This window comes from Arthrobacter sp. GAS37 (assembly GCF_044908325.1).
Classification (GTDB): domain Bacteria; phylum Actinomycetota; class Actinomycetes; order Actinomycetales; family Micrococcaceae; genus Arthrobacter; species Arthrobacter ramosus.
This window is the reverse complement of sequence record NZ_JBIYDB010000001.1, coordinates 1-56,454: the sequence shown is the minus strand read 5'-3', so window position 1 is coordinate 56,454 and position 56,454 is coordinate 1. Positions and strand designations below refer to the sequence as shown.

The following is a 56,454-nucleotide window of genomic DNA, read 5'->3' as shown; positions in this document are numbered from 1 at the left end:
CACAGCGCGTTCCGCTCCAGCACATCACCGGCGTCGCGCACTTCCGCTACCTCACGCTCGCCGTGGGCCCGGGCGTGTTCATTCCGCGGCCGGAAACGGAATCCGTGGTCCAACTCGTTATCGACCACCTCCAGGGACTCAATCACCCCAAAGTGGTTGATCTTGGCACCGGCTCCGGCGCCATTGCTGCTTCGATCGCCCACGAAGTGCCCGGGGCCGAGGTCCACGCCGTCGAGTTCAGCACGTTCGCCCATGCCTGGGCCACCAAGAACCTGAAGCCCCTCGGGGTGAAGCTCGTGCAGGGCGACCTCCGCAACGCCTTGCCCGAACACGACGGAACTTTCGACGTCGTCGTTTCCAATCCGCCGTACATCCCCGCTGAAGCAATCCCGAACGAACCTGAAGTGGCACTGCACGATCCGCCGGAGGCGCTATACGGCGGGGGAGCAGACGGCATGGAGCTGCCGACGGCGGCCGCCGCCTCGGCTGCCCGGCTCCTCAAGGGCGGCGGCTTCTTCGTGATGGAGCACGCCGAGGTGCAGGCAGGGTGGATTTCCGCACATCTAAAGACTGCCGGCTGCTGGACGCAGGTCACCACCCACCTCGATCTCAACGGCAAGGAACGTGCCACGAGCGCAGTGTTGGCAATCGCTGCCTCCGGGAAATGAAAGAATAGCGCTGTGACCACAAGCTACAACTGCACGTCAGAGGAACAACGCGCCGAAGGCCTGGAGCATGCGCAGCGCGCCATCAGCGAGAAAAAGTGTGTCGTCATGCCGACGGACACCGTCTACGGCATTGCCGCCGACGCGTTCTCGCCGCAGGCCGTGACCATGCTGCTTGTCTCGAAGGGCCGTGGCCGCCATATGCCGCCCCCCGTGCTGATCCCGCGGCTCAATGCGCTGGACGGGCTGGCAACCGATGTATCGGAAGAAGCCCGCAAACTGGCAGAAGCCTTCTGGCCCGGCGGCCTGACGCTGATCTTCCACGCCCAGCCGTCTCTGGATTGGGACCTGGGGGAGACCCGCGGAACCGTGGCCCTGCGGATGCCCGACGACGAAATTGCGCTCGAACTGCTCAACCGCACCGGCCCGCTGGCGGTGTCCTCGGCCAATCGCACCGGTCAAGCGGCCGCGCAGACAGCCGCCGAGGCGCGGACCCAGCTTGCTGAATCGGTCGAAGTGTACCTTGAAGGCGGTTTCCGGCCCGTCGAGGGAACCGAGTCCGTAGCGTCCACGATTGTCGACGCCACCACCTTGCCGCTCCGCGTGGTCCGCGATGGTGCGATTTCCCTGGAACGCCTCCGCGGGGTTGTTCCAGGGGTGCTTGCCTTGGGAGAAACCGCGCCAGAACCGGCGTCGGAGACTGAAACCGCGGCTGTGACTGAAACCGCGCCTGAAGCGGCCGCGGAACCGGAGACGGCCCCGGACGATCAGGCCGAGACCCCTGTTCGCACGGAGACCCCTGTTCGCACGGAGACCAGGACCGAATGAGCCTGGTCCGGGATCGTGTTCCCCTTCTGGACGTAGACGTCACGGCACTATGCGCCGACGAACTTATCGGGGCCATCAGCGGGTACGTTTCGGATGGCACCACCAAGGTTGTCCTCGGGCATAATCTGCACAGCGTCACGTTGTTTCATTCGAGCCCGGACTTCCGCAGTCTCTATGAACGCAGCGATGTGGTGCTGATGGACGGTGCGCCTGTTGCCATGCTCTGGGGACTTGGTCGCCGCGGAGGTTCACGAGGCGATGCCGCGGGGTTGATGGAATACCGTTTGGGATCCACTGACTGGGTGCCGGCGCTCGGCGGCGTCGAAGGACTGCGCCGGATCGCCGTCGTCGGCGCCGGCCCCGAGGCCAACAGCAAGACGGTGGATCGCCTCCGCGAGATCGTGCCTGGCGCCGAGGTCTCCGGGCTGCCCGGTGAGAATTGGGACGATGCCAGCGAAGAGGCCGTCGTCGCCTGGCTCGCGGAATTCCGTCCGCAGCTAGTGCTTCTTGGCCTTGGAATGCCGTTGCAGGAATCGGTCCTGCACCGCCGCCTCGACGAGCTTCCGCCTGCCGTCTACTGCGCAGTCGGCGGCGCCATTGAGCAACTGGCGGGGCTCCAGAAGCTCGCTCCACGCTGGCTGGGCCGCCTCGGGCTCGAATGGGCCTGGCGGCTCGTCCTGCATCCGGGACGCGTCGCCTACCGGGTCTTCGGTGAGCCCTGGGTGCTCCTCGGCCTGCTGGTCCGCCGTCGGCTCTCCTTCAAGAACCGCAAGGCAGGAACAACACGCCGCGCCCGGTAGGCCGTTAGAACTTCTGGTCTTCCAGCGGGCCGAAGCCCTTGTCCCGCAAGCCGGCGGAGAATGCCCGGAACCATTCCGCGAGCCCGCGGAAGTCACCGCGGGGGAGGAAGTAGCCCAAGTAGCCTCCGACGTCGGCCACCATCGACTTGCCGCGGCGGTAGCGGCGGATCAAATAGCCCCGGTTGCGGTAGTAGAAGTAGCGCTTGAACGCTGAATCCGGCACGATCACGTGCCAGCGCGCGCCGAAGACGTGCTTTGTCTCGGAAAACGCATGCGGGTGGGTGATCCACGCCGTCGCGACCGTACCGAAGCGGATCCCCGCTTTCCTGAGGCGGATCATGAAGTCGACCTCATCGCCCCGGATGAACAGCCGGATATCCGGCACTCCCACTTTGAAGAAGACATTGGAACGGATGAGCGCACCGTTGAAGAAGTGCCCGACGTCGGGCAGGAACCCCGCCTTCTCGACTTCGGCGCGCTCGTGGGTCACCTTGCCGTCAATCCGGAAGAAGAAGGAGAGCTTGTCCGGGTGGCCTGGGGCCACGACGAGCGGGACGACGGCATCCAGTCCGCGGGCCTCCGCTTCCCGGACCAGGGTTTCGAGACAGGCCGGATCGCCGGGTTCGGCGTCATCGTCCATGATCCATACCCAATCGGCGCCGCTGGCCACTGCCTTGAGGATCGCAAGGGCGAAGCCGCCCGCGCCGCCCAGGTTCGCCTCTGAGCGGATGTAGTCCACCTTTGGATGGCTTGACGCAAGCTCCCGCGAAGGGGTGGTTCCGCTGTCCACGAGGCAGATGGTGTCCACGGGCATGGACTGCTTGTTGATGGCGTCGAGCAGGACTGCTAGCTCTCCGGGGCGGTCAAAGGTGACGGCCGCTACGGCAACGGAGACAGGCATGTAGGGTTCCTTCCGGGCAGTTGCGGGGAGGGTCCTCCCGGCTCGCCCTAGGGGCGCGTGAAACGGAGCAAAGCCGCCGTTGCCGCTAGTATCTTGACAGAGTCCAACTGTAGTACAGCAATATTCGGCGGTGCGCAGAGGTGTTGCAGGTGTTGTGCCGGCAGCTAGTCGCCAGGGACAGAATCCACCACCACCGCCAACAGGAGCCGCCACGTGATCATGTATTCGCTCATGATGCTCACGGCTGCCGTCGTGTCGTACCTCGCTACGTGGGTAGCCCGCCAGATGGGTAACAAACTTCGGCTTTTTGCCCCCATCCGCAGCCGGGATATGCACTCGGTGCCAATTTCCCGACTCGGAGGCCTGGGACTTTTCGCCGGCTTCGCCGTGGCCCTCGTGGTAGCCAGCAATTCGTTCTTCGTGAAGGACATCTTCCACGGGAACGGTGCGCCTTGGGGAATCCTGGCAGGTGCCCTTGTGATCGTCGCGGTCGGTGTTGCCGACGACGTGATGGACATCCGCTGGTGGGTCAAGCTGATCGGCCAATGCACGGCCGCTACGATCGTTGCGGTCTGGGGCGTGCAGATGTCCGTGATTCCCTTTGTTCCGGAGCCCATACGGATTGAGGCGGAACCGCTGCGGATCGTCTTGACCGCCCTTGCCATTGTGACCACCATGAACGCAGTCAACTTCATCGATGGACTCGACGGCCTCGCTGCGGGCGTAGCAGCCATTGGCGGGGCCGCATTCTTCCTCACGGCGTATTGGGTCCACCGCAATGCAACGCTCACGGACCGCTCGGACCTGGCAGCGCTGCTGATGGCCATCACCGTGGGTTGTTGCATCGGATTCCTGCCGCATAACTGGTTCCCGGCCAAAATCTTCATGGGCGACTCCGGCGCCATGCTTTTGGGCCTCGTGATGGCCTCGGCCGGTGTGGTGTCCACGGGCCAGATCAGCTCAGGTCTGTATGACCGCGCCAACGGTATTCCGACCATCGTGCCCATCCTGCTGCCGTTCGCGATTCTGTCGCTACCGTTGCTGGACCTCGGCCTGGCGGTGTTGCGGCGGACAGCGCGCGGCCAATCGCCCTGGTCGGCTGACCGCGGACACTTGCACCACAAGCTCATCGAGCTCGGCCACACCCACCGCACAGCTGTGCTCATGATGTACGTGTGGACGTGCATTCTGGCGTTTGGAGGCCTGGCGTTTGCCATCTTCCCTTGGCAGATGGTCCTCACCGTTGACATCGTGGCCGCGCTGATCATGGCCGGAGTGACGGCCTGGCCGTACTTTGTCCGAAAAGGGCGCGCTGCCCAGTAGACGGTGTGTGACAAGGGCGTTAACATCACAGTTCTATCTCATGTAGAATTCTAGGGCGGACAGTCACTCGCCCGCGCACCCACCCTTTTTGAGACTTTGGCATTTTTGCCACGACGATTGGCATCCCCATGACCTCCAACGCCGGCGGACATCAGTCCGACTCGAGCGGCGTTGCTGCCCCCCGCTCCACGCCTTCGCTGTGGCTGCGGCTTCTTTTCCTCAGCTCGACGACGGCGGTGGCGGCTCTTGCGGCAACGTCGGCTGTTGCGGCGGTCATGAACGGTGGCGTAGGAGTGCTTTCTGCCGCACTCGGCGGGGCGATCGTGATGGCATTTTTTGCCATCAGCCTCCTGATCGGCCATTTTGTCGGCCGGGATAACCCCTCCGGCGCGGTCGGCCTTTTTGTCGCCAGCTACTTTGTCAAGGTCGTCGGCTTCGCGGTGGTGCTGTTCGTCTTGGGCGCCCCCGCATGGCTGCACGGGCGCTGGTTCGTGATTGGCGCCGTCGTCACGGTTGTCTCGTGGCAAGCCGCCGAAATCTACGGCTTCAGCAAGGCCCGGATCCAGATCTACAACGACCCCGCAGCAGGCAAAGGGGGCGACGATGTTCACTCCTAGGAACAAGCGACGCTCCACCACACCCAATGCCGCAAAATCCGGCGATTCCACTGAGCAAGCGAACGACGGAAACGACGGCGGATACAACGCCGGCATTGCCGTCTTCAGCTACATTGTTGGCGGAATCATAGTCTGGAGTTTGATAGGCTGGGGTCTGGATAATCTGTGGGGGACTCGCTGGATTGTGCTCCTTGGCGCTCTGCTTGGAGCCGCAGGAGGGTTCTATCTTTCCCATATGCACGGCCTCACAAGTCATCGCTCGTCTTCCGGTGGAAGCAAAGCAGACAGTGGTCCGTCCCAGGACGGGAACAGTAATGCCAAATAATTTCACACGGGAAATGGCTGCAAGAAACGCGGCCGGATCCTCAACAACGCCCAATGATGGACACTGCAGAGAGGAAACGCGTTGATCGCGCTTGCGCTCCCGGCCCAGGATTCAGGGACCTTCACTCCTCCCGGAATCGACCAAATGCACCTGCCGGCTATCCTGCCGTGGGGTGCGAGCGATGGCTTCTCCAAGCAGATGTTGCTGGTGATCCTGTCGGTCGTCCTTATCGCTACATTCTTCATCCTCGCTGCGCGCAAGCAGCAGCTGGTTCCCGGCAAGCTGCAGTTCGCGGGCGAGATGGCCTACGGCTTCGTCCGCAACAGCATCGCCAAGGACATCATCGGCGGACGCGACTTCATGAAGTTCGTGCCCCTCTTGTTCTCGCTGTTCTTCTTCATCCTGGTGAACAACATCTACGGCGCGATTCCCGTGATCCAGCTTCCGAGCTTCTCGCACGTCGGCGGGGCCTATGTGCTGGCCGCAGTCGTGTACGTCACCTGGATCGGCATCGGCATCAAGAAGAACGGTTTGAAGTACTTCAAGCTGGCCACGGTTCCTTCCGGTGTTCCCTGGTACATCCTGCCGATCGTCGTGCCGATCGAAATCATCTCCAACTTCATGGTCCGCCCGGTCACCCACAGCCTCCGTCTCTTCGCCACCATGATGGCAGGGCACCTGATCGTGATGATCGCCGGCTCCGGCATTGAGTTCCTCGTCATGCAGGAAAACGTCCTTCTCAAGGGCGCGTCTGTGCTCGTGCTCGTTGGCGCCGTCGCCATGTACATGCTCGAAGCCTTGATCATGGTGCTGCAGGCTTATGTCTTCACCCTCTTGACTGCGATCTACATCGAAGGCGCGCTCCACGCCGACAGCCACTAGGCACAACCCCTCAATCTTCCCCCTCGGGGGTTGAAGCAAACCAAACAACCTGCCGCGAGTGCGGCATCTTGAAAGGAAAACAATGAACGGCAATATCAACGGCTCCCTTAACCTCATTGGCTACGGTCTCTCCGCAATCGGCGGTGGTATCGGTGTGGGTCTCGTATTTGCTGCTTACATCAACGGTGTCGCACGTCAGCCGGAAGCCCAGCGCGTGCTCCAGCCGATCGCGTTCCTTGGTCTGGCCCTGACCGAAGCCCTCGCCATCCTCGGCCTGGTCTTCGCTTTCGTTCTCAAGTAAACCGCTAAGAACCAAGCGAACATTCAGAACCGAGTAGATAAGGACGGGTGAAACATGAATCAGCAGATCATCTCAGCCGCCGCTCAAGGCGCCGCCGAGTCGGCTAATCCGCTCGTTCCCAACCCCTGGGAAATGGGCGTCGTCCTCGCTGGCTTTGCGGTCCTCTTTTACATCGTGGTCAAGTTTGTTGTCCCGATGTTCGAGAAGACTTTTGCTGAGCGCGCAGAGGCGATTGAGGGCGGCATTGCCAAGGCTGAAAAGGCCCAGGCTGAAGCTTCTGCAGCTCTCGAAGAGTACAAGCAGCAGCTCCACGATGCCCGCGCCGAGGCCAACCGCATCCGCGAAGAAGCTCGAGCCGAAGGTGCCCAGATCCTCGCGGAGCTGAAGACCAAGGCAGCAGCCGAGTCGGCACGCATCACCGAGCAGGCATACGCCCAGATCGAATCGGAGCGCCAGGCAGCTGTTGTCTCGCTGCGTTCCGAGGTGGGCACCCTGGCCACGACTTTGGCAGAGCGCATCGTTGGCGAATCGCTCAGCGATGACGAGCGTGCCGCCCGCGTGGTGGACCGCTTCCTCGCAGATCTGGAGACCCAGAGCGCAGGTGCAGCTAAGTAATGGCAGGTGTATCGAGCGAATCGCTGACCAAGGCGCTGGAGCAGTTGGAAGCCACGCTTCCGACGGCCTCGCTGCAGTTGGCTAAGGACCTCTTCGGAATCCTGGGAACGGTGGACAGCTCGGCTGGCTTGCGCCGCGCCCTGACTGACCCCTCCCGCAGCGGAGAAGAAAAGTCGGCGCTGGTCAAGCAGCTGGTTGGCGGGAAAGTCTCCGCTGATGCTGCGGAAATCGCGAGTGGATTGGCCAGCTTGCGCTGGGCATCGGCACGCGATATCGGCGATGCACTCGAGACTCTTGCCGCCACGGTTGTCATTGCCGTGGCTGAAAACAAGTCGGCCGTTTCTGCCTCCGGAATCACGGGGCTGGAAGAGCTGGAAAACGATCTGTTTGCTTTCAACCAGACCGTTGCTTCCAGCCACGAGGTACAACGTGCTCTGGGAGAGTCGCAGGCAAGTGCTGCGGCCAAGATCAGCCTGGCGGAGAAGCTGCTTCCTGGTGCAAGCCCGGAAGCCCAGCTCCTCATTGGCCAGGCCGTGTCGCAGCCGCGCGGCGTCAAGCCGAGCAAGCTCATCGACAATTTCGCCAAGCTTGCAGCCAAGCGCCAGCAGCGCTGGATCGCAACTGTCCGCGTTACCCGTCCGTTGACGGATGCGCAGGCCAGCCGTCTGCAGGCCGGGCTTGATGCCCTCTACGGCCGCGAGCTGAAGGTCAACATCAGCGTTGATCCGACTTTGATCGGTGGAATCCGGGTCCAGGTGGGAGACGAAGTGCTTGACGCTTCCGTCGTAGCCCGCCTGTCCGAGCTCCGCCGGCAACTCGCTGGCTAGCCAGACAAGCACAACTTAACTGATACAAACACCGGTCATCGTGAGCAACGATGATCACGAAAACAGGAGAGCAGGGACTGCAGATGGCCGAATTGACCATCAACGCCGACGACGTCCGTAATGCGTTGAACGAGTTCGCGGCGTCCTACGAACCCGGAAACGCAGAGCGCGTAGAGGTCGGCCGCGTGACCGCCGCAAGTGACGGCATCGCCCGTGTTGAGGGCCTTCCCTCGGTCATGGCGAACGAGCTGCTTCGCTTCGAAGACGGCACCCTGGGCTTGGCCCAGAACCTCGACGTCCGCGAAATCGGCGTCATCATCCTCGGTGACTTCACCGGTATCGAAGAGGGCCAGGAAGTCCACCGCACCGGTGAAATCCTGTCCGTCCCGGTAGGCGACGCCTTCCTGGGCCGCGTAGTTGACCCGCTGGGCATGCCGATCGATGACCTCGGCGAGATCAAGGCCGAGACCACCCGTGCACTGGAACTCCAGGCTCCGGGCGTGACCCAGCGTAAGTCGGTGCACGAGCCCATGCAGACCGGTCTCAAGGCTATCGACGCCATGATTCCGATCGGCCGTGGCCAGCGCCAGCTGATCATCGGTGACCGCCAGACCGGCAAGACCGCTATCGCCGTGGACACCATCATCAACCAGAAGGCCAACTGGGCTTCGGGCGATGTCACCAAGCAGGTGCGCTGCGTTTACGTCGGTGTCGGCCAGAAGGCTTCCACCATTGCCGCTGTCCGCCAGACCCTGGAAGACCACGGCGCGCTGGAGTACACCACCATCGTGGCTTCCCCGGCATCCGACCCCGCCGGCTTCAAGTACTTGGCTCCGTACGCCGGCTCGGCCATCGGCCAGCACTGGATGTACGGCGGCAAGCACGTACTGGTGATCTTCGATGACCTGTCGAAGCAGGCCGAAGCCTACCGTGCAGTGTCACTGCTGCTCCGCCGCCCGCCGGGACGCGAAGCGTACCCGGGTGACGTTTTCTACTTGCACTCCCGTCTGCTGGAGCGTTGTGCCAAGCTCTCCGACGAGCTGGGCGCAGGCTCGATGACCGGTCTTCCGATCGTCGAAACCAAGGCGAACGACGTCTCGGCCTACATCCCGACCAACGTCATCTCCATCACCGATGGCCAGATCTTCCTGCAGTCGGACCTCTTCAACGCCAACCAGCGCCCCGCTGTTGACGTCGGTGTGTCCGTGTCCCGTGTTGGTGGTGCGGCACAGGTGAAGTCCATGAAGAAGGTCTCCGGTACCTTGAAGCTGGACCTGGCACAGTACCGCGACATGCAGGCGTTCGCGATGTTCGCGTCCGACCTTGACGCTGCTTCACGCCAGCAGCTGACCCGTGGGGCCCGCCTGATGGAACTGCTCAAGCAGGGCCAGTACTCGCCGTTCCCGGTCGAGGACCAGGTTGTGTCCATCTGGGCCGGTACAAAGGGCTACCTGGACGATGTCCCGGTTGAAGATGTCAGCCGTTTCGAGTCCGAGTTCCTTGAGCACCTCAAGCACAAGTCCTCCATCCTGACCACGCTGGCGCAGACCAACGTCCTGGACGACGACACCGCTGAAGCGCTGAAGTCCTCGATCATCGACTTCAAGAAGGGCTTCTTCGGCGAAGGCGACAACCGCTTGGTTGGTGCCGGACACGAAGAGCACGAAGCGATCTCCGGCGGCGAAGTCGACCAGGAAAAGATCGTCAAGCAGAAGCGCTAGAGCATTGGTTCCCGGGCCTGCGGACGCACGCAGGCCCGGGGCCTTCGCCAAAGCCTTAGCCGCTGATCCATCGGGATCTTAGGAAAGGAAATGTATGGGAGCCCAGATCCGGGTCTACCGCCAGAAGATCAGCTCGACGACGTCGATGCGCAAGATCTTCAAGGCGATGGAACTGATCGCTACCTCGCGCATCGGTAAGGCCCGCGCCCGCTTGGCAGCTTCACTGCCCTACGCAAACGCGATCACCCGTGCCGTTTCTGCTGTCGCAAGCCAGAGCGAAATCGATCACCCGCTCGTCACCGAGCCGGAGCAGATCCGCCGTGCCGCCGTCCTGGTTATCACCTCGGACCGTGGCCTGGCTGGTTCTTACTCGGCGAGCGTGCTCAAGCAGGCCGAAGGACTCAACGAACTTCTCCGGGCAGAGGGCAAGGAAGTCAAGACCTACTTGCTTGGCCGTAAGGCCCAGGCATACTTCGACTTCCGCAGCCGTCCGTACTCCCGCGTATGGACCGGCGGAACGGACGCACCGGAATTCAAGACTGCAAGGGAAATCGGAGCCGCTCTTCTCGAAGAGTTCGCCAACGACTTCGCTGAGGGTGGCGTGGACGAAATCCACGTCGTTTACACCCGCTTCAAGTCGATGGTGACGCAGGAGCCCACAGTTGTTCGTCTGCTGCCGCTCGAAGTTGAAGAGCAGACAGTCAGTGAGTCCGAGCTTCTGCCGCTGTACGAGTTTGAACCGGAATCGGAACAGGTGCTTGACGCACTGTTGCCGCGTTACATCGAGTCCCGCATCTTCGCAGCAATGCTGCAGGCAGCAGCTTCCGAGCTCGCCGCCCGCCAGCGTGCCATGAAGTCGGCAGGCGACAACGCGACCGATCTGATCAAGAAGTACACGCGTCTGCGCAACACGGCCCGCCAGGCTGAGATCACGCAGGAGCTTTCCGAAATCGTGGCCGGCGCCGACGCCCTGAGCGCGTAGCCGCCGGTGTCTGGTTCGGCGCAAGCTGCACCTGCACCAAATAGATAAACTTAACCCCACGCCATCTACTGAGTGAAGTGAGAGAGATGACTGCCACCGCTACCGAGCACGTAGCTGCAACGGCCGGCGCCACCGGCCGCATTGCCCGTGTCATTGGCCCGGTTGTCGACGTCGAATTCCCGGCTGACGCAATCCCGTCGATCTACCATGCGCTTACCACTGAGATCACTCTCAACGGTGAGACCAAGACCATCACGTTCGAGACCTCCCAGCACCTGGGTGACAACCTCGTCCGCGCCATCGCCCTGCAGGCCACCGACGGACTCGTCCGCGGCACGTCGGTGCAGGACACCGGTGCCCCGATCTCCGTGCCTGTCGGCGACGGTGTGAAGGGCCACATCTTCAACGTTCTCGGCAAGCCGCTGGACGTTGACGAGTCCGAGATCCACGCTGACGCTTACTGGCCGATCCACCGCAAGGCTCCGGCCTTCGCGTCCCTTGAGGGCTCCACGGAGATGCTCGAGACCGGTATCAAGGTCATCGACCTTCTCACCCCCTACATCAAGGGTGGAAAGATCGGCTTGTTCGGTGGCGCCGGTGTTGGCAAGACCGTTCTGATCCAGGAAATGATCACCCGTGTTGCCCGTAACTTCGGTGGTACTTCGGTATTCGCCGGTGTTGGCGAGCGTACCCGTGAAGGCAACGACCTCTGGGTTGAAATGGAAGAGGCCGGCGTCCTGAAGGACACCGCCCTAGTGTTCGGCCAGATGGATGAACCGCCGGGAACGCGTCTTCGCGTGGCACTGTCCGCCCTGACTATGGCGGAGTACTTCCGCGATGTGCAGAATCAGGACGTGCTGCTCTTCATCGACAACATCTTCCGCTTCACCCAGGCCGGTTCCGAGGTCTCCACGCTGCTCGGCCGCATGCCGTCCGCAGTTGGGTACCAGCCGAACCTCGCCGACGAGATGGGCCTCCTGCAGGAGCGCATCACCTCGACCAAGGGCCACTCGATCACGTCGATGCAGGCTATCTACGTGCCTGCTGATGACTACACCGACCCGGCTCCGGCAACGACCTTCGCACACCTCGACGCGACCACGGAACTTTCCCGTGAAATCGCCTCCCGTGGTCTGTACCCGGCCGTTGACCCGCTGACGTCGACGTCCCGCATCCTGGACCCGCAGTACATCGGCAAGGACCACTACAACACGGCTGTCCGCGTGAAGCAGATCCTGCAGAAGAACAAGGAACTCCAGGACATCATCGCCATCCTCGGCGTTGACGAACTGTCCGAAGAGGACAAGATCGTCGTGTCGCGTGCACGCCGCATCCAGCAGTTCCTGTCCCAGAACACCTACACCGCCAAGCAGTTCACCGGCGTCGAGGGCTCCACCGTGTCCATCAAGGACACCGTGGAAGGCTTCACGGCGATTTGCGACGGCGAGCTGGACCACATCGCAGAGCAGGCGTTCTTCAACGTCGGCGGCCTGGATGACGTCGAGCGCCAGTGGGCCAAGATCCAGGAACAGACCAAGTAGTATGGCTGAGCTCGAGGTTGAGATTGTCGCAGCGGACCACTTCGTGTGGTCCGGTGCGGCCAAGATGGTCAAGGCCCGCACCAGCGATGGTGAAATCGGGATCCTGCCGGGCCACTCGCCGCTCCTCGCCATTCTGGCCGCGGGCGAGTTGGCCATCGAGCCGGTTACCGGAGACCGCCTTGCAGTAGTTGTGGACGGCGGGTTCTTCTCCGTCGACAACAACCGCGTGGTGATCGTCGCTGACAACGCCCAGCTGGGCGATTCAGCTACTGCGGGGATCCGATAGCAAGACCTTGATGGACGATTCTGCTCTTCCGTTCATCGCCTTGGCAACGGCGTTTGCGTTGCTGATTTTTACACTGTGCCTCGTCGGGGTGCGCCGCTTCAATTTGCGGCGCGCCCTGGGCACAGTCGACGCCTCCATTTGCACGGCTGGAAACAGCTGGCGGATGGGGGTTTGTCGTTATCAGGACTCGGAGCTTGAGTGGTTCCGCCTGCTCTCCCTCAGCTTCCGTCCGAAACACAGCTTCCGCCGCAGCTCCTTGGAGCTCCTGGGTCGACGGAAGCCAACGGAGGAAGAACTGACGAGGCTTCAGCCCGACGTCGTGGTAGTGGAACTCCTGCATGAAGGCCAGTCGTTCATGCTGGCAATGAGATTTGATGCCTACGCCGGGTTGTCGTCCTGGTTGGAAGCCGGCCCTGTGGTGGGCGTCGGCACCTGGCGCTGAGGACAGTGGAATTCCTGTACAACCTGAGCCTTGTTGATGGTCCGTTCTATTGGACCATCCTTGGCGCTGGAATTGCCGGGAGCGCATTCCTCCTCCTGCGACGAGACAGGCGCTGGCTGCTTTCCATAGTTTTGTCGCTTGTCGTCGCAAGTGGAGTTGTCTCGTTCATCCATTGGCTGCTCGTCAACGTCCTTACCGTGTTCCCGGAGGATCTCCCCTTCGATGTCCTTGTTTGGTCGACGGTTGCCTTCTTCGCGTTGGCCCTCTTCTCTTTTCGGCTCCCCGGATCCTCGTGGCGCGGCAGGAGCGCCGCAGGGGTCTCGTTCGTCGCCGTGCTGCTCCTCTCCGCTCTTCAGATCAACAGCTACTTCGGGCTCAACCACACGGCGGCTGATCTCTTCGGCCACAACGTGGGACGGATCCCCCAGCTTGAGGAAGGGTTCAAAAGGGGTTTTTCACGGACCCTGCCGGTGTCACTGCCTGACGGGGGAATCGTCCGCAGGGCATCGATTCCCGGAATCGAATCCGGCTTCAAGGCCCAGGACGCTTTCATTTACCTGCCGCCGGCCTATCAAGCCGCTGATCGCAGCCAACTACCCGTGCTGGTCCTGTTTGCCGGCCAGCCCGGACGTCCCGCCGATTGGCTGACCGGCGGCCGCCTTGAACCGGCCATGAACACCTTCGCCGCCCGGCACGGAGGCGTGGCGCCCGTCGTCGTGGTGGTCGATCCAAACGGGTCCGATACCGCAAACACCATGTGCATGGATAGCCGGATCGCACGTGCCGACACCTACCTCGCGATCGATGTTCCGCGCTGGATCAACTCGACGCTCGAGGTTTCCGCCGACCCAAGGAAGTGGGCGGTCGGCGGGTTCTCCTTCGGTGCAACCTGTGCCGTGCAGATGACGACGCTGCACCCCGAAATCTACCCTTCCTTCATCGCCTTCTCGGGAGAGCGGGAGCCTTCGCTTGGCCCCGATCGCCAGCGGACCATCCAGACCGCATTTGGCGGGGACTCTGCCGCCTTCGACGCCCTCACGCCGTTGAACCTGATGAGACAGCGAAACTATGATGGCCATGCAGGCTTCTTCGCCGTCGGGACCGCAGACGGCGAATTCGTCCGCTACGCCAGCGAGCTGGCGGCAACCGCCCGCACTTCCGGGTTCGATATCAGGCACGCTTCCGTTTCCGGAGCCGGCCATTCGTGGGCCGTGGCCGTGCAAGAGCTTCCTTCCGCGATGGAATTCCTGGCCCCTCGGTGGGGACTCGTCCAATGAGTACCGAGGAAGCCCAATTGTCCAAGGACCAGGCGGCTGCCCCCGAAGATGCCAGGCCCGCCCGGAAGATGGCGGCAACCCTTGCCCGGGCCGTCCTGGGCAACGTGGCTGCCCATATCGGCGCGATCCCCTTCACCGTGATTGTGCTCGCGCTGTACCTGCTCACTCCGGCGATCTTCGACTCCGATCTCGGGTACGGCCCTGACGTGTTGCGGCATCTTTCGAGCGTGAGCGGTGGAGGGTTGAAGTCGGGGGACTGGTGGTCCATCTGGACTTCGATGTTTTTTGCCGCCAACCCCTTCGACTATGTGATGACCTCGTTGTTGTTCGTCGTGCTGCTGGGCTCTTCAGAGCGCAAGCTGGGGTGGTTCCGCACAGCGGCGGGCTTCTTTGGCGGGCAGTTTGCCACGGTCACCGCCTTTTTGTTGGTGGTCCAGTTGGCAGCCTACGCCGACGACGGCTGGCTGGGACGGATGATGGATGCCAGGACCTCCGGGCCCCTCCCGGCAACCCTCTTCGTCGCGATGGCGGCCAGTGGCCTTCTCCCGACTTTGTGGCGTCGGCGCCTCAGGGCGACGGTTGTGTCCCTGGCGCTTCTCCTGGTGCTGTACGTTGGCGACCCCTCGGCTGTCATGGCTTTGACCGGTGCCGTGCTCGGACTGGGGACCGGTCTGTGGCTTCAGCTCGACCACGGCATTCAACCGAGCCACCGGGCGACCAGGCGTGAAACGCGAAACCTGCTGTCCCTCATGGTGGCGATTTTCGGCGTCGGGCCCTTAGTGGCGGGCGCGGTGAGGAGCCCCGCGGGGCCGCTGGCGTTGATCCGCGAAATGGTCCTGAACCCTGTTCCGACGCTTAACCAATTGCAGGCGAACTGCGGTGGAACCGTGGACATCAGCTGCCTTCAACTTGGACGCCAGGGCTATCCCGGGCCCGCCGGTGTGGCCCTCGCGGTGGTACCCGCGTTGCTTCTCTTGATCTGTGCGGTGGGCATGCGCCAAGGAAGGCGCTTGGCCCTGAAAATCGCCATCAGCGTGCAACTTGGCGTGGTGGCGCTGTCCTTTGCCTACCTGGTGCTGTTTGCCAGCATTCCGCATTTTCCAGGACGGGGCCGTACCGTCGTCATGGGCTCCGCGGTGTTCCACATTCTGACCCTCGCCCTGGTTCCTCTGATCCTGGCGGTTCTGCTTTTCCTGTTCAGGGGCAACTTTGTGGTGGGCTCGAGGGCGCCGCTCCGCCGGAAGATGGCGTGGCTGGTTGGCGGTACGTGGCTCATATTGGCGAGTGGCTACACCGGGGCGTGGCTCGGCTCGGGCGGTTTGGCGCACGACGGCGGCATCCTGGGCCTCATTGCGGAACTCGCCCGACAGTATCTTCCCTTGCCCATACCCACGGCTTTCGGCCGCGTGTTCGCAGAGCGAAGCGCCGCCGAGTCGATATTGTTCGCGTGGTCGGGGATCATCTTCTGGCTTGTGGCCATGGCCGCGGTGTGGACCCTGCTTCTCAAACGGCAGCACGGCCCCGGCGGTGAGGATCCGGCCCGCTTGGCGGCCAGGAATCTGGTCAAGCGCGGCGGGGAGTCCCTGTCGTGGATGGCGCTCTGGGAGCCGAACAAGTTCTGGTTCACTCCCGGAATGGACGCCGGAATTGCCTACCAGCAGCACGGAAACGTCGCACTGACCTTGGCCGGTCCGTTCGGTGATCCCGCACAGGCCACTGCCACGACCGAGGGATTCCTGGACTACTGTGCACACCATGCATTGGTGCCGTGCCTCTATTCCTGCACTGAGGAATTGTGGCCGATGCTGCAATCCACGGGATTTCGCCGAATTGCGGTCGCCCAGGAAACCCGGCTCTCCATCCGCGACCTTGAGTTCAAGGGCAAAGCGTGGCAAAACGTCCGCACGGCCAGGAACCGTGCACTGAAGGCCGGGGTCGAAGCCCGGTGGGGGCGCTATTCGGAGTTCCCGCAACACATACGTTCCCAGCTCGGCGAAGTGTCGGAAGAGTGGGCCGCCAGGAAAAAGATGCCTGAAATGGGCTTTACCTTGGGTTCCCTCGACGAGCTGATGGACCATGAAGTGCTTTGCTGCATAGCGGTCGACGGCAAAGGGTTTGTCTATGGTGTCACCAGTTGGCTTCCGGTGTTTCGTGACGGCCAAGTGATTAGCTGGACATTGGACTTCATGCGCCGGCGCAGCGACGCCTTCCCTGGGCTCATGGAATTCATGATTGCCTCGGCAGTCCACGAGTTGCGACAGGGAGTGGAAGTCATTTCTCTCTCGGGCTCGCCTTTGGCCGGGGAGACCGAGGAATTCTCCAGCGGGGAAGCCGGCTTGGCGGGCATTCTCGACCTCGTTGGCAGGACCTTGGAGCCTGTTTACGGATTCCGCTCTTTGGCCCGCTTCAAATCGAAGTTCCAGCCGGAGTACAGGACTTTGTATATGTACTACCAAGACAGCCTGGAGATTCCCGCGATCGGCGCTGCGCTAAGCCGGGCATATTTGCCGGGGCTGTCCGTCCGGCAAACTGCCAGGCTTCTCCGCACCCTCGTTGCCTGAAAGGGAAAAGGGGTCCCGCATCCTGTGCGGAACCCCTTCCCTGAACCTGCCAGGCAGAATTCAAGCAGTCAAACTAGACGGCGGTGACGCCGGTGGCCTGCGGGCCCTTTGCGCCCTGACCGATCTCGAACTGAACACGCTGGTTCTCGTCGAGGGTGCGGAATCCGCCGGTCTGGATCTCGGAGTAGTGGACAAAGACGTCGCCTTCTGCGTCGTCCGGGGTAATGAAGCCGAAGCCCTTTTCAGCGTTGAACCACTTGACGGTGCCCAGTGCCATTTTGTTTCTCCTCATTGTGGAACTTTTAAGTCCGGCACACCGCGTGCCGGCCTTGGTTACTCCGCGAGAAGACCTGGTTTTCCGTCCAAGCAGAGCTTGGTTGGCTTCGCAGGAGCTTCACGCTCGCAACACGTCTTGCGAGCATGAATCACACCTACACAAAGACTGCTACAACACTTTCATGGCGAATACTGGAGGTCAACGGTCTGCTGGGGAATTCGGACAAATTTTAAGTAAAAAGAAGGTAACGGAAGAAAGCGCGCCCGTCACTGGATGCGCCATTGGGAGCCTGCAAATTCGGCCTAGATGAGCCAATCCCCCTAAGCCAGCCAATCACCATTGCGCAATACACCCGCGAGTTGAAGCTCCCTGTCCACGACGACGAGATCGGCCCGCAGGCCCCGGCGAAGGCCGCCGAGTTCATCGGAGAGCCCCAGGACCGCGGCGGGAACCGCCGTCGCCGAGGCAACCGCGTCGGCGAGCCCGACGCCGGCCGCAACGGTGCGCCTGACGACGTCGAGCATGGTGGCAGTGCCACCGGCGATGGACCCGGTGGCATCCAAGGTAGCGACGCCGTCCGTCACGGTTACCGGAGAGGGGCCCAGCATGTAGTTTCCGTCGGAGAGTCCCGCCGCCGCCATTGAATCGGTCACGAGGACAACGTTTGCGGCGCCTACCAGCTGAAAAACGGTTGCGACGGTGCTCGGGTCAAGGTGGGTGCCGTCCGCTATCAGTTCCACCACGGCCTTGCCCTCCTGGGCCGTGCGAAGGGAGGCAGCGACGGGGCCGGGGGAGCGGTGGTGCATGGGAGGCATGCCATTGAACAAGTGCGTGACAGTCGGCAAGGAGCTGACGCCGTCGAAACCTGCGGATTCCAAGCCCTCGCGCGCCGCAGTCAGGGAGGCGGCCGCCGTCGCGTCGTCGCAATCCGTGTGGCCGAGAGACGGCGTCACTCCGTGGAACGTCATCAGGTCCACGAGCGCCGCGGCGCCGGGAAGCTCGGGGGCGTAGGTCATGGTGGCGAGCTTGCCGGCAGCGGCTTCAACCAGCTCGGTCATGAGGTCCAGGTCCGGCTCCAGCAGATAGGCGGGGTTCTGCGCACCGCAGCGGGCACGGGAGAGGAAAGGCCCCTCCATGTGGATTCCCGCTACGAGTCCTTCATCGGCCAAGCGAACGAAAAGCTCGATGCCGCGGAGCAGGTCCTCCCGGGGCGCTGTGACCATGCTGGCGAGGAGCGTGGTGGTCCCGGAGCGGTGCAGGAAATCGATGGCTTTGCGTGCCGAGGATTCATCGGCTCCGGGAAAGTCGCCTCCGTTGCCGCCATGGCAGTGCACATCCACGAACCCGGGAACGATGTACCGCTCAGCAGGGAAATCGGTCCGGGGAGTTTCCTCGAACCCTTCGAAGGCTGCTTCGTGGAATTCGGCGGCCGGCCCGGCGAAGGCGATGCGGTCGTCCTCCACCGCCACCAGGCCGTCTTCGATCACCACACCGTCGCTGACGATGGTTCCGGTAATTAGGTGGCGCACAGGCGCAGACGAAGATACAGGCCGGTCTGGGACAGTCATGCTTTGATTCTAGTTGCCGGGGCCCGCGCCTGACCCGATTTACCCGGTTTACCCGGGATGACGGCCAGGACACCTAGAACAAGCGCGACTCGCTGTCGTCTACGCCGCGCATCGCGTCATAGTCCAGGGTGATGCAGTCGATTCCGCGGTCGTTGGCAAGGACTTTCGCCTGCGGCTTGATCTGCTGGGCGGCGAAAATGCCCCGCACCGGGGCCAGCAGCGGATCGCGGTTGAGCAGCTCAAGGTAGCGCGTGAGCTGCTCGACGCCGTCGATGTCGCCGCGCCGCTTGAGTTCGACGGCGACTGTCCTGCCGTCGCCGTCCCGGGCGAGGATGTCCACGGGACCGATGGCAGTGAAGTACTCGCGCCGGATGAGCGAATAGCCGGCACCAAGGGTTTCGATCTGCTCGGCGAGCAGTCGCTGCAGATCGGCTTCGACGCCGTCCTTGATGAGCCCGGGGTCCGTTCCGAGGTCGTGGGACGTGTCATGGAGTTGCTCGTAGATGTTGATGATGAGCCGGTCATCGGTCTTGGCCGACTGCACGGTCCACTGCTCCATCACGCCTTCTTCGACCTCGGTCTCCTCCGGCGTCGTCACCCGCAGGGTAGCGGGCGGGCTCATCCAGTTCAGCGGCTTGTAGGAGCCGCCGTCGGAATGGACCAGCACGGAACCATCGGATTTGACGAGCAAAAGCCGGGTGGCAAGCGGGAGGTGGGCCTTGAGGCGGCCAACGTAATCTACGGAACAACGGGCTATGACGAGTCGCACCCGCTCCACTTTACTTCCTCTGCCACTACCCCTGCCGCGCGCAACTAGCGACTGGGGCAGAATGGAGTCATGCCCCGCTCCAACCGCCCCCGACGCACCGAATCAGCCAAGGCAAGCTGGAAACGGACAGGCGAGTCGCCGGAACTGGATCTGGAACGTGCCCGTTCGGGCATTGCCCGCAGGGAAAGCGCCCCCGACGGCGACTGGATGGTCCGGACCATGACCGCACGGAAGGCCGAGAAGACCTACATATGTCCCGGTTGTTCGATGGCCATCGTGCCCGGAATCGCCCACCTGGTGGTGTGGTCCGAGACGCACCTCTTCGGCGATGCCGCGGGATTGGCGGAACGCCGCCACTGGCACAACAACTGCTGGACAGGCCGAACCTACAGGTACCGCTGAGCACTTAAGCTGCCGCTGACACCCAAATGTGTCCGTGACACGCAAACGGGTTGGTGACACTCGGATATGAGTGTCACCAGCCTGTTTGCGCAGCAACAGCCCGTCTGCGCGTCGCGAGGAACCACAGCACGCGGCTGAGGAATTCCTTGGTGCGGGTGTGTGCTGGGGGGTGGCGATGATCTCTCCTTGTAGATTTGTGCTGGCCCGGTGAATCTCCCCACCTTTGGCCGGGGTGCTGCCTTGGAATACTTGGAACTACGGGAATTCCGGACTGCGGTAGCGGCCAAAAGCGGGGAAACCACGACGACGACGCCACCGCCGCTGAGCACTTAAGCTTGGAAACATGAGTTTCGATCCCGCTTCCCTCGTTTTCAGCCAGCCGGAGTCTGCCACGGACATCAGGGCATCCACGGTATTGCCGGCGCACCGCGAAAACGTGGAGTTCCTCACCGAAGACGGCAAGGTGCTTGTGGGTGAGCTGGCGCTGCCGGAATCCGGCGAGATCTCGGCGACGCTTATTACCCTGCATCCCTTGCCGACGCACGGCGGCTTCATGGATTCGCACGTCTACCGGAAGGCGTCCTATCGGCTTCCGGCACTCGCCGGCGTCGCGGTTCTGCGCTTCAACACGCGGGGCACGCATTCGCCTAGGGGTACCAGCCAGGGGCAGTTCGACGAAGGAATCGGTGAGCGGTACGACGTTGAGGCTGCTGTTCGCTTCGCGGTGGAACGCGGGCTTCCGAACCGCTGGCTGGTGGGCTGGTCGTTCGGCACAGAACTGGCCTTGATGTACGGTGCCGTTGAGCCGGTGGCTTCCCAAGTGGAGGGTGCCGTCCTGCTGTCTCCGCCGCTGCACCGTGCCACGGACGTGCACTTGAAGGAATGGGCAGCTTCGGGAAAGCCACTGACAGTCCTGGTTCCGGAACACGACGACTATCTTCAGCCCGCCGAGGCCGCCCGACGATTCAGCTTGGTGCCTCAGGCCCGGGTCTTGGGGATCGACGGAGCCAAGCACCTGTGGGTCGGCGAGAAGTACGCGGCCCGGGTCCTGGACGAGATCGTGGACGACGTGACGGAAGCCGGTGCAGGACCGGATGGCCTGCCGCGCCACTGGACAGGCCCAGTGGCGACGGCCTAACGGTCACGGCCTAGTGGCGGTCCTGGCGGACGATGAAGACTTCCTTGATCAGCAGCATGATGGCTGCCGCCGTCGGGATGGCGATCAAGGCGCCGAGCACGCCCAGTAGGCTGCCGCCCGCGATCACCGAGATCACGGCAACAGCACCCGGAACGGCAACGGCCTTCTGCATGATGCGCGGAGAGATGAAGTACGCCTCGAACTGCAGATAGGCGAAGTAGCAGATGGCGTAGATCACGGCGGTCTGCCAGCCGGCGGTCAGAGCGACCAGAATGACCACCACAGCGGCAATCATGCCGCCTACCAAGGGGATGAACGCAAGCAGGGCAACCACGAAAGCCAGCAGGACGCTGAACGGAATGCCCAGGATGCTCATGACGATGAATGCGAACAACGCGTTGAGCAAGGCAACACAAACCTGGCCGATCACATAGTTGCCCACCGAGCGCGTGATCTCCTCGGACAGAGCCTCCACCCGGGGCCTGCGTGACCGTGGTGCGAGCCGGTACCCCCATCTCTTCATGGCGGGCAGGGCACCGAGGAAGTAGAGGCTGAGAACCAGGACGATCAGCGTCCCGAAGACCCCGTTGGCCACCGTGGATCCGAAACCGACGACGCCGCCGAAGATACCGCCCATGGCGTCGGGGTTCTTGACGAACTTGTCGAGTTCCTGGCTGATCTTGTCGCGGACGCCGAATTGGCTGTCAAGGGAGCGGAAGAAATCCGAATCCACGAAGCCCCGGATCCAGTCGGGAGCCTGCCGCACGATCTGCGAGACCTGTTCCACGATGGTGGGGATAAGGGTGGCGAAAAACGCCGCCACTCCGGCAACGAGAACTCCGACGGCGATGACGACGCCGGCCGGGCGGGGAACCTTGCGGTCTTCGAGCCAGCGGACCACGGGGTCAAGTCCCAAGGCAATGAACAGGGCCGTAACGATCCACAACAACAGTTGGACGGTACTGGTGCCGATGTAATACAGCATGAGGGCGACTCCGACGCCGGCCGTGCCCATGAAGCCGACATACAGCGGATGTTGCGCGGACATCCTCGGGCCGGGGGAACCGAAGCGCGCACCGTCGGACTCATCCTGGGCTGGCTCGGTTGTTGCATCGTGCTCAAGTTCGGGAGGCATTTCGAAGCGGACCCGCGGTTGGGCACCGGGAATGGGCTGGCGGAGGCGGCGCACGAAGGACGCCATCAGTCCCTCGCCGTGATCCTTGCCGTCCCGGTTAGACCCATCAGCCACGCCATCCGGGCTGGTCCCCGATCCTTGTTCGGCGGGGGTGGGATCCTTGCGCTCTTTCACGTGCTTCAGCTGCCTTTTCGTTCCGCGGTCAGGCTCCAGGAGTGCCCGATGTCATGTTGTTCGCCACACTATCAGCAGGCCGGAACTGGCGAATTCTAGGGGTTGAGCCGTGCGGCGGGAAGCCCTTCGGGAGGGCCCCGAACTGACTCCTTGGTAACAAAACCGTTACCCTTGAAGTTCAACGACCGCTGATGATTGGTATTCCTGTGCGATTGAAGACTGCAGTTTCGCTGGTGCTGCTTGGCCTGCTGACACTGTTGGCCGGCATTGGCCAGCTGACCTTTTGGGCCCCGGCCGAGACCGTAACCGCGTCCGCCCCTGGCGACTCCAAAGCCGCTCCGCTGACCGTGATCACCCAAGACGTGTTGGCCCACAAGGGTGGCCCCAGGCAAATCAGCATCAAGGGCGATGGCAAGTTCGTGTTGGCTGTCGGACGTCCGGATGACGTCGATGCGTGGGTAGGCAAGACCGCGCACAACAGCATCACCGGCGTGTCCGAGGACGGCAAGTCCCTCCAGGTTGCCGGCACCGATGGCGAAGCAAGCGCTCCGTCGCCCGCCGGATCGGATCTGTGGGTGCAAACGGAGAACGCCAGCGGACAGCTGGACTACACCTTCACCCCGCCCGCGAGTGGCAACTGGTCGCTCCTCGTGGCTAGCGACGGAACCAAGCCGGCGCCGTCGTCGGTCTCCATAACGTTCGCCAACGATGCCACCATGCCGTGGGCGGTCCCGCTCATTGTCATTGGCGCGATCCTCATCGTCGCGGGTGCGGCGTTGCCGTTCGTCAGCAAGTTCACCAGGGGCCGGGGCTCCCGCCCGAACGGTCCGCGGGGCGGCGGGAACACGGAAACCGACCCGGAGACCGCCGGCGAAGACACCGCCAAGGAAACCGACAAGGACGTCATCGGCGAGGACACACCTGCCGAGGACACCAACAAGGGCAAAAGCGGCGGTCCAGCACTTCGTATTTCGCTTGTAGCTGCAGCTGTTGTGACGGCCCTCGCCGGCGGCACCGCGGCAGGCGCCCAAGCGGCCGAGACTCCTTCTCCCTCCGGATCCGCGACGGCGGTCCCCGCGGGGACCGCTGGTGCGCAGACCGTCCCCGTCTTGGTGGACGCGCAGCTCAAGCGCATCCTGGACCAGGTCGCAGGCGCAGTGGCCGCCGGGGATGCAGCACGTGATGCCTCCAAACTCGCCCCCAGGGTTGACGGCACGGAGCTGCAGGTCCGCACACAGAACTACAAGATCCGGTCGCAGGTTGCCACGCACGAGGCACGGATGCCCGTCCGGTCCAGCAAATTGCTGGGCAGCGTCATCTCCACCCAGCGAACCTGGCCACGCACCGTGATCGCCTTGACCCAAGGCGATGGCAACGTGGTTCCCCAGGTCCTGACCCTCGTGCAGGCCTCGCCGCGGGAGAACTACAAGCTGAAGAGCACTTCCCCGCTTCAGCCCGGAACGTCCTTCCCTGCGATTCCCTTGGGCGGAACCGCGCAGTTGGCGGCCGGTGACAAGTCCGGGCTGCAGTACAGCGGGACCGAGGCGATGGCAGCCCTGGGCGATCGCTTGACCAAGGCCGATTCGGCGTTCAAGGACAAGCTCGTGGAAGGCACCAATTCGCCCTACATCGCCGATGTGCTGGACTACCAGGCGAGCACCGTCAAGTCCGGCGCCAACGGCAATTTCACCTTCACGCACACGCCCTCTCCGGCGGATACGGCAGTGTTCCGGACGTCCGACGGCGGCGCCGTGGTGGTGGGAAAGCTGAACTTCGATTTCACCAGCAAGCCCAAGGCCGATGGCGACACGCTGACCGTGGACAAAGCCGCGGCCGTGCTCGCGGGCGGCGATTCCACGAAAGTCGGCCTCGTGCAGACCTTCTCGGAGTCGGTAGCGATTTACATTCCACCGGCAGGCTCGACTGCTCCCATGAAGCTCGTTGCCGCGGTCCGCGGTCTGGTGGGGGCCAGCTTCCAGTAGGCAAATGGTGGTGGAGCAGCGGCTAGAGTGGACGGTATGAGTTCGCCAGGATCCCGTCCCGTCCCTCCAGCCGCTGCCAGCCAGCTCAACCTGCGCGGCGCCGTCGACCTCTCTGGATTGCGGCGCCCGGCGCCGGCGGCACCGAACGGGGCCCCGGCTGCATCCGGCGCAAGCCCCGGAAGCAGCCAACCCCTTCGCGTAGATGCCACCGAGGCCAATTTCCAGGACCTCGTCCAGCTGTCCGCGCAGATTCCGGTCCTTTTCCTTTTGTGGTCCAACCGCTCCTTGGAGGCTTCGACCCTCCTCCATAGCCTCGAAGGTGTCGTCGAAGGCTACGCCGGCAAAGTCGTGCTGGCTGCCGCGGATGTTGATGCGTTCCCGCAGCTTGCGCAGGCATTCCAGGTCCAGGCCATCCCCACCGCTGTCGCGGTCCTGAAGGGCCAGCCCGTGCCGCTCTTCGAGGGGCCCGCTTCGGACCAGGAAATCCGCACCCTCATCGATGAACTCCTCAAGGTGGCCGAAGCCAACGGAGTAACGGGCAGTATCGGCGCGGGCGCCGCTGGCGCGGAGGCCCGTCCCTTGCCTCCGCTGCACCAGGCAGCCTTCGATGCCATTGAAGCCGGAGATTACGCCGCTGCGGCCACCGCCTACCGCCAGGCGCTCGCTGAGAAACCGGCTGATGCCGAGGCGAAGGCCGGGCTGGCCCAGGTGGAACTGATGGGCAGGCTTGAGCTCCTGACGGCAACGGAAGCCGAAGCCGTGCGCCAGCGGGCGGCGGAGGAACCGGACAACATCGAAGTACAGCTCACGGTGGCCGACCTCGACATCTCGGGTGGACACATCGAGGACGCGTTGAACCGCATCATTGCGTTCATTGGCCGCAACTTCGGTCCCGAGCGTGAGACGGCGCGCGTGCGCCTGCTGGAACTGTTCGACGTCGTCGGCATTTCGGACCAACGTGTGGCCAAGGCCCGGCAAGGTCTGGCACGGGTCCTCTTCTAATGACGCAGCCGGCGTTGTTCAGCCCGCTTCAATTGCGCTCGTTGGCGTTGCCGCATCGTGGCTGGGTTTCGCCGATGTGCCAGTACAGTTGCTCGCCCGACGGCGGGGGCGGCGTGCCCAACGATTGGCACCTGGTGCATCTTGGTGCGTTTGCCACGGGCGGCGCGGCCCTCATCCTCACGGAGGCGTCGGCCGTCAGCCCCGAGGGAAGGATCAGCCCGCGGGACGCCGGACTGTACACGGACGAGCAAGCGGGCGCTTGGGAGCGGATTGTGGACTTCGTCCATCGCAACAGTGCCGTGGGCGGCAAGATCGGCGTCCAACTGGCGCACGCCGGCCGCAAGGCTTCCACCTACTGGCCTTTCGCCGAAGAGAGCGGATCCGTAGCGGAGTCCGACGGCGGGTGGGTTGCGCGGGGTCCGGGTAACGAGGCGTTTGCCGGGCTTGCACGTCCTCTTGCCATGAGCGAAGAGGACATCCACGCGGTGATTTCGGATTTCGCGGCGGCAGCCTCACGGGCGGTGGACGCCGGGTTCGACACGGTGGAGATCCACGGCGCGCATGGTTACCTCCTGCACGAATTCCAAAGCCCCCTGATCAACAAGCGCGACGATTCCTGGGGAGGCAGCGAGGCCGGTCGAAACCGCTTGATGCTTGAGGTCATCGACGCAGTCCGTGCTGTCATCCCCGATTCGATGCCCTTGTTGCTGCGGATTTCCGCCAGTGATTGGGCCGAGGGTGGCGTAGACATTGACGCCTCCGTGCGCCTCGCGCGGGCGGCGTCCGAGCACGGGGTGGACTTGGTGGACGTCTCCAGCGGAGGCGCAGTGGCCCACCAGCGGATCAAGGCCGGCCCTGGATACCAGACGGGATTCTCGGAACAGATCCGGCGCGAAGCAGGGGTTCCCACCGGTGCAGTCGGCTTCCTGACATCCTCGGGACAGGCCGAACACACGGTGGCCACGGGCCAGGCCGACGGCGTATTCATGGCACGGGCAGCCCTCCGCGATCCGCACTGGTGGCTTCGCGCGGCTTTCGAACTCGGCTTCCCTTTGGATTGGGCGCCGCAGTATCAGCGCGCGGTTCCACGGCACAGCTTCTAAGAGCTGCTCCTTTCGGATGCGAACCGTTCTGGCGAGCTAGTCCTTTGGGATGAGGCGGCTCCGGAAAGCGGCTCAGTAGTTCCCCCTCGGGGACGACCCCCGGAAGCGTCTCCGGGGCTAGGCTGGCTGCATGACTGTCCAGCTTCCCGGTTCCCCTCCCACCTCCCCGGTGCCTGCCTTGGCCCTGCGCGGACTGGCGAAGCGCTTCGGCGGCAAGATCGCCGTCGATGGCATCAGCCTGGATGTCCCGGCTGGCTCCTTCTACGGGGTCGTTGGTCCCAACGGGGCGGGCAAGACCACCACGTTGTCCATGGCCACCGGACTCCTGCGGCCGGATTTCGGGACGGCCTACATCCACGGCGTGGACGTGTGGGCGAAACCGCTCGACGCCAAGAAGCTGATGGGGATATTGCCCGACGGCGTCCGCCTCTTCGACCGCTTGACGGGTGAACAGCTCGTCACTTACGCCGGCTTGCTTCGGGGCATGGACAGGGACGTCGTTGCCCACAGGGTGGGAGAGCTGATGGCCGCGCTCGACCTGAGCGGCGACGCCGGCACCCTCGTGGTGGACTACTCCGCCGGCATGACCAAGAAGATTGCCCTCGCCTCGGCGCTCATCCATGCGCCCAGGCTGCTCGTCCTGGACGAGCCGTTTGAGTCCGTGGATCCTGTATCGGCAGCCAACATCCGGGGAATTCTTGACAACTACGTGGGCTCGGGAGGGACGGTCATCGTCTCGAGCCACGTCATGGACCTCGTGCAGCGCATGTGCGACCACGTGGCCGTTGTGGCTGCAGGCAGGGTCCTCGCCGCCGGAACCGTCGACGAGGTCCGCGACGGCGCCACGCTCGAGGACCGTTTTGTGCAGCTGGTGGGCGGCGGAAACCAGGCGGGAGGCCTCGAATGGTTGCGCACCTCCTGAGCCTGAAGTGGCGGCTCCTGCTGAACGGCTTCCGACGCAGCCCGGGCCAGCTTGTGGGAATCGCGATCGGTGGGCTCTATGCGCTGGGAGTCGTCGCGACCCTCGTGGGGACTCTCATCGCCCTGCGGTGGGCCGACCCCGAGACGGCCCACACCGCCGTCGTCCTCGGTGGCGCCGCCGCGATCCTGGCCTGGGCTGTGGTGCCTCTGATGGCCTCGGCCGCGGACATGACGCTTGACCCTTCCCGCTTCACGACGTCGGCGATCCCCATGCGCCAACTGCTGACCGGGCTTGCCCTCGCCGGATTCATCGGAGTGCCGGGCTTGTCCACGATGCTCGTGGCGTTATTCACCGCGGCGACATGGTGGCGCAGCGTGCCGGCGGTGCTTGGAGCCCTGCTGGGTGCCGTGGTGGGCGTGCTGATTTGCGTGGTCCTGTCGAAAGTGATCACGACGGCGACCGCCAGCCTCGCAGCCTCCCGCCGTTTCAAGGATGTGAGCAGCATTGTGGTCTTTGTGCCGCTCGTGCTGATGGGACCGATCGTGGCCGGCGTCTTGAGGGGAGTGTCCAGTTCCACCGGCTATCTCCCCGAACTTGCCCGGACGGTCTCCTGGACTCCGCTCGGAGCCTCCTGGTCGCTTGGCGGCGATCTGGCGTCCGGAGATGTTGCTGCCGCCGGCCTGAAGTCGTTGATCGCCCTCGCCACTCTCCTCGTGTTGTTTGCCGCCTGGAATGCCCTGCTCAAGCGGGCGCTGGTCACTCCGCCATATTCCGGCGGATCGAGAAAACGCGGCGGGAAACTTGGCTTGTTCGGACTGCTGCCGGCAACTCCCACCGGGGCCATTGCCGCACGGGCCCTCAGCTACTGGATCCGCGATCCGCGCTACGCAGCCTCGCTGATCGTGGTCCCGTTGCTGCCCGTGATTTTCCTGTTCCAGTCCGGGCAGTCCGGAAGCTACTCCATGCTGGTGATTCTGGGGCCCATGTCTGCCTTTGTCCTCGCATGGTCCATTGCCGCGGATGTTTCCTACGACAACACCGCATTTGCCTTGCATCTGGCCACCGGGGTCCGCGGCCTTCATGACCGGCTCGGCCGGGCCTTGGCTTGCCTTGCGTTCGCTCTCCCGGTGGTGTTGATCTTCGCCGTCGGGCCCTTTTTCCTGACGGGAGAATGGGGCTGGCTGCCCGGTGTCCTGGGTCTTTCCCTGGGCGTGCTGTTCACAGGCCTGGGCTTGGCCTCCATCGTGTCGGCGCGGTACACGTCCAGCGTCCCGTTGCCCGGTGACAGCCCGTTCAAGAAACCGCCGGGAAACGTTGCCCAGACGCTGGCGGTCCAGTTCGGGGGAATGGCGGTTCTGTTCGTCCTGGTCCTTCCTGAACTTGTCCTGGTGATTGTCCAGTCGGTCACGGGCGATCCGCTGTGGGGATGGATCAATCTCGCAATTGGTACGGCTCTTGGGGTGGCCTTGTTCGTGTCGGGTGTCCGGATCGGCGGACGCTGGCTCGACCGGCGCGGGCCGGAGCTTTTCGCGCAATTGAGCGTCAACCGTTGATTCCATGAGCAACAATGACAAGTTATGGGACATGGGATAACCTCGAGTTTGAACCAGTCGATCCGGGAAACACAGCTAGAAAGGTCGTGGACGATGGAAGTTGTCATCCTTCCGGGAAGCAAGCAGATCGGGGCGCTTGCCGCGGATGCCATCGAGGCGCTGCTCCTCCGAAAGCCGAACGCAGTCCTGGGCCTGGCCACAGGGTCGTCTCCGCTCCCTGTCTATGACGAACTGGCGCGCCGCCATCAGGAAAGAGGTCTCGATTTCAGCCAGGCACACGCCTTCGCCCTTGATGAATACGTCGGTCTCGAACCCGGGCATCCGGAGTCGTACCGTGAAGTCATCCGCCGTGAATTCACGGACCGGGTCAATATCGACCCCGCCAATGTCCACAGCCCGGACGGTACCGCGGCCGACCTTCCTGCGGCCTGCCAAGCGTACGAGGACTCCATGCGGGCACTCGGCGGCGTTGACCTGCAGATCCTCGGCGTGGGCACGGACGGCCATATTGGATTCAACGAGCCCGGCTCCTCGCTCGCCTCGCGGACCCGGATCAAGACGCTGATCGAGCAGACCCGCAAGGACAATGCACGCTTCTTCAAGAGCATCGACGACGTCCCGCACCACGTGGTGACGCAAGGGCTCGGAACCATCATGGATGCCCGGCACGTTGTCCTGATTGCCACGGGGGCGCAGAAAGCCCAGACCGTCAGGGACTTTGTCGAGGGGCCGGTGGCGGCCATCTGCGCGGCATCGGTGCTGCAGATGCACCAGCACGCCACCATCCTGATCGATGAGGCTGCGGCGTCCTCGCTCAAGCTGGCCGACTACTATCGCCACACCTATGACAACAAGCCGAAATGGCAGAGCATCTGACACGGTGCATCTGATCGCCAAGCTGCAGCGGCTAAGATGGATGGCATGACGACGCTGCCTCCGGACCCATTCGAAAACGATCCCATGCGCGAGCTTTCCGGAGCCGGAACTTCCACTTCAACCATCGAGCGCGAAGAAGTGCGCCAGGAAGTGGAACCCGGTGACCGGGAGCGTTTCTCGCACTATGTCCGCAAGGAAAAGATCATGGAGTCCGCCCTGACAGGCGAACCCGTGATTGCGCTGTGCGGCAAAGTGTGGACCCCTGGCCGGGACCCGCAGAAGTTCCCGGTCTGCCCCGAGTGCAAAGAAATCTATGAAGGACTTCGCCCCGGCAACGACGGCGGAGACAAAGGCGGCTCGGGCAACTCCAAGTAGCGAGTAAGCCCCAGTAGTCGGGTAATTCCTGGTAGTAGGCGGGGGAGCGCTTTCCCCTGCCTGTTTGCTGCCCTGCGTGATTCGGCGCATCCGGAACAGATTGGTGTTTTTTGTGGTTATTTGGGTTTCGCTGGCTGCAGCGGCCTTGCTTGGAATGGTTGCTGGTCGAGGGGAATCCGCGTGACTGAAACACTCTTCGGCGGCCCCGCGCTGCCTCCCGCATATCCGGAGCGCGCAGCCTGGGGAACCGCCCCCAAGCTGCGCGCCTGGCAGCAGGAAGCGCTGGACCTGTACCTGAACGCCAGTCCGCGCGATTTTCTCGCCGTGGCAACGCCGGGCGCGGGCAAGACCACCTTCGCCCTGCGGATTGCATCAATACTCCTCGACAGCGGAACCGTGAACCGAGTGACGATCGTCGCTCCTACCGACCACTTGAAACGGCAGTGGGCGGACGCCGCCGCCAGGGTGGGCATTGCCATCGATCCGAACTTCAAGAATTCCGACGGCCAGCACGGCAGGGGCTTCGTCGGCGTTGCGGTGACCTATGCGCAAGTGGCCAGCAAGCCCATGCTCCACCGGGCCAAGACCGAGGCCGCCCGCACGCTGGTCATCCTCGATGAAATCCACCACGGTGGCGAAGCGTTGTCCTGGGGCGACGGATTGCGCGAGGCCTTCGATCCCGCTGCGCGGCGCCTGGCCCTCACGGGCACGCCTTTCCGTTCCGATACCTCACCCATCCCTTTCGTGGAATACGCCGAAGACCGCGATGGCATCCGCCGCTCGAAGGCGGACTACACCTACGGTTACGGCAATGCCTTGAGGGACCACGTTGTCCGTCCCGTGCTGTTCATGGCGTATTCGGGCCAGATGCGTTGGCGCACCAGCGCGGGAGACGAAATGGCGGCTTCCCTCGGCGAGGCTGCCGTGACCAAGGACATCACCTCCCAGGCATGGCGGACCGCGCTGAACCCCGGCGGCGAATGGATCCCCGCGGTTCTTGCCGCCGCCGACAAGCGCCTCGGTGAGGTGCGGCGTACCGTGCCCGACGCCGGCGGCCTGGTGATTGCCACGGATCACGACGACGCCCGCGCCTATGCCGGTCAGCTCAAGAAAATCACGGGCCAGTCGCCCACGGTGATCCTGTCCGATGATTCCAAGGCTTCGCACAAAATCGAGGAGTTCACCGCCAGCGACAAGCGCTGGATGGTGGCCGTCCGCATGGTGTCCGAAGGCGTTGACGTCCCCCGTCTTTCGGTGGGCGTCTACGCGACGTCCACGTCCACGCCGCTGTTCTTCGCCCAGGCCGTGGGCCGCTTCGTCCGTGCCCGCAAACGTGGGGAAACGGCCTCGGTCTTCTTGCCGTCCGTGCCGCCCCTCATGGCTTTGGCCAACTCCATGGAAGCCGAGCGGGACCACGCGCTGGACCGGCCCGAGAAGGAAGACCCGGACGGCCTCTTCAACCCCGAAGAGAACCTGATGGCCGAGGCCAACCGCGAAGAGAAGGCCTCGGACTCCCTGGAGAAGGGCAAATTCGAGGCCCTCGATTCGCAGGCGTCCTTTGACAGGGTGCTGTTCGACGGCGGCGAATTCGGCACGGGAGCCGATATCGGATCCGAGGACGAACTAGATTTCCTCGGAATCCCCGGGCTGCTCGACGCCGAACAGGTGGGAACGTTGCTCCGGCAGCGGCAGCATGATCAGCAGTCGAGGAAGAAGCGCCAATCTCCGTTGGCTGCCGCCGCGTCACCCGCGGTTCCGGACCACCGCATGCTGATGGACCTGCGCAATGAGCTCGCCAAAAATGTCGCGGCCTGGTCGGCCCGCACCGGTACCCCGCACGGCGTCGTCCACAACAAGTTGCGCGAGGTGTGTGGCGGACCGGCAGTCGCGCAGGCAAACGAGGAGCAATTGCAGTCGAGGCTGCGCAAGCTCCAGGATTGGTTCATCGGAAGGAAGTAGAACTGCTTGGCATGGCTCCTGCCCTTAGCGCTGCCCCAGTTCGACGCCGTTTTCTTCCAGCTCGGCGTAGGTCTCGTCAAGATCTTCCGCGATTCCGGCGGTGAGTTCACCGATCACCGTCACGGAGTAGCCCGCCTGCACGGCGTCCAGGGCGGTGGCCTTGACGCAGTAGTCCGTGGCGATACCCACCACCACCACTTCCTCCACTCCGTGGCTCTGCAGCCAGTCGTCGAGCCCGAGGGCGTCCTCGTCCAGTTCGACGGAGGGGACGGCGCCGGGCGCAAGTTCGCCCATGGGAACTTCGTCTTCGGGCGCCAGGACTCCTTCGAACCCTGAATAGGCCGCGGTGTATTGCCCCTTGCGGAAGTAGGCCTGGATGTACTCGGCGTCGAGATCCCGGTGGAGTTCTGCGCCCTTGCTCCCGGCGCGGCAGTGCGCCGGCCAACTGTCCACGAAGTCCGGTGTATCCGAAAAATGGCTGCCCGGGTCCACGTGCCAGTCCTGCGTGGCCACGACGTGGTCGAAGTGCTGGTGGTTCGCGTCAAGGTATTCGCTGATGGCGGCAGCCGTGGCGGCGCCACCGTCCACGGCGAGGGACCCGCCCTCGCAGAAATCGTTCTGGACGTCCACGATAATCAGGGCGCGGGACATTCAGTCCTCCTCATAGACGGTGGGGATTGCCGGCTCGCCGCGCTGCAGCCTCCGGACTACCGGGGGGAGTTCGGCCATGGTCGCAGCATGGCGTTCCTGTGCCCGGACCACGCCCTCGTGTCCTGTCCATCCCGGGAGCAGTTCTCCGTTTTTGATGAACTGCTGGAGCAGCGGACGGTCGTTGCCGTCGTCTTCCGGGCGGTGTCCGATGCCCACGATCTCCTGGGTGGCGATGCCGAGTTCGTTGAGTTTGCGCAGGGCGTATTTGCGGCCGCCCACGCTTGCCTTGTTTTTGGCTACCTTCGCCACGGGAACGAATTCCCCGGCATCGTTGGTCCGGCTGACGAGCTTGTAGACCATGCTGGCCGTCGGGGCTCCCGATCCTGTGACCAGGGAGGTACCTACGCCGTACACATCCACCGGCGCCGATTGCAGGGCCGCGATGGCGTATTCATCGAGATCCGAGGTGACGACGATCCGGGTGTTGGTGTTGCCGAGGTTGTCCAGCAACTCGCGGACCCACTGGGCCTGGGCCACGAGGTCTCCGGAGTCGAGGCGGACTGCCCCGAGCCCGTCACCCGCGAGTTCCACCGCGGTGCGTACCCCGACCTCGACGTCGTACGTGTCCACCAGGAGCGTCGTTCCCGGTCCGAAGGCGGCGATCTGCGCTTCGAAGGCCTCGCGCTCGGTGTCGTGCAGGAGCGTGAACGAGTGGGCGGCCGTGCCCACGGTCTTGATGCCGTAACGGCGGCCGGCCTCAAGGTTGGAGGTACTGCCGAAACCGGCGATGACCGCGGCGCGGGCTGCCGCCGTCGCGGATTCCTCCTGGGTGCGTCGGGAGCCCATCTCGATGCACGGCCGGTTTCCGGCCGCGCTGGTCATCCGGGAGGCAGCCGAAGCAATCGCGGTGTCATGGTTGAGTACCGACAAGATGTACGTTTCCAGGATGCACGCTTCCGCGAACGTAGATTCGACGATCAGGATCGGGGAGCCGGGGAAGTAGGCCTCGCCCTCCGGATAGCCCCAGATGTCGCCGGAAAACCTGTAGTCGGCGAGGAAATCCAGTGTCTGCCTGTCAACTATTTTATGCTGATCGAGAAACGCGAGCTCGGCGTCGCCGAAACGGAAGTCCTTGATTCCCTCAAGCAGCCGGCCGGTGCCGGCGACGATGCCGTAGCGGCGGCCGTCGGGGAGGCGGCGGGCGAAGGCCTCGAAGACGGAGCGCCGGTGCGCCGCGCCCGAATGGAGGGCAGCTTCCAGCATGGTCAGCTCATAGTGATCGGTGTACAACGACGTGCGGGGGTGGTCCCAGGCGACGGATCTACTCACGAATTCACTCTAGTCCCCACCGGCTCCCAGGTCTCGCTCCGCTCGACCCGGGCCCCTCGCCGGCGTGGGCCCACCCACCGGCTCCCAGGTCTCGCTTCGCTCGACCGCCATTAGTTCGCCCATCCACCACCATTAGAATGGACAGATGACCACTACCGTCGCCCCCGGCACTAGCGCAGCCACAGACATAGGCTTAAAGGGAGAGGAACGGACGGACATCTCGGAGCGTTCGTCCACCGACCTCCTCAGCGCTGCTGACATCCCTTGGAACCTGGTGGTCTGGAACGATCCCGTCAATCTCATGAGCTATGTGAGCTACGTGTTCCAGAGCTATTTCGGCTATTCCGAGGCCAAATCCAACAAACTCATGCTCGAGGTCCACAAGAAGGGCCGTTCCATCGTGGCGCACGGAGGCAAGGAACAAGTGGAGCAGCACGCGGTTGCCATGCACGGCTATGGTTTGTGGGCAACGGTTGAAAAGGCAAGCAGCAGCGGCGACGGCCGGGGACGCAAGGGTGGCGCACGTGGCTAAGGCTTTCAAGTACGGACTCAAGGGCATCACCGGCTACCTTGAGCCCGCCGAGCGCGAACTCCTGCGCGGACTCCTGGACGATGTCATTTCAATGCTGGAACCGCAGCTGTCCAGCAACGAAGATCCCCTGACGGCCCTGATCGGCCTGGACATGAACGTCAAGGAACCGTCCGATCGTGCCCTTTTGCGGCTCTTGCCCAACGTCATGAAGAACGACGACGCCGCCTCCCTCGAGTTCCGCCAGCTCACCGAGCGCTCGCTGCGGGAAGGAAAAATCGGCGCGCTCCGGGCCGCCGCGATGGGCCTGGACCGAAACGAGCTCGTCCTCACCCCGGAGGAGGCGAAGCTCTGGTCCATGGCCCTCAATGATGTTCGTTTGGTGCTGGCCGAGCGCCTCGATATCCGGGACGAAGCGGACGCGGACCATGTCCACGCCATGCAGGACTGGTCCCAGGCCGAAGACGTAGAGAGCTACCTGGCGCTCGTCTACAACTTCACCACGTGGCTCCAGGAATCGTTGGTCCAGGCCATGATGGCCTCGATGGACCGGAAGTCCTGAGTGGAATTGCCGGGGCTTCTGGCCGTCCGTGTGACAAAACAGACACGAGGCCCCCGCCACATGTCATGGCTGCGGCACATGCCTTGGCTTATTCTCTAAGAATCATGAACTCAGCATCGGACGCGGTATCGGATGGGGAGAGCGCCGCAGCGGCGCCGGAATCCCAGCGCAGGCCGGAAACACTGAACAGCAAAGCACAGAACCCCTTGCTGGGATCGCGCCCCATCGGTGTCTTCGATTCCGGAGTCGGCGGACTCACCGTGGCACGGTCCATCATCGACCAATTGCCCAACGAGTCAATCATCTACGTAGGGGACACCGCCAACGGGCCGTACGGGCCGCTGCCCATCGCCGAAGTCCGGGCCAATGCCCTCGGCGTCATGGACGAACTCGTGGACTCCGGCGTCAAGCTGCTGACCATCGCCTGCAACTCGGCCTCGGCCGCGGTCTTGCGCGATGCCCGCGAACGCTATACGGCCCGCTACGGGATTCCCGTCATCGAGGTCATCCAACCTGCAGTCCGCCGGGCGGTGTCCGCGACGAGATCCGGCCGGATCGGCGTGATCGGGACGTCGGCCACAGTAGGTTCCCGCGCCTACGAGGACACCTTTGCCGCTGCCCCGGACCTGACCATCACCTCGGTGGCCTGTCCGGAATTCGTGAGCTTCGTGGAGGCCGGCATCACCACAGGTCCCGAGCTGCTGGCCGCGGCCCACGAATACCTGGAACCGCTCAGGGACGCCGGTGTGGACACCGTTGTGCTGGGCTGCACGCACTATCCCTTGCTCACCGGCGTGATCTCCTTCGTCATGGGGGAAGACGTCACTCTTGTGTCGAGCGCCGAGGAGACCGCCAAAGACGTTTACCGCGCCTTGGCCACCCACGGGATCCAGCGGACCGATCCCGGCCTGCCCCGGCACGACTTCATGGCCACCGGCGACGCCGTCCAGTTCGAAACCCTGGCGCGCCGTTTCCTCGGCCCGGAGGTCCTGTCCGTGCGCCACGTGGACCATGTGGCTGCCCAATACCCGACCGGAAGCCTCGCCCGCATCACCCCGGAAATGTTGGAGGCCGCCCGTGCGGGAGGCCATCATGCGAGGACGTCCAATTTCGTTGATCCTGCAGCGTTCACTGTGAACGAATTCGGCGCGGCCCGCGGGGGCCGCATCCAGTGAAACTGACCATTGTTGGCTGCACGGGCTCCTTCCCCGGTCCGAGCTCTCCGGCGTCGTGCTATCTGCTGACCGCGCACGACGGTGAACGCCAGTGGAAGATCGTCATGGACCTCGGCAGCGGTGCCCTTGGAGCCATCCAGCGCTACACGGACCTCGAAGACATCGACGCCATCTTCCTGACCCACCTGCACCCGGACCATTGCATGGACCTTTGCGGGCTGCACGTGGCCGTCCGCTGGAAGCCGGGCGGCTGGGGACGGGACAGGATCCCCGTCTGGGGTCCCGCCGCGACAGCCGACCGCATGGCCACCGCCTACGGCTTGGAGCTGGACCCCGGAATGCATGAGGAATTCGACTTCAGCAACTGGAGCGAACGCCAATCCGTGCAGCTTGGACCGTTCACCGTGACACCGTATGCCGTGAACCACCCGGTGGAGGAGGCCTACGCCTTGCGAGTCGAGGTCACCGAGCCGGACAAGGAAGGCAAAGCGGTGAGCAGGATCCTCACGTACTCGGGAGACACCGACTCGTGCCAGGGCCTTGAGGACGCCGCCCGCAACGCCGATCTCTTCCTGTGCGAGGCCGCCTTTGAAGAAGGGCGCGACGACGATATCAAGGATGTGCACTTGACCGGCAAGCGCGCGGGCCAGGCAGCGACAGCCGCCGGAGCCCGACGCCTACTGCTGACCCACATCCCGGTCTGGACATCGCAGACCAAAGTCATGGCCGAGGCGCGGCCCGAGTTCGCAGGCGATGTCGCCGTCGCGGTTGCCGGAGTCCACTACACCGTCTGACCCCGGAGTCCGACAGCTCAGTCCAACTGGGTAGTCCGGCGAGGGCCACCGGATCGCTAAGCTTGCAGTATGACTTCCGAAGCCACATCTGTCCCCGTCATCCGTGCCGACGGCCGTACGCCCGATCAACTCCGTCCCATCAGCATCACCCGCGGCTGGTCCAAGCAGGCCGAAGGTTCGGCCCTGATCGAATTCGGCAACACCCGGGTGCTGTGCACGGCTTCCCTGACCGAGGGCGTTCCGCGCTGGCTCAAAGGCGAAGGCCGGGGCTGGGTCACGGCCGAATACGCCATGCTGCCGCGGGCCACGAACACCCGTTCCGACCGTGAGTCCGTCAAAGGCAGGATCGGCGGACGCACCCACGAAATTTCGCGCCTGATCGGCCGCTCGCTGCGTTCCATTATCGACACCAAGGCGCTGGGCGAGAATACTATCGTCCTGGACTGCGACGTCCTGCAGGCCGACGGCGGCACCCGCACCGCCGCGATCACCGGCGCCTACGTGGCGCTCGCCGAAGCGATCCGCTTCGCCCGCGAGAACAAGATGATCGCCAAGAACGCGCAGCCGCTGATCGACACCATCGCTGCCGTCTCCGTGGGAATCATCGACGGTATCCCCATGCTGGACTTGCCCTACGTCGAGGACGTGCGCGCGGAAACCGACATGAACGTGGTGGTTACGGGCTCCGGCAAGTTCGTGGAAGTCCAGGGCACCGCCGAAGGAGCCCCCTTCGACCGCGATGAACTGAATGCCTTGCTGGATCTTGCCCTCATCGGCACGGGGGAGTTGGCAGCAATCCAGCGCGAGACCCTGGCCGAGGCCCCGTGAGCATCGACACTGCGCCGCGGCTCGTTCTTGCCACCCACAACAAGGGAAAACTGCGCGAACTCAGGGAACTCCTCCGGGGGCAGGTGCCAGGACTCGACGTCGATACCCAAGTGATTGACGCGGCCGCGGCCGGAGCTCCCGATGTTGCCGAGACCGGCGTGACGTTTGCCGAGAACTCCCTGCTCAAAGCACGGGCCGTGGCTGAAGCCACGGGAATGGTGGCGATTGCCGATGACTCGGGGCTGGCCGTGGACGTGTTGGGCGGAGCTCCGGGCATCTTCTCGGCCCGCTGGGCCGGCCGGCACGGTGACGACGCCGCCAACCTCCAGCTCTTGCTGGCGCAACTCTCCGACGTCCCCGACGCGCACCGGGGAGCCGCGTTTGTCTGCGCGGCGGCACTCGCTGTACCGGCCGCCGTCGACGGCGGGGCGCGCGAGGTGGTCGAGTACGGCCAGCTCGAAGGCACCCTCTTGCGTGAACCCCGCGGCGCGGGTGGATTCGGTTACGACCCCGTGCTCCAGCCCGAGGGGCTTGACCGCAGTTGCGCCGAACTGAGTTCCGAGGAGAAGAACGCCATCAGCCACCGCGGCAAGGCGTTCAGGGCGCTGCTCCCGGCCATCGTGGACGCCCTGCGCTGAAACTGGCTTAGGCGACAAAACGGGTGTAAATCGCGGGCGCGTCATGTCCGTCCCGGGATCGTCTTCGCTCGGAGGTCGGATTCTGCTCAATCATTCGAATGGACAAATTCCAGGCCCGCGGAATCACGGGACCGGCAGCCTCGTCGAAGAGAATGATCCAGCAGAATCCGACGGTGTCCATAGATTGTCGAACTCCCGTCGACTTGGATCTGGTCATGGACCCCCCGGCGCCGGGATCCGCGGGGCAATATCGGTCAAGCGCTAAAGAACGAGGCACCCCGCAAATGAACTGCGGGGCGCCTCTTTCTTTAAGCCAGTGCGTTTAGCGCTCGCCGTGCTTTCCGGCTTCGCGTCCGTCGACGAACTCTTCGGCGGGTTCAGCGCCGCGCTCAGTGGCCTTGCGCTTGGCGAGCAAGCCGCGGATGACCTCCACGGCCAAGGGGACCACCGAGATCAGCACGATGACCACGAAGATGATGTCGAGGTTGTCCCGGACCCACGGAACCTTGTCGCCGAGCAGGTAGCCGAGCAACGTGACGCCACCGCCCCAGAGCACGGCCCCGATGACGTTGAAAATGAAGAACTTGCGCTTGTCCATCTGCGCGACGCCGACAATCACCGGAACGAAAGTGCGGATGATCGGAACGAAGCGGGCCAGGATCAGGGCCTTGCCGCCGTGCTTTTCGAAGAAGGCGTGCGCGCTCTCGACGTTTTCCCGCTTGAACAGCTTGGAATCAGGCTTGTTGAAGATGGCCGGTCCGGCTTTGGAACCGATGAGGTAGCCGCTCTGGTTGCCGATGATCGCAGACACGACGATGAGGGCTGCGAGTGCCCAGATGTTGAACTTGATGGTATCCGTAGCGACGAGGAGCCCTGCGGTGAAGAGCATCGAGTCGCCAGGCAGGAAGAAGCCCACCAGGAGTCCCGTCTCGGCGAACACAATGCCGCACACGAGCAGGACTACCCATGGTGCCAATGCGGGGTCGGCCAGGAAGATCTGGGGGTTCAACCAGTCGGGGAGGAGCGAGGACATGTGCGGCTGCACCGGTCCTGCACCCACCAAAGCGGATACGGCAAAGTCGTTCATCGCAGAAAGGGTCACCCTTCAAGGGTACGGGACAACCGCCGTCGGGCCTTGAGACATCCGCTGGGGGTGTCTGACAGACACTGCCACCCGTCGCCCGACGTGCGTAGCGTGGTGGATGTGGAGAGAAGAGACGAAAACTTCTGCGTCCGCAGCTAACTGAACATGATTGACGAGGAAGAACTTTTGAAGCGAGACGTAGCCATATCCAGCACACCGGCGACGGTCGCTGCTGAGTCAGCCCCGGGGTTTCCATGGGGAGGTCTTCTGATCCTCGCAGCAGCAGGCTTCACTGCCGTCACTACCGAGCTCCTCCCGTCCGGGCTGCTGCCCCAGATCAGCCGGGACCTGGGAGTAGACGAATCGGCCGTAGGTTCCCTGACGGCCGCCTATGCATCAGTCATCGTCTTCACAGCGCTTCCCTTGTCCAGGCTGCTCGGCGGAAGAGTCCCCCGCAAGGCGTTGCTGATCGCCACCGTGCTCGCGTTCGCACTCAGCAACGTGCTGCTGGCGTCCAGCCCGAGCCTCGGATTGGCAGTTGCGGCAAGGCTCCTCGGGGGCGTGGCCCACGGGATGCTGTGGTCAAGCATGACCCCCTACGTTGCCAGGATCGTTCCAGCGCACTCCGTCGGAAAAGCAATGGCCATGGTCTTCAGCGGTAACAGCATCGCTCTGGCGGTCGGCGCTCCGATCGGCACACTCATGGGCTCGGTGCTCACCTGGCGCGCCTCTTTCCTTATCCTGGCCGGAGTCGGTGCGGTTCTCGCTCTGCTGGCCGTTTGGGTGCTCCCCGCCGCCCCCGACGAGGACAGCAATACGACGCCGACCCTCCGCGGAGCACTGAAGCTGCCCGGCGTGATCGCGGTGGCCACAGCCTGGCCGCTCTTGCTTTTGGGCCACTTCACCCTCTTCACCTACATCGCGCCGTTCCTCCACGTCTCCGGACTGCCGGATGCCTTCACGAGCATTTCCCTGTCCGTGGTGGGGGCCGCCAGCCTCGTGGGGATCTGGATCGCCGGCCTCACTGCCGATTCCCATCCGCGGCGTTCCCTGCTTTCCGCGGTCGCCCTGCTCGTGCTCGCCTTCGCCCTCTTGCCGCTGCTTGGCGGCACATGGGTGGGCGAAATCGTATTGGTGACCATCTGGGGAACCGCCTTTGGGGCCATAGGGATCTACAACCAGGCAGCAATCCTTCGCGCCGGCGGAGAGCACAGAGACGCCGCGAACGGCCTGACCGTGGTGACCATTCAACTCGGCATCGCCGTCGGCGCCGGATATGGCGCTCTGGCCCTGACCACTGTCGGCGCCCTGTGGGTGCCGTTGGCCGCGGCCGTCCCGACGGCGGCAGCGCTCGCAATCATCCTGGCCAGCCGCCGCGGCGGTTACCCCGCCGGTCCGCGGGAGGCGAAACCCAAGGGAACCCGGTAAGTCCCACACGTGCTGCGCGAGACATTGCGGGCGCGGCCCTCATCGGGGAAGAGAAGATAAGCATGCTGATAATCTTGTGGTTAGGCACCTGGACCACATGTCTGGCCACAATCGGAGGAACGAGATGAACGTCCTGATCAAAGTACTTGGGCTTGTTGTGGGCATGGGCGCCGGAATTGCGGCGAACAAGGCCCTGGAGGCCGTCTGGAGCAAGTCCACCGGGAAGCCCGCACCTAAGGATGCGAGCAATCTGGAGGACTCCTTACCGGGCGTGGTGTTGTTTGCCTTCGCCGGGGGCGCCGCGGGGGCGGTCATCCATGTCCTGACCCAAAGGGCAACCAAGAAGGCGTTGACCAAGCTGCAGGAGACGGCGGACGAGGTCTGAAAGTCGGTCCGTGGCAGGTGGCGTCCATCACCAGCGCCAGTGGGACCCTTTTCCACCTGTAACCTTGACCAGTGGCATTGGACTTTACGGCGATCGACTTTGAAACTGCGAACGGCTTCAGGGGTTCACCGTGCTCGGTCGGCCTCAGCAAAGTCCGTGGCGGCGTCGTGGTGGAGGAAGCCTCCTGGCTTATGCGGCCGCCGGAAAACCATGACCACTTCGAGTACCACAACACCCGGATCCACGGCATCCGCGCCGAGGACGTCGCGGGCGCACCACGCTTTGGCGAACTCTTCCCTGAAATCGGGGCTTTCATCGGCGGGGATATCCTTGCCGCCCACAATGCGGCGTTCGATCTCGGCGTCATCCGTTCCGGGCTCGAAGTTTCCGGCCTGCCGGGCCCCGCCTACGAGTACGTCTGCACGGTGATGTTGTCCCGGCGCTGCTACTCCCTGGTATCCAATTCCTTGCCCTACGCCGCGGAGGAGGCGGGCGTGCCACTCGTGAACCATCACGACGCCGCCGAGGACGCCCGGGCCTGCGCCGGAATCCTGGTGGACATCGCGCACCGGAATAGCGCCAACAGCATCGCCGAGCTCTACTTGTCCCTCGGCCTGGCCATTCCCAAACAGCAGGCCTTCCAGCCCGGAGACGGCCTGTCCAAGCAGACCCTCGCTGCGCTCGCGACCGTCGGCGGAGGGCGCGACGCGGTCTCTGGCCGACCCGGCGTCGGGAATGGCCCCGGCCAGCTTGGACGGGCCTGGAGCAATTGGCCGGAAGAAGGCACCAACCCGGCGCCCAACCCCGCAGCGGAGCCGGGCCACCCCTTGTTCGGGCAGACCGTCGTCTTCACTGGTGAGCTTGCGATTGCCCGGCCGGAAGCGAAACAGCGGGCAGCGGAGATGGGCGCGCGTCCGGAGAGCCGCGTGACCGGAAGGACTACGGTGCTCGTGGTGGGCGACGGCTTTGTGGCCGGCGATCTCCGGAACGGGCGCCTCACGGGCAAAGCCAAGCGGGTCCTGGAATTGCACAGCCGCGGTCAGCAGATCGAAGTTCTGTCCGAGGGGGAGTTCCTGCAGATGGTTGGCGGGCGCTAGCCGCGCCAAAATTCACACGGAGCAACAAAGCTTCCCGTTGTGTCGCGGCGCTCCTAGCCTTGAGCCATGACACAGGGAAAACAGGCTGACACTGCAGGATTCACCGCAGGGACGCCGGCTCCGGCAGCCACGGGTTGGCGCGCCGTCTTCGCTTTCCCGAATCCGGTCAATGAGTACGCCGCGAGGATCACGGCAGGGCTGGTGGTTCTTGCGGCGCTGGCCACCCTCGTGAGCGGCCTTGGCTGGGGACTCGTGCTGATCGCGGCCGGCTTCTGGCTGCGGGTATTGTTTGGGCCGAGGATCTCGCCGTTTGCCTTGCTATCCGTCAAGGTCCTGGCACCCAGGGTGGGTCCCGCCAAACTTGTCCCGGGGCCGCCCAAGCGTTTCGCACAAGGAATCGGTGCCGCGCTCAGCACAGCGGCCGTGGTCCTGTTCTTCGCCGGTTTCGCTGTAGGTGCCTGGATCCTGCTCGCCTTGCTGATTGTCGCGGCGTCCCTTGAGTCGTTTGCGGGATTCTGCCTTGGCTGCGCCATTTTTGGATTCCTGCAGAGGCACGGCCTCATCCCCGAGGACGTCTGCGAAGCGTGCAACAACATCGCCCTTCGCCGGCTTTGAGCCGCTTGCTTCCTAGCCGACTGTGACGGCGATAAGCCGCTGCGCCATCCCGCGGATGACATCAGGAGCTTCGAGGGCGTCAAGCCACTCCGAGGGCAGGGCCTCTTCCCCATGGAGTGCCCCGAGGATGTTGCCCGCGATCGACGCGGTGGAGTCACTGTCACCGCTGTGGTTTAGCGCCACGGCTATGGCCTGGCGGAAATGGGCGGCCGGATCGCGTTGTGCCTCGGCTGCCGCGGAGGTCGCCAGCACCGCATAGAGCCCGACGGCGAGTGCCTCCTCCGCGACCCAGCCTTCGCCCAGTTGCTCCGTGAGTTCTTCCGGGCTGAGCAACGTGCCGGCGGAAGACAATTCCAGCGCCTGACGGAGGCGGTCCAGGAGCTCGGGAGCTGGATCCGGCAGTGCTGACACCACGCTCAAGGCATGCTCAGCCGCGGTCCGTACATCCGAGCCCGCGGTCAGTTTGTGCACCAGCACGCTGAAGGCACCCGCACTTTGCCGCGCCGAAGGGTGTCCGTGGGTCAAGGATGCGGCATCGGTGCTCAGCTTGTAGACCGTGGCTTCGGAAATATGCGGGACCAGGCCAAAGGGAGCGGACCGCATCACCGTGCCGCAGCCTTTGGACTCCGGATTGACGGGGCGAAACTTGGTCCCCATCTGGCCCGTGGCGAGTCCGCTCAGGCACGCCTTGCCCGGATGCCTGCGGTGCCGGAGTACCTCCTGGCTGTCGATCCAACGCGGTTGGGGAACGGGGGCCGACGACGGCAAAGCGACGCCCTGGGTAGCGAGCCATCGCAAGTAGGCGAGCCATAGACATGCCGTTTCATCCGCCGCTACGCCGTCGTTGGCCCACTCGAGGGCTTCCACGAGGCCGTCGACGGTGTACAGCGTCATCTGGGTGTCATCCGAAAAGTGGCTGCCGCCGTCGAGCTGGCCGAAAGAGGTGAGGCCCGCGGTGCCGAAGCGGGAACGGATGGTGGCTACGTCGTCGAACTCGACGGCGTAGCCGAGCGAATCGCCCAAGGCGCCTCCCAGCAGACAGCCGTGAACCCGGGACTCGAAGGATGGCGCGGCGGAGGGAGACGGTTCAGCACTCATAGTGGTAATTTACCGTGGCTGCATCGCCGGCCTTCGCCTGCCCACTGATACGGTGGCTCGTGAACCAGGAGGCAGTGATGCGTGAACCCGCGTGGCGGAAAACCGGGAAGACCCCGGACTACAGATTCTCCCTCGCAAATGAGCGGACTTTCCTTGCGTGGATCCGTACGTCGTTGGCGCTGCTGGCTGGTGCCGTCGCCATCGATCAGCTTGCTCCGAACATCGCGCCACAGCCCGTGCGCATTGTCCTGTGCGTCGTGCTTTCCATGATCGGCGCGGGCCTCGCGACCCTTGCCTACCGGCGGTGGGCGCAGATGGAGGCAGCCATGCGCAACGACCAGGCCCTGCCGTTCTCACGGGTCATGCTGCTCATGACCATCGTGGTTGCCGTGGCAGCCTTCACCTTTGCCGTGCTGATCCTGGTGGCGCGTTGACCGTTGACGCCAGGGACCAGGGGCTGCAACCGGAGCGCACCACGCTCGCTTGGCGCCGGACCCTGATTTCGCTTCTGGTGGTGGACCTCTTCATCTGGCGCAGGTGGTTGACGGCCAAGTCCGGCGCGGGGCAACTGCCCACCGGGATACCGGGGCTCGACTACCAAGGCATCTGCGCCCTGACTGCCGCCGCAGCGACGATCGTCCTGGGCTGCGTTGTCTGGGTCAGGTCACATCAGTTGCACCACGGCGCGGAAGAAGCGTCGGCTGTCTTGATGCTTGCAAGCGCCGTGTCCATCATCGCGCTCGCCTGCGCTGCGGTCGCCGCAATCGCGTTGGGCGGCTAGGCTCGGATTCAGGAAGCGTCCAGACTCGGCTGACAGGATGCTGCAGGGCAAGACCGCGGTCCGCTGCATGGCTTCTTGTTGCCGTGCCTGGAGCGTTCGCCTCCATAACAGACCACCCGAACTTCGAACTAAGGAATCCCTCGACATGCCTACAACTGTGTCCACTCCCTCCTCCCGCGGTACCGGGCTCCTTGCCCGGGCGTCCGCTGAAGCTCTGGGGACGCTGTTCCTTGTGGTTATTGGCCTGGGTGTGCTGATCTTCATCAACCCCCAGGCGGTTCCGATGCCGGCGTCGCTGGCCAGTGGCCTGACCGTTACGGCTGCGATGCTTGCCTTCGGTTACCTGTCGGGCGGGCACTTCAACCCGGCCATCACGGTTGGTCACTTGGTTGCCGGCCGGATGAAGCTTGTGGATGGGGCCGCGTACCTTGGGGCCCAGATTGTGGGCGGTTTGCTGGGCGCACTGGCGATTTTCGCCGTCGTGCGAACGGTCCCCGGGATCACTGACAGCCGCACCGTCTTTGACACGGCAACCTCCGGCTTCGGTACGCATTCGAGCTTCCAGGTTCCCGTGACCGGCGTGATGCTCATTGAGGTCCTCGGCGCTGCGCTCCTCGTGGGTGTCTTCCTCGGCGTCACCGCCCGGCGCAATCCCAGCAAGATCGCGGCACCGTTCGCCGTCGGCCTGACCGTCGCAGTCCTGCTCCAGTTGGGCCAATCCACCGGCAACCTTGCCTTCAACCCGGCCCGTGCCACTGCGTCCGCCATCTTCAGCTCCAGCTGGGCAGTGGAGCAGCTCTGGCTCTTCTGGGTCGCGCCGCTGGTGGGCGCGGCGATCGCAGGCCTCATCTTCCGTGGTTTCGGCGAAACTGCTCCGGCAGTCGTGGCAGAGGTCGAAGAACCCTTGCCGGCCGACGGCTGGGACGAAAAGTCCGACGACGACGCTGAAGCGGCTGTCCCGGAAGGTGCGGCCGAGGTTTCCACGCCGGCTGCGGCGCCCGCCGCGGCTCCCGCCGAAGTGAAGCCCGACGTCGACCCCGCCCGTGACTTCTTCGACGGCAAGCGGGGCTGACGCAGGAATTCAGCTGTCCGGAAGGCCCTGTTACGGCCGGTGCCGCCGCGCCGCGCCAATAATGTCCGTGCCTCCAGTTAGCTTGAAAACATGAGGCTTTTGCACACTTCGGATTGGCATCTGGGACGCTCGTTCCATGGCGTCGGGATGCTTGACGCCCAGCGCAACTTCATTGAGCAATTGCTGGCGGTCATCCGGGAACAGTCGGTGGACGTCGTCCTGATCGCGGGGGACGTCTACGACCGAGCCCTTCCCGGCCTGGATGTCGTGAAGCTTCTTGACGACGCCCTCGTGCGGATTACGGACGCTGGAGCCAAGGTGGTGCTGACAAGCGGCAACCACGATTCCGCGATCCGCCTTGGTTTCGCTTCACGCCTGCTGGAGCGCGGGGGAGTCCATCTCCGGACCCGCGTAGAGGATCTCGATTCCCCTGTCCTGTTTCCACTGGAAAGCGATGACCGTGCAGCCCGGACGGGCGCCCCGGTGCTTGCCGTCTACGGTATTCCGTACCTTGAACCGAGGCTTGTCGCCGAACGGCTCGGTACCCAAACTGCGAGCCACTTTGACGTCACGCAGGCCGCAGTGCAGCTCATCCGTGAGGATATTGCCCGGAGAAGAGGGACCGGACCGGTGCACTCCGTTGTGCTGGCACACACCTTCGCGAGCGGCGGCATCACCTCGGACAGCGAACGCGATTTGAGCATCGGCGGTTTAGGGGCAGTGCCCCTGGATCTCTTCGATGGCTTCGGCTACACGGCACTTGGACATCTGCACGGGCGGCAGGAACTTTCGGAGCACGTCCGGTATTCGGGTTCGCCGCTGGCCTATTCGTTCTCCGAGGCCAAACATCGCAAGGGTGCATGGCTGATTGACGTCGGCGACGGCGGTGTTGAGGGCGTCGAGGAAATTCTGTGGAAAGCACCACGGGAGCTGGCGATTCTCCGCGGGAGGCTCGCTGAGCTTTTGGAATCAGGGGAGTATTCCTGGGCCGAGACTGCGTACTGCCAGGTCACCCTCACGGACTCCGCGCGGCCGGCGCAGGCCATGGAACAGCTGCGTGCCCGGTTCCCGGACACGCTGGTGCTGGGCTTTGATCCTGAAGACGCCGCGGGAAAGGTCAAAGCCAGCTATAGCAGCAGGCTCGCGGAGGCCGAGGACGATCTTGGTGTTTGCTGCGGCTTCCTTGACCATGTGCGCGGAAGGCCGGCTGACGAGGCTGAACTTTCCGCCCTTCGTGAAGCCTTGGAAGCGGTCCGGTCGGAAGGGGCAGAGCTGTGAGAATCCACCGCCTTGAAATTGAGGCTTTCGGGCCGTTTGCCGGAGTTCAATCGATCGATTTCGATCAGCTGGGGGCCCAGGGGCTGTTCCTCCTGAACGGTGCCACCGGCGCGGGAAAGACGAGCGTGCTCGACGCTATCTGCTTTGCGCTGTATGGCTCGGTGCCGGGCGCCCGCCAGGACGGAAAACGCTTGCGGAGCGACCACGCGGAACCGGCAGCGGAGCCGCGTGTCGTTTGCGAATTCTCGGCGCGCGGCAGACGCTTCGAGGTCACCCGCTCCCCGGCGTGGGACAGGCCAAGTGCCCGTGGGCGCAAGGGCTTCACCACCCAGCAGGCCAAAACGCTTCTGCGCGAACGGGTTAATGGCTCGTGGGAAGAAAAGACCTCCCGCAACGACGAAGCCGGCATGGAAATCGGTGACGTCCTGGGGATGGACCGGGAACAGTTCACCAGAGTGGTCATGCTCCCGCAGGGAGACTTCGCGGCTTTCCTGCGTTCCAAGGCGTCCGACCGGCTGGATCTTCTGCAGAAGCTCTTCGGAACCCAGCGTTTTGAAGCGATCGAGCAGCAGTTGGCACTCCAAGCAAACGCCGCGCGCGCAAAAGTGCAGGACAACCAGAACGGACTTCAGTTGCTCGTGCAGCGGGCGGAGGCGGAGTACGCGCAACTGGGCATCGAAGAGGCAGCCGACCCGGATCTCGATGACTCCGGATCCAGTGAGTCCACGCCTGAACTTTCGCTCGGGAAGCTCGAGGCCCGGGCCCGGGCCGAATCTCTCGAGCGGCAGCAAGCTGCCGGCTCTGCGGATGCCGTCCGGCTTCAGTTGGCCGACAAGCTCAACTCCGCTCGGGAACGGGTTCAACGGCACGCGAAGCTCGACGCCGCCACGCGCCGGCACGAATCGCTCTCCGCACGGGCGGCAGAAGTGCAGGAATTCCGCGAGCGACTTGGACGCCACCGGAAAGCCGCCGTCCTCGGCGGACAGCTCGACGCCGTAGATCGCGCCGCGATGGCCCTCGACCTGGCGGGCTCGAAGGCGGAGTCGGCGACGGCGAAGCTGCTTGCCGCCTCTCTTGACGTGAGCGACCCTGGCACCTCGCTGGCCAGGATTCAAGAGACGATGGCTGTTGTGGAGGCCAGGGCCGGGGACGAACAAAAGCTCGAGGACATCACCGCAAGGCTTGATGCGCTCGACCTCGCTGCACGGCAGCGGGAGTCGGCCAAAGCGGCGCGGTCCCTTGCTTTGGCCGGGCTTCGCTCGGAGGCGGTTGCCTTGGAAGGCGAGCTGGGCCCGCTGGAAGTGGCGGCTTTGGAGCTGCCCCTCCGCGAAAGCGAAGCCGCGGCAGCGCAGAACGCCGTCATGACCGTAGCCCGCTACGCAGGCGCCCTTGATTCCCTGTCCGCGGCAGAGAAGCGCCACGCCTTTGCCCGGGCGCTTTCCCAGGACCTCCGACAACTCTGGCTGGATCTCCGCGAAACCCGCTTGGCCAATGCCGCCGCCGAGCTCGCCGCAAAGCTGCATGACGGCGAAGCATGCCCTGTCTGCGGAAGCTCCGAGCACCCTTCTCCGGCGCCAGCCGGGCTAACCGCCCTGGCCCTTGCCGAGGAAGAGCAATCCGCCCACGAACGCTATGACGAGAGCGAGCATGAACTTCTCCAAGCGGCAGGCGAGCTAGCGTCGGCCGAGCAGGAAGTTGCCGTGCTCGCCGCCCAGGGCGGAAACATCGATCCAAAGGAAGCCGCTTCGGCGGAGGCCTTGGCCAAAGACGCCCTCGCCTCGGCGCGTTCCGCCGTCGACGGGCTCAAACGGGGCAAGGCAGACCTCGCCCGCATGACGGAGCGCATTGCCCGCTTGGAGGAAGAACAACTTCAGGAGGACACTGCTGCGGCGCAGGGGGGGTCCACCATGGTCCTGCTAGGCGAACAACATGAGTCCCTGGAGACCTTGCTTCGCGGGCTGCGTGATGGCTTCGACACACTGCACGGCCGGATTGAGGCCCTGACCAAGCACCGCGAGCTACTGCAGTCCGCTGTGGCTGCAGGCGTGCAGCTGGAACGTGCCCGGGAGGCTTTGGACGATGCATCCACGGCCTTGGAAAGCGCCCTTTCAGCACACGGATTCGACACCGCGGAGGCTGCGCGGCTCGAAATCCTCGACGAGCAGATCGCCGCCCGGCTCGACGAAACCATCAGGTCCGCGGAGACCGAGAGCGCCCGGCTCGCGGAACTCTTTGAGTCCGAGGATCTTGTGCTCGCTGCCAAGGAAGTGCAGATCGGGGAGGTGCCCCTGACCGCCGTCGGGCTCGCCGCCCTCGAACAGGAGGCCGGACAGGCTGGAGAAACGGCCCGCCGCCTGGATCTTGCTGCGGGACTCGCTGCCCGGACGGTGACCAGCCTGGCTGCGATCCGCTCGCAGTACGAAGAAGCTGCGGCCTCCGGGCGCGGCCCCCGCGAACGCGCCCGGGTACTCAACGAGCTCGCCGAAACTGCCAGAGGGGCAGGCGATAACGGCTACAAGATGAGCCTCAACAGCTATGTCCTGGCTGCCCGGCTCGAACAAGTCGCGGCAGCGGCGTCGGAGCGGCTTATCGCCATGAGCGATGGCCGGTACACCCTGCAGCACACGGACGCCAAGGCAGCCCGGGGCGCGAAATCCGGCTTGGGCCTGGAAGTCGTGGATGAGTGGACAGGCCAGCGGCGGGACACTGCCACACTGTCCGGAGGGGAGTCGTTCATGGCTTCGCTCGCGTTGGCCCTGGGGCTCGCGGATGTGGTTCAACAGGAGGCCGGTGGCGTAGACATCGAAACCTTGTTCGTGGATGAGGGCTTCGGGAGCCTTGACGAGCAATCCCTCGAGCAGGTCATGGATGCACTGGAGGGACTGCGCGACGGCGGCAGGGTAGTGGGGCTGGTCAGCCACGTTGCCGAGATGAAACAGAGAATCAGCAGCCAGCTGCAGGTAATCAAGAACCGGAACGGCTCCACCGTGCGAATTGTCGACGCCGCGGCAGCCTAGGGCGGCCCGTCCGGTAGACTTGGAGGGTTACACCGGGTTGCGCGCATCGGGAGGAGGGACGATGCGCACCCTTCAGCGAACCCGGAATCATGAACTCCTCCCCACAGAACTCCGCGGCGAACACCGCGCTCCAGGCTGCCCCTTCATTTCCTTCTGCGCCCCCGTCGGCCGCGCCCCGCCGTTCGCGTCTACCTGGACGCTTCGCCCGCTTGCCCGAGCTCGCCGGCCGCAACTTCCTGCCGCTGGGACTCTTCGCGAGGCTGCCCCTCGCCATGCTGACCGTCGGCACCCTCACCCTTGTCACGGCCGTCAGCCATTCTTACGCCATCGGCGGCCTGGCTGCCGGAGCCGTCGGCATCGGATCGGCCTTGGGCGCGCCGGTACTCGGCTCGCTCGCTGACCGTTCAGGCCAGCGCCCTGTCCTGCTCGTAGCCGCGGCTGTCAACGCCGTGACCGTCATCGCATTGCTCGTTGCCGCGTACCTGACGCCTGATTTCAACGCCCCCACGGACGCGATCGCCATTTTGATGACGGCTTTCCTCGCCGGAGCGAGTTGCCCACAGGTGGGGCCCATGGCCCGTGTCCGTTGGATGGCCCTGACTACCCGGAACCTGAACACCCGGAATTCGAAGCCCGGAGCCGGCGAGAATGCCGCCGCTCCTGGAAGTGTGGCCTCCAGCCGCGCAGACCTTGATACGGCGTTGTCCTACGAAGGAACCGCGGACGAAGTCACGTTCGTTCTCGGTCCGGCGCTGGTCGGTATTCTCGCGAGCCTCGTAGCCCCTTGGCTTCCGCTCGCGTTGGCGGCCGTCCTTACGGCCACCCTCGTCCCGGCTTTCGCGGTGCATCCTTCACAATTGGCTGTGGTGCCGGCTAAGCGCAAGGCGCGCACCGGCGTCGGGAGCGTCCCTGCGGAGCAGAAGTCAAGTGTCCGTTCCTTGGCCTGGCTGAAGGTCGCTGTTCCGGTGCTGGCCATGGTCTGCATGGGAACATTCTTTGGTGCGACGCAGAATGCGTTGAGCGCTTTCTCCGCCCAGTTCGCCACGGCGGAAATTGCGGGGCTGATGTATTCCGTCATGGGCCTGAGCTCGGCCGTCGCTGCGCTGTCTGTTGCCTATTGGCCGCAGCGCTTCGGGCTTGCGATCCGTTGGGTGCTCGCCGCGGCAGCGATGGCGGCGTTCTCTCTCCTGTTGTTCCTTCCGGCCGGGATCTGGCCGATGGTCATCGTTCTTTTGGTGCTCGGAATTCCCGTGGGACCCGTGATGGTGACGGTCTTCAGCATCGGGGGAGTCGTGGCGCCGGCCGGTCGTATGGCCACCGTGATGACCGCCCTGGCTAGCGGCATCGTGGCGGGCACGGCGTTGGGCGCCTACCTTGCCGGCCAGTTGGCCCAAACCCAAGGTCCCGCGGCGGCATTTGTGGTGTCCACGGCCGCTTCGGGTGCACTTCTGGTGCTCGGCATCGTTGCAGGACTGGTCCTCCGGCGCAGGCCAAGCACCCAACAATAACGACGCTCGCTCACTTATGGGCCACTTTTTGGTAACCCTCGCTCATATCATCTGAAAGAGCGTTCCCGGTTTTGGCCTTAAAAGTGAGCGAGCGTTGGAAGAGGGACGAACGAAACGCGGGGTCCTTACGCCAGTTGGGACTCTATACGGGCCGCGCTCGCTGCCAGTGCTTCCCCGACGGCGGCCTGGTCCTGTTCGCGGCGGATGTAGACGACGGCGATCGCCGCGGGCCGCCCTCCGGGCACCTGGATGGGAGCGGCCAAGGATGACAGGCCCGCGATGACTTCGTCGTGGCTTGCCGCGTAGCCGAGCCGGCGCGCTTCGGCCGCTTCCGGGCGATACGGCAGGCCCGGGGCACGGGCGGCCCAATCTTCCTCGCTCATAGTGGACTGGATCGCGATTCCAGGTGCCCCGGTGTTCACGGGATGGCGCGTGCCGGGATGCTGTGCCAGGGTCGCGGCCGAGTGGCGGGGCTCGACGGTGACCAGCGTGACGCAGTCCTGATGGTCCCAGACCGCCACGAAGGCCGTCATGTTCAGGGTGTTGGCAAGCTGGGTCAGCTCCGGGAGGGCGGCCGTCTGGAGGTCGCGGGAGACTCCCCGGGCCAGCACTGCAAGGCCAGGACCGGGCTGAACGCGTCCGGCGTCGTCGCGCACCAGAAGGGAATGATCCTCGAGCGTGCGAAGGATCCGGTAAGCCACCGAGCGATGAACCCCCAGGGCACCGGCGAGTTCTGCAATGGTCAGGGGGCGCTCGGCAGCCGCCAGGATTTCCAAGGCTTGGATTCCGCGGGAGAGGGTCTGCGAGGGCGAGACCGTCACCGTCGTTTCCTGCAGACTTTTCGCGGCGCTGGGAGACATCATGCGCTCCATCCTATGTTGGGGCCTTAGGCGGCTGACCCGCCGTCTTGTGCTGTGGCACACAAAAGACTATGGTTCTGTATGAGAATTTGTTGTTCAAATATAGAACAAATTCACACATGGAACAATCTCCAAGCAGGAATCGACGATGATTGCCAAGTCCAGCCAGAACGCGGAGCAGGGACCCCTGGGCCGCACTTCGCGGCCGCGGGCACATCATTTCCGCGGCAGCCTGGGCCGCTTTGCCACGGGCGTTGCCATCGTGACGTTCGACGGAGCCACCAAGCGGCATGGCATCACCGTCAATTCCTTCACCTCTGTGTCCATGGAACCGCCCCTGGTCCTGGTCAGCATCGCCCGCAACACCAAAGCGCACGACGAGCTGGCCGGGCGGCCGTTCGCCGTCAATATCCTGGGCGCAGAACAGAAGCAGCTCGCACTGCATTTCGCTGGCCGTCCCGGGCCCGAGCCCCGGTGGGTCGAAGGCGACACTGCGCCCCGGCTATCCAACGTCCTCGCCTATTTCGAATGCACGCCATGGGCGGCCTACGACGGCGGCGACCACACCCTCTACCTGGGTGAGGTGGTGGACTTCAACTACCGCAGCGGCGACGCGCTCGCCTTCGCCAACAGCTCCTTCACCACCATCCCGGAAAGCCAATTGGGAATGGAGGATCTTCTGTAGTTGCCGCGGCGCCCGTCGACGTCGCATCCACCACGCAATGCCGTTTCAGCTCAACCATCATTGGAGACAACCATGGGAATCCGGACCGGACAGCAGTACCTGGACAAGCTCAACTCGATGAACCCCCACGTCCTGATCGACGGCGAAATCGTCACCGAGAAGATCGTCGACCACCCGTCCTTCAGGAACGTGGCCCGCACGTACGCGAAGCTCTTCGACATGCAGCATGATCCGAAGTATGCGGACGCCCTCACCTACGAGTCCCCGACGACGGGTGACCGGGTAAGTGCCTCGTTCCTGGTACCGCGCAGCAAAGAAGACCTCGAACATCGGCATGCGGCCAACCGCACCTGGGCCGAGTACTCCCTTGGATTCCTGGGCCGCACGGGTGACTACATGAACGGTGCCCTCACGGCGCTCGCGGCCGCAGAAAAATGGTTTGCCCAGGCCGATCCGATGTTCGGCGAAAACATCCGCAAATACTACGAGCATTGCCGCGAGAACGATCTCCTGGCTACGCACACGCTGATCCCGCCGCAAGTCAACCGTTCGGTATCAGGGTCCGAACAGCTCGGCGGCCAACTCTCGGCGAGGGTCGTGGAAGAACGCGAAGACGGAATCGTGGTCCACGGCGCGCGCATGCTCGCCACGATCGCACCGATCGCGGACGAGCTTCTCGTGTTCCCGTCGACGCTCCTGCGCTCGACGCCGGAAGATGCTCCGTACTCCTACGCGTTCGCCCTTCCGAATGATGCGCCCGGCATGCGCTACCTATGCCGGACCTCGCTCTACAACGGCGGAGGCACCCACGACGAGCCGCTCGCCAGCCGCTTCGAGGAGATGGACGCCGTCGTCGTTTTCGACCATGTATTCGTTCCCAACGAGCGCATCTTCATGCTCGGCCATCCTGAACTGTGCAATGCCTTCTACTCCGAGACCGGCGCCGGGGCCCTCATGACCCACCAGGTGGTCACGAGGACCATCGCGAAGAGCGAGTTCTTCCTGGGCCTTGCCTCGGAGATTGCGGCATCGATCGGGATTGACGGTTTCCAGCACATCCAGGAAGACCTGGCGGAGCTGATCGAAACCGTTGAAATCGGCAAGGCCCTCATGGTGGCGGCGGAAGCCCAGGCGGCACCAAGCCCGGATGGCGTGTTCCTGCCGCACTGGCCCACCCTGAATGCGGCACGCAACTGGTATCCCAAGGTTGCCCAGCGATTCCCCGCCATCATCCGGAAGTTCTCGGCGTCCGGACTCATGGCTTTGCCGGGTGAAGCAGACGTGGCCAGTGAGGCACTGCCGGACATCGAGCTGTACCTGCAGGCGAAGACGCTGACCGGGCCGGAGCGCGTGCGCCTCTTCAAGCTCGCCTTCGACGCCAGCATTTCCGCGTTTGCCGGGCGCCAGGCCCTGTATGAGTACTTCTTCTTCGGTGACCCTGTGCGCATGGCAGCCGCCCTCGTGAACAGCTACGACCGCGAGCCGGCCCGCGCCCGCGTGCGGGAGTTCCTCGAGCGGAAGGACTGACCGCAGATCACCGTTTGTGCGACGACGGCGGCGGGTTTCGCCGTCGTCGTTTTCGTGCCGTCCGGGTCCGGTCGGCGAGATCCTGGCTACGGGCTGCTGTCCCTGTTGGCCTCGGTTCGCGGCGCTCGGGACCGGGAGGCGCAGGGTGTTCGCGCTGTCGCCCCGGCCTCTGTTGTGCACCGGGCCAGGCCAGGCCCGCAAGTGCGGCACCAAGTCGGCATGCCCACACCCCGTCCCTTCTCCATGAGTCGACTGGCAAAGATAGCGGGTCGCGCTTTTACGACAAGGAGTCAGGAATCTGTTATCTGGCGCAACTACTAGGTCATAAAGCCCGGCAATTATGTTGTCCTGCCACCCTTTGGGCGGCGGGACAAGCAAGGGAAGGATGTGACAATGATCTCCGTCAGTTCTTTAAAGCTGAGAACAGGCGGCCGTCGCCTCAATTCCGTGTTCCGGGCTCCCCGACTGTCGCGCCACTAGCAGCGCATTTTGCTCAGGTAGCAATTGTGCCAGCGGAACCTACCACAGCTGCAGGCCTCTCGACCTTGGCTGCTATTCCGCGGGCAACTATTGCTGGACGTCCCAGGGCGGGAAATGCTGCGACTGCAGGTGCTCGTGGTATGGGGGCGGTAGCGGAACCGTCAATTGCATTTGTTACGGATGAGAGAGGATTATCATGACCGAGATCACCACTCGCCAGCGCCGTGTCGATATGCGACCGAGAGTTATTGCGCCCGGCCTTGCGTTAGTAACCTTAATCGTGGCCGCCGTTGTCACAACTGGTTCGTTAGCTATTCTCGCCAGCGGTTCAAACGCAGCACCGGTTATCGGGATGGCGGTCGTCGCACTTCTGATTGGTCTTCAGGGTGCTCGAACGGACTGTGGATGGAATGCCGCAATCCGGTTGGCCGGGAAGCCTGGACAATCCGAGGTCACGATCTTGGCCCATTCCATCGGACTTGTGCTTGGAGCGCTTTCGACCGCTACGGTCCTGATGACGTTGGCATTTTGGATACAGGTCCCCACTGCGGTTGTGGGATTGCTGCTATTAGTGTTGGCCCCGTTCCGGATTGCCCGCCCGACGACGGTCGCGCCAGGTGGATGGAAAGTCCGACGGGAATGGGAACGCTGGGGAACTACACGCTACATGGCGGTCTTTGGGTGGTTCCTAGCCTCGATTTTTCATCGGTTGTCTGAACGGTCGTCTGGGTCCTGATTTTTGCTGGGTGGGTGCGTCCGGCTGATCGGGGGCGTGCTGGAGGGCCCGTCGGGTCGCCTGGGTGGGGCGCCGGTTCCTCTGCCGGGGTGTTGTTGCGTGCTTTCTGCTTGTCGGGTCTGTTCCTTGCGGCGGTCGGTCAGGTGGGGATCGGCTGTGCGTGGCGCA

At 64.0% G+C, this 56,454-nt stretch carries 54 protein-coding genes and 1 pseudogene (1 of these 55 only partly in view); 45 read left to right on the top strand and 10 right to left on the bottom strand.

Annotated features, from left to right (window positions below; genetic code table 11):
* The 3 genes in view from prmC to ABH924_RS00265 are tightly spaced (at most 12 nt apart) and all read left to right on the top strand, a layout consistent with a single transcriptional unit that may run on beyond the window.
* A protein-coding gene (prmC, locus tag ABH924_RS00275; RefSeq protein ID WP_404496026.1) for a peptide chain release factor N(5)-glutamine methyltransferase crosses the window boundary here: on the top strand, positions 1 to 668 show its 3' portion. Its footprint begins 205 nt before the window's first position; 668 of the gene's 873 nt are visible here — the last part of the coding sequence; the start codon falls outside the window, past its left edge; its stop codon occupies positions 666 to 668.
* A gap of 12 nt (positions 669 to 680) precedes the next feature.
* Positions 681 to 1,493, top strand: coding sequence for an L-threonylcarbamoyladenylate synthase (locus ABH924_RS00270; RefSeq protein WP_404496024.1), 813 nt, complete (start codon positions 681 to 683; stop codon positions 1,491 to 1,493).
* Positions 1,490 to 2,293, top strand: a complete 804-nt coding sequence (locus tag ABH924_RS00265; protein WP_404496022.1) for a WecB/TagA/CpsF family glycosyltransferase — start codon at positions 1,490 to 1,492, stop codon at positions 2,291 to 2,293. Before ABH924_RS00270 ends, ABH924_RS00265 begins: the two co-directional genes overlap by 4 nt.
* Positions 2,294 to 2,297: 4 nt before the next feature.
* On the opposite strand, the gene ABH924_RS00260 is transcribed toward ABH924_RS00265, so the two are convergent.
* A complete protein-coding gene (locus ABH924_RS00260; RefSeq protein ID WP_404496020.1) occupies positions 2,298 to 3,194 on the bottom strand; it encodes a glycosyltransferase in 897 nt (298 codons plus the stop codon).
* Positions 3,195 to 3,407: 213 nt separating this feature from the next.
* Between ABH924_RS00260 and ABH924_RS00255 the strand changes: the two genes are divergently transcribed.
* From ABH924_RS00255 to ABH924_RS00190, 14 genes and pseudogenes are all read left to right on the top strand, one after another.
* A complete protein-coding gene (locus tag ABH924_RS00255) occupies positions 3,408 to 4,517 on the top strand; it encodes an MraY family glycosyltransferase (protein ID WP_234747868.1) in 1,110 nt (369 codons plus the stop codon).
* Positions 4,518 to 4,645: 128 nt separating this feature from the next.
* Positions 4,646 to 5,134, top strand: coding sequence for a hypothetical protein (locus ABH924_RS00250; protein WP_404496018.1), 489 nt, complete (start codon positions 4,646 to 4,648; stop codon positions 5,132 to 5,134).
* Positions 5,135 to 5,198: 64 nt separating this feature from the next.
* Positions 5,199 to 5,459: pseudogene (locus ABH924_RS00245) on the top strand (hypothetical protein); the annotation flags it as partial.
* Positions 5,460 to 5,540: 81 nt separating this feature from the next.
* Positions 5,541 to 6,341 carry a F0F1 ATP synthase subunit A gene (gene atpB / locus ABH924_RS00240; protein ID WP_236811724.1) on the top strand — a complete coding sequence of 267 codons (801 nt, stop codon included), beginning with the start codon at positions 5,541 to 5,543 and terminating at the stop codon, positions 6,339 to 6,341.
* A gap of 82 nt (positions 6,342 to 6,423) precedes the next feature.
* Positions 6,424 to 6,642: an ATP synthase F0 subunit C gene (gene atpE / locus ABH924_RS00235; RefSeq protein ID WP_364533548.1), complete on the top strand. Its 219-nt coding sequence runs from the start codon at positions 6,424 to 6,426 to the stop codon at positions 6,640 to 6,642.
* A 54-nt stretch (positions 6,643 to 6,696) separates the two neighbouring features.
* Positions 6,697 to 7,257 carry a F0F1 ATP synthase subunit B gene (locus tag ABH924_RS00230; RefSeq protein ID WP_404496015.1) on the top strand — a complete coding sequence of 187 codons (561 nt, stop codon included), beginning with the start codon at positions 6,697 to 6,699 and terminating at the stop codon, positions 7,255 to 7,257.
* Complete coding sequence (locus tag ABH924_RS00225; protein WP_234747860.1) at positions 7,257 to 8,084, top strand: F0F1 ATP synthase subunit delta; 828 nt, start codon at positions 7,257 to 7,259, stop codon at positions 8,082 to 8,084. The genes ABH924_RS00230 and ABH924_RS00225 overlap by 1 nt, the downstream gene beginning before the upstream one ends.
* A gap of 83 nt (positions 8,085 to 8,167) precedes the next feature.
* Positions 8,168 to 9,805, top strand: a complete 1,638-nt coding sequence (atpA, locus tag ABH924_RS00220; RefSeq protein WP_234748626.1) for a F0F1 ATP synthase subunit alpha — start codon at positions 8,168 to 8,170, stop codon at positions 9,803 to 9,805.
* Positions 9,806 to 9,899: 94 nt separating this feature from the next.
* Positions 9,900 to 10,787, top strand: a complete 888-nt coding sequence (locus ABH924_RS00215; protein WP_234747857.1) for a F0F1 ATP synthase subunit gamma — start codon at positions 9,900 to 9,902, stop codon at positions 10,785 to 10,787.
* Between the two features lie 86 nt (positions 10,788 to 10,873).
* Positions 10,874 to 12,328, top strand: coding sequence for a F0F1 ATP synthase subunit beta (gene atpD, locus ABH924_RS00210; protein ID WP_234747854.1), 1,455 nt, complete (start codon positions 10,874 to 10,876; stop codon positions 12,326 to 12,328).
* A 1-nt stretch (position 12,329) separates the two neighbouring features.
* Positions 12,330 to 12,614: a F0F1 ATP synthase subunit epsilon gene (locus ABH924_RS00205; RefSeq protein WP_059387616.1), complete on the top strand. Its 285-nt coding sequence runs from the start codon at positions 12,330 to 12,332 to the stop codon at positions 12,612 to 12,614.
* 10 nt (positions 12,615 to 12,624) lie between these two features.
* Positions 12,625 to 13,056, top strand: a complete 432-nt coding sequence (locus tag ABH924_RS00200) for a DUF2550 domain-containing protein (RefSeq protein ID WP_404496011.1) — start codon at positions 12,625 to 12,627, stop codon at positions 13,054 to 13,056.
* Between the two features lie 5 nt (positions 13,057 to 13,061).
* Entirely contained in the window at positions 13,062 to 14,333 is a 1,272-nt protein-coding gene (locus tag ABH924_RS00195) for an alpha/beta hydrolase (protein ID WP_404496009.1), read from the top strand.
* 68 nt (positions 14,334 to 14,401) lie between these two features.
* Complete coding sequence (locus ABH924_RS00190; protein WP_404496545.1) at positions 14,402 to 16,894, top strand: bifunctional lysylphosphatidylglycerol flippase/synthetase MprF; 2,493 nt, start codon at positions 14,402 to 14,404, stop codon at positions 16,892 to 16,894.
* A gap of 73 nt (positions 16,895 to 16,967) precedes the next feature.
* Here the strand turns inward: ABH924_RS00190 and ABH924_RS00185 are convergent, their stop codons facing one another.
* From ABH924_RS00185 to nucS, 3 genes are all read right to left on the bottom strand, one after another.
* The gene (locus tag ABH924_RS00185) at positions 16,968 to 17,171 is read right to left on the bottom strand and encodes a cold-shock protein (RefSeq protein WP_028264741.1); all 204 of its coding nucleotides are present in this window, start codon (positions 17,169 to 17,171) and stop codon (positions 16,968 to 16,970) included.
* A 320-nt stretch (positions 17,172 to 17,491) separates the two neighbouring features.
* Complete coding sequence (gene nagA, locus ABH924_RS00180; protein WP_404496006.1) at positions 17,492 to 18,739, bottom strand: N-acetylglucosamine-6-phosphate deacetylase; 1,248 nt, start codon at positions 18,737 to 18,739, stop codon at positions 17,492 to 17,494.
* 73 nt (positions 18,740 to 18,812) lie between these two features.
* Positions 18,813 to 19,508 carry an endonuclease NucS gene (nucS, locus tag ABH924_RS00175; RefSeq protein WP_234747843.1) on the bottom strand — a complete coding sequence of 232 codons (696 nt, stop codon included), beginning with the start codon at positions 19,506 to 19,508 and terminating at the stop codon, positions 18,813 to 18,815.
* A gap of 69 nt (positions 19,509 to 19,577) precedes the next feature.
* Between nucS and ABH924_RS00170 the strand changes: the two genes are divergently transcribed.
* Both ABH924_RS00170 and ABH924_RS00165 read left to right on the top strand, forming a co-directional pair.
* Positions 19,578 to 19,910, top strand: coding sequence for an ATP/GTP-binding protein (locus ABH924_RS00170; protein WP_404496003.1), 333 nt, complete (start codon positions 19,578 to 19,580; stop codon positions 19,908 to 19,910).
* Between the two features lie 343 nt (positions 19,911 to 20,253).
* Positions 20,254 to 21,048, top strand: a complete 795-nt coding sequence (locus tag ABH924_RS00165; RefSeq protein ID WP_404496001.1) for an alpha/beta hydrolase — start codon at positions 20,254 to 20,256, stop codon at positions 21,046 to 21,048.
* A gap of 10 nt (positions 21,049 to 21,058) precedes the next feature.
* Here ABH924_RS00165 and ABH924_RS00160 read toward each other — a convergent pair whose 3' ends face one another.
* The gene (locus ABH924_RS00160) at positions 21,059 to 22,249 is read right to left on the bottom strand and encodes an AI-2E family transporter (RefSeq protein WP_234748624.1); all 1,191 of its coding nucleotides are present in this window, start codon (positions 22,247 to 22,249) and stop codon (positions 21,059 to 21,061) included.
* A gap of 299 nt (positions 22,250 to 22,548) precedes the next feature.
* Here ABH924_RS00160 and ABH924_RS00155 point away from each other — a divergent pair, with 299 nt between their 5' ends.
* The 8 genes from ABH924_RS00155 to ABH924_RS00120 all read left to right on the top strand — a co-directional run bounded on the left by ABH924_RS00155 (position 22,549) and on the right by ABH924_RS00120 (position 32,129).
* The gene (locus tag ABH924_RS00155) at positions 22,549 to 24,339 is read left to right on the top strand and encodes a hypothetical protein (protein WP_404495999.1); all 1,791 of its coding nucleotides are present in this window, start codon (positions 22,549 to 22,551) and stop codon (positions 24,337 to 24,339) included.
* Between the two features lie 36 nt (positions 24,340 to 24,375).
* Entirely contained in the window at positions 24,376 to 25,341 is a 966-nt protein-coding gene (locus ABH924_RS00150) for a co-chaperone YbbN (RefSeq protein ID WP_404495997.1), read from the top strand.
* The gene (locus ABH924_RS00145) at positions 25,341 to 26,444 is read left to right on the top strand and encodes an NADH:flavin oxidoreductase/NADH oxidase (protein ID WP_234747829.1); all 1,104 of its coding nucleotides are present in this window, start codon (positions 25,341 to 25,343) and stop codon (positions 26,442 to 26,444) included. Before ABH924_RS00150 ends, ABH924_RS00145 begins: the two co-directional genes overlap by 1 nt.
* A 130-nt stretch (positions 26,445 to 26,574) precedes the next feature.
* Positions 26,575 to 27,366: an ABC transporter ATP-binding protein gene (locus ABH924_RS00140; RefSeq protein WP_234747826.1), complete on the top strand. Its 792-nt coding sequence runs from the start codon at positions 26,575 to 26,577 to the stop codon at positions 27,364 to 27,366.
* Positions 27,348 to 28,919, top strand: a complete 1,572-nt coding sequence (locus tag ABH924_RS00135) for a transporter (RefSeq protein ID WP_404495995.1) — start codon at positions 27,348 to 27,350, stop codon at positions 28,917 to 28,919. The genes ABH924_RS00140 and ABH924_RS00135 overlap by 19 nt, the downstream gene beginning before the upstream one ends.
* 93 nt (positions 28,920 to 29,012) lie before the next feature.
* A complete protein-coding gene (gene nagB, locus ABH924_RS00130) occupies positions 29,013 to 29,795 on the top strand; it encodes a glucosamine-6-phosphate deaminase (protein WP_404495993.1) in 783 nt (260 codons plus the stop codon).
* Between the two features lie 36 nt (positions 29,796 to 29,831).
* Positions 29,832 to 30,170, top strand: coding sequence for a DUF3039 domain-containing protein (locus ABH924_RS00125; protein WP_234747818.1), 339 nt, complete (start codon positions 29,832 to 29,834; stop codon positions 30,168 to 30,170).
* A gap of 180 nt (positions 30,171 to 30,350) precedes the next feature.
* Complete coding sequence (locus ABH924_RS00120; protein ID WP_404495991.1) at positions 30,351 to 32,129, top strand: DEAD/DEAH box helicase; 1,779 nt, start codon at positions 30,351 to 30,353, stop codon at positions 32,127 to 32,129.
* 24 nt (positions 32,130 to 32,153) lie between these two features.
* Here the strand turns inward: ABH924_RS00120 and ABH924_RS00115 are convergent, their stop codons facing one another.
* Positions 32,154 to 32,780 carry an isochorismatase family protein gene (locus ABH924_RS00115; protein ID WP_404495989.1) on the bottom strand — a complete coding sequence of 209 codons (627 nt, stop codon included), beginning with the start codon at positions 32,778 to 32,780 and terminating at the stop codon, positions 32,154 to 32,156.
* On the bottom strand, positions 32,781 to 34,109 hold the full coding sequence (locus ABH924_RS00110) for a nicotinate phosphoribosyltransferase (RefSeq protein ID WP_404495987.1): 1,329 nt from the start codon (positions 34,107 to 34,109) through the stop codon (positions 32,781 to 32,783). It abuts the gene before it with no gap.
* Positions 34,110 to 34,254: 145 nt separating this feature from the next.
* Here ABH924_RS00110 and clpS point away from each other — a divergent pair, with 145 nt between their 5' ends.
* The 6 genes from clpS (at position 34,255) to rdgB (ending at position 38,635) form a co-directional block, all read left to right on the top strand.
* A complete protein-coding gene (clpS, locus tag ABH924_RS00105; RefSeq protein WP_404495985.1) occupies positions 34,255 to 34,641 on the top strand; it encodes an ATP-dependent Clp protease adapter ClpS in 387 nt (128 codons plus the stop codon).
* On the top strand, positions 34,634 to 35,200 hold the full coding sequence (locus ABH924_RS00100) for a DUF2017 domain-containing protein (RefSeq protein WP_234747793.1): 567 nt from the start codon (positions 34,634 to 34,636) through the stop codon (positions 35,198 to 35,200). Before clpS ends, ABH924_RS00100 begins: the two co-directional genes overlap by 8 nt.
* A 104-nt stretch (positions 35,201 to 35,304) precedes the next feature.
* On the top strand, positions 35,305 to 36,375 hold the full coding sequence (gene murI / locus ABH924_RS00095; protein WP_404495983.1) for a glutamate racemase: 1,071 nt from the start codon (positions 35,305 to 35,307) through the stop codon (positions 36,373 to 36,375).
* The gene (locus ABH924_RS00090; RefSeq protein WP_404495981.1) at positions 36,372 to 37,169 is read left to right on the top strand and encodes an MBL fold metallo-hydrolase; all 798 of its coding nucleotides are present in this window, start codon (positions 36,372 to 36,374) and stop codon (positions 37,167 to 37,169) included. Before murI ends, ABH924_RS00090 begins: the two co-directional genes overlap by 4 nt.
* Positions 37,170 to 37,238: 69 nt before the next feature.
* Complete coding sequence (gene rph / locus ABH924_RS00085; protein ID WP_078108499.1) at positions 37,239 to 37,997, top strand: ribonuclease PH; 759 nt, start codon at positions 37,239 to 37,241, stop codon at positions 37,995 to 37,997.
* On the top strand, positions 37,994 to 38,635 hold the full coding sequence (gene rdgB, locus ABH924_RS00080) for an RdgB/HAM1 family non-canonical purine NTP pyrophosphatase (protein ID WP_234747786.1): 642 nt from the start codon (positions 37,994 to 37,996) through the stop codon (positions 38,633 to 38,635). Before rph ends, rdgB begins: the two co-directional genes overlap by 4 nt.
* 322 nt (positions 38,636 to 38,957) lie before the next feature.
* On the opposite strand, the gene ABH924_RS00075 is transcribed toward rdgB, so the two are convergent.
* Complete coding sequence (locus tag ABH924_RS00075; RefSeq protein ID WP_404496543.1) at positions 38,958 to 39,722, bottom strand: VTT domain-containing protein; 765 nt, start codon at positions 39,720 to 39,722, stop codon at positions 38,958 to 38,960.
* Between the two features lie 162 nt (positions 39,723 to 39,884).
* Here ABH924_RS00075 and ABH924_RS00070 point away from each other — a divergent pair, with 162 nt between their 5' ends.
* The 4 genes from ABH924_RS00070 to ABH924_RS00055 all read left to right on the top strand — a co-directional run bounded on the left by ABH924_RS00070 (position 39,885) and on the right by ABH924_RS00055 (position 43,244).
* Positions 39,885 to 41,147: an MFS transporter gene (locus ABH924_RS00070; protein WP_404495978.1), complete on the top strand. Its 1,263-nt coding sequence runs from the start codon at positions 39,885 to 39,887 to the stop codon at positions 41,145 to 41,147.
* 124 nt (positions 41,148 to 41,271) lie between these two features.
* On the top strand, positions 41,272 to 41,532 hold the full coding sequence (locus ABH924_RS00065) for a DUF4235 domain-containing protein (protein ID WP_404495976.1): 261 nt from the start codon (positions 41,272 to 41,274) through the stop codon (positions 41,530 to 41,532).
* A gap of 71 nt (positions 41,533 to 41,603) precedes the next feature.
* Entirely contained in the window at positions 41,604 to 42,629 is a 1,026-nt protein-coding gene (locus ABH924_RS00060) for an exonuclease domain-containing protein (protein WP_404495975.1), read from the top strand.
* A 66-nt stretch (positions 42,630 to 42,695) separates the two neighbouring features.
* A complete protein-coding gene (locus ABH924_RS00055; RefSeq protein ID WP_404495973.1) occupies positions 42,696 to 43,244 on the top strand; it encodes a DUF4395 domain-containing protein in 549 nt (182 codons plus the stop codon).
* A 12-nt stretch (positions 43,245 to 43,256) separates the two neighbouring features.
* Here ABH924_RS00055 and ABH924_RS00050 read toward each other — a convergent pair whose 3' ends face one another.
* A complete protein-coding gene (locus tag ABH924_RS00050) occupies positions 43,257 to 44,342 on the bottom strand; it encodes an ADP-ribosylglycohydrolase family protein (protein WP_404495971.1) in 1,086 nt (361 codons plus the stop codon).
* Positions 44,343 to 44,419: 77 nt separating this feature from the next.
* Between ABH924_RS00050 and ABH924_RS00045 the strand changes: the two genes are divergently transcribed.
* The 6 genes from ABH924_RS00045 to ABH924_RS00020 all read left to right on the top strand — a co-directional run bounded on the left by ABH924_RS00045 (position 44,420) and on the right by ABH924_RS00020 (position 51,998).
* The gene (locus tag ABH924_RS00045) at positions 44,420 to 44,776 is read left to right on the top strand and encodes a YidH family protein (protein ID WP_059387628.1); all 357 of its coding nucleotides are present in this window, start codon (positions 44,420 to 44,422) and stop codon (positions 44,774 to 44,776) included.
* Positions 44,773 to 45,123, top strand: a complete 351-nt coding sequence (locus tag ABH924_RS00040) for a DUF202 domain-containing protein (RefSeq protein WP_404495969.1) — start codon at positions 44,773 to 44,775, stop codon at positions 45,121 to 45,123. Before ABH924_RS00045 ends, ABH924_RS00040 begins: the two co-directional genes overlap by 4 nt.
* A gap of 145 nt (positions 45,124 to 45,268) precedes the next feature.
* The gene (locus ABH924_RS00035) at positions 45,269 to 46,195 is read left to right on the top strand and encodes an MIP/aquaporin family protein (RefSeq protein WP_404495967.1); all 927 of its coding nucleotides are present in this window, start codon (positions 45,269 to 45,271) and stop codon (positions 46,193 to 46,195) included.
* Positions 46,196 to 46,285: 90 nt separating this feature from the next.
* The gene (locus tag ABH924_RS00030; RefSeq protein ID WP_404495965.1) at positions 46,286 to 47,473 is read left to right on the top strand and encodes an exonuclease SbcCD subunit D; all 1,188 of its coding nucleotides are present in this window, start codon (positions 46,286 to 46,288) and stop codon (positions 47,471 to 47,473) included.
* Complete coding sequence (locus ABH924_RS00025) at positions 47,470 to 50,490, top strand: AAA family ATPase (protein WP_404495963.1); 3,021 nt, start codon at positions 47,470 to 47,472, stop codon at positions 50,488 to 50,490. Before ABH924_RS00030 ends, ABH924_RS00025 begins: the two co-directional genes overlap by 4 nt.
* A gap of 89 nt (positions 50,491 to 50,579) precedes the next feature.
* Complete coding sequence (locus ABH924_RS00020) at positions 50,580 to 51,998, top strand: MFS transporter (RefSeq protein WP_404495961.1); 1,419 nt, start codon at positions 50,580 to 50,582, stop codon at positions 51,996 to 51,998.
* 125 nt (positions 51,999 to 52,123) lie between these two features.
* On the opposite strand, the gene ABH924_RS00015 is transcribed toward ABH924_RS00020, so the two are convergent.
* Positions 52,124 to 52,858, bottom strand: a complete 735-nt coding sequence (locus tag ABH924_RS00015) for an IclR family transcriptional regulator (RefSeq protein WP_404496541.1) — start codon at positions 52,856 to 52,858, stop codon at positions 52,124 to 52,126.
* A 148-nt stretch (positions 52,859 to 53,006) separates the two neighbouring features.
* Here ABH924_RS00015 and ABH924_RS00010 point away from each other — a divergent pair, with 148 nt between their 5' ends.
* Positions 53,007 to 53,543, top strand: a complete 537-nt coding sequence (locus tag ABH924_RS00010; RefSeq protein ID WP_404495960.1) for a flavin reductase family protein — start codon at positions 53,007 to 53,009, stop codon at positions 53,541 to 53,543.
* Positions 53,544 to 53,615: 72 nt separating this feature from the next.
* On the top strand, positions 53,616 to 55,070 hold the full coding sequence (gene hpaB, locus ABH924_RS00005) for a 4-hydroxyphenylacetate 3-monooxygenase, oxygenase component (protein WP_404495958.1): 1,455 nt from the start codon (positions 53,616 to 53,618) through the stop codon (positions 55,068 to 55,070).
* The last annotated feature ends 1,384 nt before the right edge of the window (positions 55,071 to 56,454 follow it).

Excerpts from the sequence above, each read along its gene's own strand:
- ABH924_RS00075 (WP_404496543.1), bottom strand. The coding sequence starts at position 39,722 with ATGAACGACTTTGCCGTATCCGCTTTGGTGGGTGCAGGACCGGTGCAG.
- ABH924_RS00170 (WP_404496003.1), top strand. The coding sequence starts at position 19,578 with ATGCCCCGCTCCAACCGCCCCCGACGCACCGAATCAGCCAAGGCAAGC.
- ABH924_RS00030 (WP_404495965.1), top strand. The coding sequence starts at position 46,286 with ATGAGGCTTTTGCACACTTCGGATTGGCATCTGGGACGCTCGTTCCAT.
- nagB (WP_404495993.1), top strand. The coding sequence starts at position 29,013 with ATGGAAGTTGTCATCCTTCCGGGAAGCAAGCAGATCGGGGCGCTTGCC.
- ABH924_RS00150 (WP_404495997.1), top strand. The coding sequence starts at position 24,376 with ATGAGTTCGCCAGGATCCCGTCCCGTCCCTCCAGCCGCTGCCAGCCAG.
- hpaB (WP_404495958.1), top strand. The coding sequence starts at position 53,616 with ATGGGAATCCGGACCGGACAGCAGTACCTGGACAAGCTCAACTCGATG.
- ABH924_RS00205 (WP_059387616.1), top strand. The coding sequence starts at position 12,330 with ATGGCTGAGCTCGAGGTTGAGATTGTCGCAGCGGACCACTTCGTGTGG.
- ABH924_RS00135 (WP_404495995.1), top strand. The coding sequence starts at position 27,348 with ATGGTTGCGCACCTCCTGAGCCTGAAGTGGCGGCTCCTGCTGAACGGC.
- ABH924_RS00115 (WP_404495989.1), bottom strand. The coding sequence starts at position 32,780 with ATGTCCCGCGCCCTGATTATCGTGGACGTCCAGAACGATTTCTGCGAG.
- ABH924_RS00045 (WP_059387628.1), top strand. The coding sequence starts at position 44,420 with ATGCGTGAACCCGCGTGGCGGAAAACCGGGAAGACCCCGGACTACAGA.
- ABH924_RS00190 (WP_404496545.1), top strand. The coding sequence starts at position 14,402 with ATGGCGGCAACCCTTGCCCGGGCCGTCCTGGGCAACGTGGCTGCCCAT.
- ABH924_RS00260 (WP_404496020.1), bottom strand. The coding sequence starts at position 3,194 with ATGCCTGTCTCCGTTGCCGTAGCGGCCGTCACCTTTGACCGCCCCGGA.
- ABH924_RS00160 (WP_234748624.1), bottom strand. The coding sequence starts at position 22,249 with ATGGCGTCCTTCGTGCGCCGCCTCCGCCAGCCCATTCCCGGTGCCCAA.
- ABH924_RS00070 (WP_404495978.1), top strand. The coding sequence starts at position 39,885 with ATGATTGACGAGGAAGAACTTTTGAAGCGAGACGTAGCCATATCCAGC.
- ABH924_RS00035 (WP_404495967.1), top strand. The coding sequence starts at position 45,269 with ATGCCTACAACTGTGTCCACTCCCTCCTCCCGCGGTACCGGGCTCCTT.
- ABH924_RS00125 (WP_234747818.1), top strand. The coding sequence starts at position 29,832 with ATGGATGGCATGACGACGCTGCCTCCGGACCCATTCGAAAACGATCCC.
- clpS (WP_404495985.1), top strand. The coding sequence starts at position 34,255 with ATGACCACTACCGTCGCCCCCGGCACTAGCGCAGCCACAGACATAGGC.
- atpD (WP_234747854.1), top strand. The coding sequence starts at position 10,874 with ATGACTGCCACCGCTACCGAGCACGTAGCTGCAACGGCCGGCGCCACC.
- ABH924_RS00055 (WP_404495973.1), top strand. The coding sequence starts at position 42,696 with ATGACACAGGGAAAACAGGCTGACACTGCAGGATTCACCGCAGGGACG.
- ABH924_RS00225 (WP_234747860.1), top strand. The coding sequence starts at position 7,257 with ATGGCAGGTGTATCGAGCGAATCGCTGACCAAGGCGCTGGAGCAGTTG.
- ABH924_RS00215 (WP_234747857.1), top strand. The coding sequence starts at position 9,900 with ATGGGAGCCCAGATCCGGGTCTACCGCCAGAAGATCAGCTCGACGACG.
- ABH924_RS00230 (WP_404496015.1), top strand. The coding sequence starts at position 6,697 with ATGAATCAGCAGATCATCTCAGCCGCCGCTCAAGGCGCCGCCGAGTCG.
- ABH924_RS00020 (WP_404495961.1), top strand. The coding sequence starts at position 50,580 with ATGAACTCCTCCCCACAGAACTCCGCGGCGAACACCGCGCTCCAGGCT.
- ABH924_RS00165 (WP_404496001.1), top strand. The coding sequence starts at position 20,254 with ATGAGTTTCGATCCCGCTTCCCTCGTTTTCAGCCAGCCGGAGTCTGCC.
- ABH924_RS00250 (WP_404496018.1), top strand. The coding sequence starts at position 4,646 with ATGACCTCCAACGCCGGCGGACATCAGTCCGACTCGAGCGGCGTTGCT.
- ABH924_RS00050 (WP_404495971.1), bottom strand. The coding sequence starts at position 44,342 with ATGAGTGCTGAACCGTCTCCCTCCGCCGCGCCATCCTTCGAGTCCCGG.
- ABH924_RS00010 (WP_404495960.1), top strand. The coding sequence starts at position 53,007 with ATGATTGCCAAGTCCAGCCAGAACGCGGAGCAGGGACCCCTGGGCCGC.
- ABH924_RS00015 (WP_404496541.1), bottom strand. The coding sequence starts at position 52,858 with ATGTCTCCCAGCGCCGCGAAAAGTCTGCAGGAAACGACGGTGACGGTC.
- nagA (WP_404496006.1), bottom strand. The coding sequence starts at position 18,739 with ATGACTGTCCCAGACCGGCCTGTATCTTCGTCTGCGCCTGTGCGCCAC.
- ABH924_RS00065 (WP_404495976.1), top strand. The coding sequence starts at position 41,272 with ATGAACGTCCTGATCAAAGTACTTGGGCTTGTTGTGGGCATGGGCGCC.
- ABH924_RS00140 (WP_234747826.1), top strand. The coding sequence starts at position 26,575 with ATGACTGTCCAGCTTCCCGGTTCCCCTCCCACCTCCCCGGTGCCTGCC.
- ABH924_RS00265 (WP_404496022.1), top strand. The coding sequence starts at position 1,490 with ATGAGCCTGGTCCGGGATCGTGTTCCCCTTCTGGACGTAGACGTCACG.
- rph (WP_078108499.1), top strand. The coding sequence starts at position 37,239 with ATGACTTCCGAAGCCACATCTGTCCCCGTCATCCGTGCCGACGGCCGT.
- ABH924_RS00145 (WP_234747829.1), top strand. The coding sequence starts at position 25,341 with ATGACGCAGCCGGCGTTGTTCAGCCCGCTTCAATTGCGCTCGTTGGCG.
- ABH924_RS00200 (WP_404496011.1), top strand. The coding sequence starts at position 12,625 with ATGGACGATTCTGCTCTTCCGTTCATCGCCTTGGCAACGGCGTTTGCG.
- ABH924_RS00155 (WP_404495999.1), top strand. The coding sequence starts at position 22,549 with ATGATTGGTATTCCTGTGCGATTGAAGACTGCAGTTTCGCTGGTGCTG.
- ABH924_RS00185 (WP_028264741.1), bottom strand. The coding sequence starts at position 17,171 with ATGGCACTGGGCACCGTCAAGTGGTTCAACGCTGAAAAGGGCTTCGGC.
- atpA (WP_234748626.1), top strand. The coding sequence starts at position 8,168 with ATGGCCGAATTGACCATCAACGCCGACGACGTCCGTAATGCGTTGAAC.
- atpE (WP_364533548.1), top strand. The coding sequence starts at position 6,424 with ATGAACGGCAATATCAACGGCTCCCTTAACCTCATTGGCTACGGTCTC.
- murI (WP_404495983.1), top strand. The coding sequence starts at position 35,305 with ATGAACTCAGCATCGGACGCGGTATCGGATGGGGAGAGCGCCGCAGCG.